The sequence below is a fragment of the Pseudobacillus sp. FSL P4-0506 genome, from assembly GCF_038003025.1.
GTDB lineage: Bacteria > Bacillota > Bacilli > Bacillales > Domibacillaceae > Pseudobacillus.
This window is the reverse complement of sequence record NZ_JBBOOI010000001.1, coordinates 3992231-4045255: the sequence shown is the minus strand read 5'-3', so window position 1 is coordinate 4045255 and position 53025 is coordinate 3992231. Positions and strand designations below refer to the sequence as shown.

General features: G+C 39.7%; 84 protein-coding genes (2 of these 84 only partly in view). 81 read left to right on the top strand and 3 right to left on the bottom strand.

The annotated features are described in order from the left end of the window. From MKZ02_RS20170 to MKZ02_RS20050, 25 genes are all read left to right on the top strand, one after another. On the top strand, positions 1-77 hold the end of the coding sequence (locus MKZ02_RS20170; RefSeq protein ID WP_340855820.1) for a hypothetical protein. 349 nt of this gene lie to the left of the window's left edge; the window shows 77 of its 426 coding nt (coding positions 350-426); its start codon lies off the left edge, out of view; it ends in the stop codon at positions 75-77. 270 nt (positions 78-347) lie between these two features. Then, positions 348-491, top strand: a complete 144-nt coding sequence (locus tag MKZ02_RS20165) for a hypothetical protein (RefSeq protein ID WP_340855818.1) — start codon at positions 348-350, stop codon at positions 489-491. Between the two features lie 39 nt (positions 492-530). Next, positions 531-779 (top strand): hypothetical protein, encoded by a 249-nt coding sequence (locus MKZ02_RS20160; protein ID WP_340855816.1) that lies wholly within the window; start codon positions 531-533, stop codon positions 777-779. Positions 780-833: 54 nt separating this feature from the next. Then, a complete protein-coding gene (locus MKZ02_RS20155; RefSeq protein WP_340855814.1) occupies positions 834-1505 on the top strand; it encodes a sigma-70 family RNA polymerase sigma factor in 672 nt (223 codons plus the stop codon). A 16-nt stretch (positions 1506-1521) separates the two neighbouring features. After that, a complete protein-coding gene (locus tag MKZ02_RS20150; protein WP_340855813.1) occupies positions 1522-1878 on the top strand; it encodes a hypothetical protein in 357 nt (118 codons plus the stop codon). Between the two features lie 322 nt (positions 1879-2200). Further along, complete coding sequence (locus tag MKZ02_RS20145; RefSeq protein WP_340855810.1) at positions 2201-2530, top strand: hypothetical protein; 330 nt, start codon at positions 2201-2203, stop codon at positions 2528-2530. Positions 2531-2549: 19 nt separating this feature from the next. After that, positions 2550-2834: a hypothetical protein gene (locus tag MKZ02_RS20140; RefSeq protein ID WP_340855808.1), complete on the top strand. Its 285-nt coding sequence runs from the start codon at positions 2550-2552 to the stop codon at positions 2832-2834. Continuing rightward, positions 2831-3073, top strand: coding sequence for a hypothetical protein (locus MKZ02_RS20135; protein WP_340855807.1), 243 nt, complete (start codon positions 2831-2833; stop codon positions 3071-3073). Before MKZ02_RS20140 ends, MKZ02_RS20135 begins: the two co-directional genes overlap by 4 nt. 4 nt (positions 3074-3077) lie before the next feature. Further along, positions 3078-4364, top strand: a complete 1287-nt coding sequence (locus tag MKZ02_RS20130) for a sigma-70 family RNA polymerase sigma factor (RefSeq protein WP_340855804.1) — start codon at positions 3078-3080, stop codon at positions 4362-4364. Next, positions 4361-4858 (top strand): HNH endonuclease signature motif containing protein, encoded by a 498-nt coding sequence (locus MKZ02_RS20125; RefSeq protein ID WP_340855803.1) that lies wholly within the window; start codon positions 4361-4363, stop codon positions 4856-4858. Before MKZ02_RS20130 ends, MKZ02_RS20125 begins: the two co-directional genes overlap by 4 nt. Next, complete coding sequence (locus MKZ02_RS20120; RefSeq protein WP_340855801.1) at positions 4851-5027, top strand: hypothetical protein; 177 nt, start codon at positions 4851-4853, stop codon at positions 5025-5027. Before MKZ02_RS20125 ends, MKZ02_RS20120 begins: the two co-directional genes overlap by 8 nt. Before the next feature lie 366 nt (positions 5028-5393). Then, a complete protein-coding gene (ssb, locus tag MKZ02_RS20115) occupies positions 5394-5816 on the top strand; it encodes a single-stranded DNA-binding protein (protein ID WP_340855799.1) in 423 nt (140 codons plus the stop codon). Positions 5817-5827: 11 nt separating this feature from the next. After that, positions 5828-6334 (top strand): hypothetical protein, encoded by a 507-nt coding sequence (locus tag MKZ02_RS20110; RefSeq protein ID WP_340855796.1) that lies wholly within the window; start codon positions 5828-5830, stop codon positions 6332-6334. After that, entirely contained in the window at positions 6331-6498 is a 168-nt protein-coding gene (locus MKZ02_RS20105; protein ID WP_340855795.1) for a DUF6011 domain-containing protein, read from the top strand. Before MKZ02_RS20110 ends, MKZ02_RS20105 begins: the two co-directional genes overlap by 4 nt. After that, on the top strand, positions 6476-7087 hold the full coding sequence (locus MKZ02_RS20100; RefSeq protein WP_340855793.1) for a dUTP diphosphatase: 612 nt from the start codon (positions 6476-6478) through the stop codon (positions 7085-7087). The genes MKZ02_RS20105 and MKZ02_RS20100 overlap by 23 nt, the downstream gene beginning before the upstream one ends. 13 nt (positions 7088-7100) lie before the next feature. Continuing rightward, complete coding sequence (locus MKZ02_RS20095; RefSeq protein ID WP_340855790.1) at positions 7101-7694, top strand: HNH endonuclease signature motif containing protein; 594 nt, start codon at positions 7101-7103, stop codon at positions 7692-7694. Position 7695: 1 nt separating this feature from the next. After that, positions 7696-8181, top strand: a complete 486-nt coding sequence (locus tag MKZ02_RS20090) for a crossover junction endodeoxyribonuclease RuvC (RefSeq protein ID WP_340855788.1) — start codon at positions 7696-7698, stop codon at positions 8179-8181. 15 nt (positions 8182-8196) lie between these two features. Next, positions 8197-8637 carry a hypothetical protein gene (locus MKZ02_RS20085; RefSeq protein WP_340855787.1) on the top strand — a complete coding sequence of 147 codons (441 nt, stop codon included), beginning with the start codon at positions 8197-8199 and terminating at the stop codon, positions 8635-8637. Between the two features lie 127 nt (positions 8638-8764). Then, positions 8765-8974 carry a hypothetical protein gene (locus MKZ02_RS20080; RefSeq protein ID WP_340855784.1) on the top strand — a complete coding sequence of 70 codons (210 nt, stop codon included), beginning with the start codon at positions 8765-8767 and terminating at the stop codon, positions 8972-8974. Next, on the top strand, positions 8975-9307 hold the full coding sequence (locus MKZ02_RS20075) for a hypothetical protein (protein WP_340855781.1): 333 nt from the start codon (positions 8975-8977) through the stop codon (positions 9305-9307). A 20-nt stretch (positions 9308-9327) separates the two neighbouring features. Further along, a complete protein-coding gene (locus MKZ02_RS20070; RefSeq protein ID WP_340855779.1) occupies positions 9328-9510 on the top strand; it encodes a hypothetical protein in 183 nt (60 codons plus the stop codon). 17 nt (positions 9511-9527) lie between these two features. Beyond that, on the top strand, positions 9528-9938 hold the full coding sequence (locus MKZ02_RS20065) for a DNA-binding response regulator (RefSeq protein ID WP_340855777.1): 411 nt from the start codon (positions 9528-9530) through the stop codon (positions 9936-9938). A 21-nt stretch (positions 9939-9959) separates the two neighbouring features. Next, on the top strand, positions 9960-10337 hold the full coding sequence (locus MKZ02_RS20060; RefSeq protein ID WP_340855775.1) for a hypothetical protein: 378 nt from the start codon (positions 9960-9962) through the stop codon (positions 10335-10337). A 748-nt stretch (positions 10338-11085) separates the two neighbouring features. Next, positions 11086-11226, top strand: a complete 141-nt coding sequence (locus tag MKZ02_RS20055) for a hypothetical protein (protein ID WP_340855772.1) — start codon at positions 11086-11088, stop codon at positions 11224-11226. A gap of 1 nt (position 11227) precedes the next feature. Further along, complete coding sequence (locus tag MKZ02_RS20050; RefSeq protein ID WP_340855770.1) at positions 11228-11446, top strand: hypothetical protein; 219 nt, start codon at positions 11228-11230, stop codon at positions 11444-11446. 75 nt (positions 11447-11521) lie between these two features. Here the strand turns inward: MKZ02_RS20050 and MKZ02_RS20045 are convergent, their stop codons facing one another. Then, positions 11522-11692, bottom strand: coding sequence for a hypothetical protein (locus MKZ02_RS20045; protein WP_340855767.1), 171 nt, complete (start codon positions 11690-11692; stop codon positions 11522-11524). A gap of 108 nt (positions 11693-11800) precedes the next feature. On the opposite strand from MKZ02_RS20045, the gene MKZ02_RS20040 reads away from it, so the two are divergent. The 22 genes from MKZ02_RS20040 (at position 11801) to MKZ02_RS19935 (ending at position 27307) form a co-directional block, all read left to right on the top strand. Beyond that, complete coding sequence (locus MKZ02_RS20040; RefSeq protein WP_340855765.1) at positions 11801-12388, top strand: hypothetical protein; 588 nt, start codon at positions 11801-11803, stop codon at positions 12386-12388. A gap of 73 nt (positions 12389-12461) precedes the next feature. Then, complete coding sequence (locus MKZ02_RS20035; protein WP_340855763.1) at positions 12462-12743, top strand: hypothetical protein; 282 nt, start codon at positions 12462-12464, stop codon at positions 12741-12743. Between the two features lie 58 nt (positions 12744-12801). Further along, positions 12802-13242, top strand: a complete 441-nt coding sequence (locus MKZ02_RS20030; protein WP_340855761.1) for a terminase small subunit — start codon at positions 12802-12804, stop codon at positions 13240-13242. After that, positions 13226-14503, top strand: a complete 1278-nt coding sequence (locus MKZ02_RS20025) for a PBSX family phage terminase large subunit (protein WP_340855759.1) — start codon at positions 13226-13228, stop codon at positions 14501-14503. Before MKZ02_RS20030 ends, MKZ02_RS20025 begins: the two co-directional genes overlap by 17 nt. A 157-nt stretch (positions 14504-14660) precedes the next feature. Then, positions 14661-16229, top strand: a complete 1569-nt coding sequence (locus MKZ02_RS20020) for a hypothetical protein (RefSeq protein ID WP_340855758.1) — start codon at positions 14661-14663, stop codon at positions 16227-16229. After that, positions 16213-16488 carry a hypothetical protein gene (locus tag MKZ02_RS20015; protein ID WP_340855756.1) on the top strand — a complete coding sequence of 92 codons (276 nt, stop codon included), beginning with the start codon at positions 16213-16215 and terminating at the stop codon, positions 16486-16488. Before MKZ02_RS20020 ends, MKZ02_RS20015 begins: the two co-directional genes overlap by 17 nt. Positions 16489-16490: 2 nt before the next feature. Then, complete coding sequence (locus MKZ02_RS20010) at positions 16491-17330, top strand: phage minor head protein (RefSeq protein ID WP_340855755.1); 840 nt, start codon at positions 16491-16493, stop codon at positions 17328-17330. Next, positions 17327-17512, top strand: a complete 186-nt coding sequence (locus tag MKZ02_RS20005) for a hypothetical protein (protein ID WP_340855753.1) — start codon at positions 17327-17329, stop codon at positions 17510-17512. Before MKZ02_RS20010 ends, MKZ02_RS20005 begins: the two co-directional genes overlap by 4 nt. Continuing rightward, positions 17509-17955, top strand: a complete 447-nt coding sequence (locus MKZ02_RS20000) for a hypothetical protein (protein WP_340855751.1) — start codon at positions 17509-17511, stop codon at positions 17953-17955. Before MKZ02_RS20005 ends, MKZ02_RS20000 begins: the two co-directional genes overlap by 4 nt. A 236-nt stretch (positions 17956-18191) precedes the next feature. After that, positions 18192-18773, top strand: coding sequence for a phage scaffolding protein (locus MKZ02_RS19995; RefSeq protein ID WP_223661710.1), 582 nt, complete (start codon positions 18192-18194; stop codon positions 18771-18773). Then, the gene (locus MKZ02_RS19990; protein WP_340855747.1) at positions 18774-19139 is read left to right on the top strand and encodes a hypothetical protein; all 366 of its coding nucleotides are present in this window, start codon (positions 18774-18776) and stop codon (positions 19137-19139) included. A gap of 30 nt (positions 19140-19169) precedes the next feature. After that, a complete protein-coding gene (locus tag MKZ02_RS19985; RefSeq protein WP_340855745.1) occupies positions 19170-20159 on the top strand; it encodes a major capsid protein in 990 nt (329 codons plus the stop codon). A gap of 46 nt (positions 20160-20205) precedes the next feature. After that, positions 20206-20367 carry a DUF7210 family protein gene (locus MKZ02_RS19980; protein WP_340855744.1) on the top strand — a complete coding sequence of 54 codons (162 nt, stop codon included), beginning with the start codon at positions 20206-20208 and terminating at the stop codon, positions 20365-20367. Beyond that, entirely contained in the window at positions 20367-20762 is a 396-nt protein-coding gene (locus MKZ02_RS19975; protein WP_340855743.1) for a hypothetical protein, read from the top strand. The genes MKZ02_RS19980 and MKZ02_RS19975 overlap by 1 nt, the downstream gene beginning before the upstream one ends. Then, positions 20759-21070 (top strand): hypothetical protein, encoded by a 312-nt coding sequence (locus MKZ02_RS19970; protein ID WP_340855742.1) that lies wholly within the window; start codon positions 20759-20761, stop codon positions 21068-21070. The genes MKZ02_RS19975 and MKZ02_RS19970 overlap by 4 nt, the downstream gene beginning before the upstream one ends. Next, positions 21070-21465 (top strand): HK97 gp10 family phage protein, encoded by a 396-nt coding sequence (locus MKZ02_RS19965; RefSeq protein ID WP_340855741.1) that lies wholly within the window; start codon positions 21070-21072, stop codon positions 21463-21465. Before MKZ02_RS19970 ends, MKZ02_RS19965 begins: the two co-directional genes overlap by 1 nt. A gap of 4 nt (positions 21466-21469) precedes the next feature. After that, complete coding sequence (locus MKZ02_RS19960) at positions 21470-21922, top strand: hypothetical protein (RefSeq protein WP_340855740.1); 453 nt, start codon at positions 21470-21472, stop codon at positions 21920-21922. Beyond that, on the top strand, positions 21922-22974 hold the full coding sequence (locus MKZ02_RS19955; protein WP_340855738.1) for a phage tail sheath subtilisin-like domain-containing protein: 1053 nt from the start codon (positions 21922-21924) through the stop codon (positions 22972-22974). The genes MKZ02_RS19960 and MKZ02_RS19955 overlap by 1 nt, the downstream gene beginning before the upstream one ends. Continuing rightward, the gene (locus MKZ02_RS19950) at positions 22971-23414 is read left to right on the top strand and encodes a phage tail tube protein (RefSeq protein WP_340855737.1); all 444 of its coding nucleotides are present in this window, start codon (positions 22971-22973) and stop codon (positions 23412-23414) included. The genes MKZ02_RS19955 and MKZ02_RS19950 overlap by 4 nt, the downstream gene beginning before the upstream one ends. Positions 23415-23491: 77 nt before the next feature. Then, positions 23492-23899, top strand: coding sequence for a phage tail assembly chaperone (locus tag MKZ02_RS19945; protein ID WP_340855735.1), 408 nt, complete (start codon positions 23492-23494; stop codon positions 23897-23899). A gap of 187 nt (positions 23900-24086) precedes the next feature. Continuing rightward, positions 24087-26525 (top strand): phage tail tape measure protein, encoded by a 2439-nt coding sequence (locus tag MKZ02_RS19940; RefSeq protein ID WP_340855734.1) that lies wholly within the window; start codon positions 24087-24089, stop codon positions 26523-26525. Continuing rightward, positions 26525-27307, top strand: coding sequence for a LysM peptidoglycan-binding domain-containing protein (locus MKZ02_RS19935; RefSeq protein WP_340855731.1), 783 nt, complete (start codon positions 26525-26527; stop codon positions 27305-27307). The genes MKZ02_RS19940 and MKZ02_RS19935 overlap by 1 nt, the downstream gene beginning before the upstream one ends. 10 nt (positions 27308-27317) lie before the next feature. Here MKZ02_RS19935 and MKZ02_RS19930 read toward each other — a convergent pair whose 3' ends face one another. After that, positions 27318-27485: a ribbon-helix-helix domain-containing protein gene (locus tag MKZ02_RS19930; protein WP_340855728.1), complete on the bottom strand. Its 168-nt coding sequence runs from the start codon at positions 27483-27485 to the stop codon at positions 27318-27320. Between the two features lie 91 nt (positions 27486-27576). Between MKZ02_RS19930 and MKZ02_RS19925 the strand changes: the two genes are divergently transcribed. The 12 genes from MKZ02_RS19925 to MKZ02_RS19870 all read left to right on the top strand — a co-directional run bounded on the left by MKZ02_RS19925 (position 27577) and on the right by MKZ02_RS19870 (position 37141). After that, complete coding sequence (locus MKZ02_RS19925; RefSeq protein ID WP_340855726.1) at positions 27577-28698, top strand: RNA-guided endonuclease InsQ/TnpB family protein; 1122 nt, start codon at positions 27577-27579, stop codon at positions 28696-28698. Positions 28699-28857: 159 nt separating this feature from the next. After that, entirely contained in the window at positions 28858-30825 is a 1968-nt protein-coding gene (locus MKZ02_RS19920; protein WP_340855724.1) for an XkdQ/YqbQ family protein, read from the top strand. An 11-nt stretch (positions 30826-30836) separates the two neighbouring features. After that, positions 30837-31184, top strand: a complete 348-nt coding sequence (locus MKZ02_RS19915; RefSeq protein ID WP_340855721.1) for a DUF2577 family protein — start codon at positions 30837-30839, stop codon at positions 31182-31184. Positions 31185-31186: 2 nt separating this feature from the next. Next, positions 31187-31606: a DUF2634 domain-containing protein gene (locus tag MKZ02_RS19910; protein ID WP_340855719.1), complete on the top strand. Its 420-nt coding sequence runs from the start codon at positions 31187-31189 to the stop codon at positions 31604-31606. After that, the gene (locus MKZ02_RS19905) at positions 31603-32718 is read left to right on the top strand and encodes a baseplate J/gp47 family protein (RefSeq protein WP_340855718.1); all 1116 of its coding nucleotides are present in this window, start codon (positions 31603-31605) and stop codon (positions 32716-32718) included. Before MKZ02_RS19910 ends, MKZ02_RS19905 begins: the two co-directional genes overlap by 4 nt. Further along, positions 32708-33262 (top strand): putative phage tail protein, encoded by a 555-nt coding sequence (locus tag MKZ02_RS19900; protein ID WP_340855716.1) that lies wholly within the window; start codon positions 32708-32710, stop codon positions 33260-33262. Before MKZ02_RS19905 ends, MKZ02_RS19900 begins: the two co-directional genes overlap by 11 nt. Before the next feature lies 1 nt (position 33263). Next, positions 33264-34691: a Kelch repeat-containing protein gene (locus tag MKZ02_RS19895; RefSeq protein WP_340855713.1), complete on the top strand. Its 1428-nt coding sequence runs from the start codon at positions 33264-33266 to the stop codon at positions 34689-34691. A 20-nt stretch (positions 34692-34711) separates the two neighbouring features. Then, positions 34712-35023 (top strand): hypothetical protein, encoded by a 312-nt coding sequence (locus MKZ02_RS19890; protein ID WP_340855711.1) that lies wholly within the window; start codon positions 34712-34714, stop codon positions 35021-35023. Position 35024: 1 nt separating this feature from the next. Further along, positions 35025-35156: a CD1375 family protein gene (locus tag MKZ02_RS19885; protein ID WP_340855710.1), complete on the top strand. Its 132-nt coding sequence runs from the start codon at positions 35025-35027 to the stop codon at positions 35154-35156. A gap of 85 nt (positions 35157-35241) precedes the next feature. After that, positions 35242-35730 carry a phage holin family protein gene (locus MKZ02_RS19880; RefSeq protein WP_340855707.1) on the top strand — a complete coding sequence of 163 codons (489 nt, stop codon included), beginning with the start codon at positions 35242-35244 and terminating at the stop codon, positions 35728-35730. Beyond that, positions 35730-36587, top strand: a complete 858-nt coding sequence (locus tag MKZ02_RS19875) for a peptidoglycan-binding protein (RefSeq protein WP_340855705.1) — start codon at positions 35730-35732, stop codon at positions 36585-36587. Before MKZ02_RS19880 ends, MKZ02_RS19875 begins: the two co-directional genes overlap by 1 nt. A gap of 119 nt (positions 36588-36706) precedes the next feature. Further along, positions 36707-37141: a hypothetical protein gene (locus MKZ02_RS19870; RefSeq protein ID WP_340855702.1), complete on the top strand. Its 435-nt coding sequence runs from the start codon at positions 36707-36709 to the stop codon at positions 37139-37141. 11 nt (positions 37142-37152) lie between these two features. Here the strand turns inward: MKZ02_RS19870 and MKZ02_RS19865 are convergent, their stop codons facing one another. Beyond that, entirely contained in the window at positions 37153-37356 is a 204-nt protein-coding gene (locus MKZ02_RS19865) for a helix-turn-helix transcriptional regulator (protein ID WP_340855698.1), read from the bottom strand. A 127-nt stretch (positions 37357-37483) separates the two neighbouring features. Between MKZ02_RS19865 and MKZ02_RS19860 the strand changes: the two genes are divergently transcribed. The 22 genes from MKZ02_RS19860 to MKZ02_RS19755 all read left to right on the top strand — a co-directional run. Next, positions 37484-37663: a hypothetical protein gene (locus MKZ02_RS19860; protein WP_340855697.1), complete on the top strand. Its 180-nt coding sequence runs from the start codon at positions 37484-37486 to the stop codon at positions 37661-37663. A 210-nt stretch (positions 37664-37873) separates the two neighbouring features. Next, positions 37874-39139 carry an FtsK/SpoIIIE domain-containing protein gene (locus MKZ02_RS19855; RefSeq protein ID WP_340855695.1) on the top strand — a complete coding sequence of 422 codons (1266 nt, stop codon included), beginning with the start codon at positions 37874-37876 and terminating at the stop codon, positions 39137-39139. After that, complete coding sequence (locus MKZ02_RS19850) at positions 39123-39692, top strand: replication-relaxation family protein (protein ID WP_340855694.1); 570 nt, start codon at positions 39123-39125, stop codon at positions 39690-39692. The genes MKZ02_RS19855 and MKZ02_RS19850 overlap by 17 nt, the downstream gene beginning before the upstream one ends. Before the next feature lie 102 nt (positions 39693-39794). Beyond that, positions 39795-40061, top strand: a complete 267-nt coding sequence (locus MKZ02_RS19845; protein ID WP_340855692.1) for a YolD-like family protein — start codon at positions 39795-39797, stop codon at positions 40059-40061. A gap of 370 nt (positions 40062-40431) precedes the next feature. Continuing rightward, the gene (locus MKZ02_RS19840) at positions 40432-41349 is read left to right on the top strand and encodes a tyrosine-type recombinase/integrase (protein WP_340855690.1); all 918 of its coding nucleotides are present in this window, start codon (positions 40432-40434) and stop codon (positions 41347-41349) included. A 796-nt stretch (positions 41350-42145) separates the two neighbouring features. Continuing rightward, entirely contained in the window at positions 42146-42400 is a 255-nt protein-coding gene (locus MKZ02_RS19835; RefSeq protein ID WP_340855688.1) for a hypothetical protein, read from the top strand. Next, positions 42352-42660 (top strand): hypothetical protein, encoded by a 309-nt coding sequence (locus tag MKZ02_RS19830; protein WP_340855685.1) that lies wholly within the window; start codon positions 42352-42354, stop codon positions 42658-42660. Before MKZ02_RS19835 ends, MKZ02_RS19830 begins: the two co-directional genes overlap by 49 nt. A gap of 1269 nt (positions 42661-43929) precedes the next feature. Next, entirely contained in the window at positions 43930-44145 is a 216-nt protein-coding gene (locus tag MKZ02_RS19825; protein WP_340855682.1) for a BhlA/UviB family holin-like peptide, read from the top strand. Between the two features lie 3 nt (positions 44146-44148). Further along, positions 44149-44496: a hypothetical protein gene (locus tag MKZ02_RS19820; protein WP_340855679.1), complete on the top strand. Its 348-nt coding sequence runs from the start codon at positions 44149-44151 to the stop codon at positions 44494-44496. A 1-nt stretch (position 44497) separates the two neighbouring features. Next, positions 44498-45757, top strand: a complete 1260-nt coding sequence (locus MKZ02_RS19815) for a hypothetical protein (protein ID WP_340855677.1) — start codon at positions 44498-44500, stop codon at positions 45755-45757. Continuing rightward, positions 45757-46032, top strand: coding sequence for a hypothetical protein (locus MKZ02_RS19810; protein ID WP_340855675.1), 276 nt, complete (start codon positions 45757-45759; stop codon positions 46030-46032). The genes MKZ02_RS19815 and MKZ02_RS19810 overlap by 1 nt, the downstream gene beginning before the upstream one ends. Positions 46033-46043: 11 nt before the next feature. After that, entirely contained in the window at positions 46044-46466 is a 423-nt protein-coding gene (locus tag MKZ02_RS19805) for a hypothetical protein (protein WP_340855673.1), read from the top strand. Positions 46467-46499: 33 nt separating this feature from the next. Then, positions 46500-47372, top strand: coding sequence for an SU10 major capsid protein (locus MKZ02_RS19800; RefSeq protein ID WP_340855670.1), 873 nt, complete (start codon positions 46500-46502; stop codon positions 47370-47372). A gap of 76 nt (positions 47373-47448) precedes the next feature. Next, entirely contained in the window at positions 47449-47637 is a 189-nt protein-coding gene (locus MKZ02_RS19795) for a helix-turn-helix domain-containing protein (RefSeq protein WP_340855668.1), read from the top strand. Between the two features lie 254 nt (positions 47638-47891). Further along, positions 47892-48710, top strand: coding sequence for a hypothetical protein (locus MKZ02_RS19790; protein ID WP_340855665.1), 819 nt, complete (start codon positions 47892-47894; stop codon positions 48708-48710). Between the two features lie 14 nt (positions 48711-48724). Further along, positions 48725-48910: a hypothetical protein gene (locus MKZ02_RS19785; protein ID WP_340855663.1), complete on the top strand. Its 186-nt coding sequence runs from the start codon at positions 48725-48727 to the stop codon at positions 48908-48910. A 55-nt stretch (positions 48911-48965) separates the two neighbouring features. Further along, positions 48966-49937, top strand: a complete 972-nt coding sequence (locus MKZ02_RS19780; RefSeq protein WP_340855661.1) for a hypothetical protein — start codon at positions 48966-48968, stop codon at positions 49935-49937. A gap of 230 nt (positions 49938-50167) precedes the next feature. Next, on the top strand, positions 50168-50437 hold the full coding sequence (locus MKZ02_RS19775) for a hypothetical protein (RefSeq protein WP_340855658.1): 270 nt from the start codon (positions 50168-50170) through the stop codon (positions 50435-50437). Beyond that, positions 50434-50832 carry a hypothetical protein gene (locus tag MKZ02_RS19770; RefSeq protein ID WP_340855656.1) on the top strand — a complete coding sequence of 133 codons (399 nt, stop codon included), beginning with the start codon at positions 50434-50436 and terminating at the stop codon, positions 50830-50832. Before MKZ02_RS19775 ends, MKZ02_RS19770 begins: the two co-directional genes overlap by 4 nt. A 14-nt stretch (positions 50833-50846) precedes the next feature. Next, positions 50847-51050, top strand: coding sequence for a hypothetical protein (locus MKZ02_RS19765; protein WP_340855654.1), 204 nt, complete (start codon positions 50847-50849; stop codon positions 51048-51050). Between the two features lie 213 nt (positions 51051-51263). Further along, positions 51264-52679 (top strand): DNA packaging protein, encoded by a 1416-nt coding sequence (locus tag MKZ02_RS19760; protein WP_340855653.1) that lies wholly within the window; start codon positions 51264-51266, stop codon positions 52677-52679. Between the two features lie 15 nt (positions 52680-52694). After that, positions 52695-53025, top strand: partial view of a phage portal protein gene (locus MKZ02_RS19755; protein WP_340855650.1) — the start only. 1010 nt of this gene lie beyond the right edge of the window; 331 of the gene's 1341 nt are visible here — the first part of the coding sequence; its start codon is at positions 52695-52697; its stop codon lies off the right edge, out of view.

Below are 53025 nucleotides of genomic sequence, written 5' to 3'. Positions count from 1 at the left end.
GTGAAGAATACGACAAATTGAAAGAAGAAAATCAAAAATACAAGAAAGCATTAGAGGACTTGTTGAACAAAAAATAGTTCGTGTTCTGTTAACAAAACACCGAAAGGAGAACCAACATGGTCGAAGAGGTTGGTACCTTAAATGAAACTAAAGCTCGTTAAAAAAATCATCTGCTTATACGAAAACGAGAAAGAGCAAGAACTGATACATGTGTGGGGCGAGGACACAGAAGGTTATATCATTTTTGAACGTTGCGACGATCCTACACGACAACTGCAAAAGATGACCAGAAGAGAGCTAATGCAATATAAACCAATATGGGATTCTCAACTTAAGGAGTGAACATTTTGAAAGTTGAATACTTAGTTCTAAATAGAGAGACAGCTCAAAAGGTGTTAAACGCGGATGAAATAAGAGTTTTAAATGGCATCATTGACAAAATCAGCGAGTATGAAGGTCCGAAAACTTATGTGGTTGACGAAATAAAGTAAGGCGAAGTTCGTGAGGAAAACACCGAAAGGAGAACCAACATGAAGTTTTTAATCCAAACACGAAAAGAAAATAGTTTACGAGGGTTTGATGCGATTATAAATAGTGCGGGCAACGCGAAGGACTGGAACAATTACACTCATTCTTTTGATGATTTAAAGAAAGCGCAAAGCGAATGCGAATCGTTAATTAAAGGTGGCATACACAAAGCGGAAAATATCAGGATAGTTGAAGTGGTTTGTACGTTTGAAGCAAATGTAACGGTTAAATCAAAAAGCGATAAGTATTAAAAAATTAATAAAAAGGAGAACCAACATGATCAAAAAGATCATATAGGGTGAATCATGAAAACAATTGACGGCGAGCAAATAAGCGTAGAACAGCTATATCACAAGCACATCAACTTTATCAGAATGATGGCTTATAAATACAGAATCATCGGAAAACAAGCAGGATTGGACCTTGACGACTTAATAAGCATCGGGACAGAAGCGCTGGTTGTCTGTTACGGCAAGTTTGATGAAAGCAAAGGGTGCAAGTTCCTGACCTACTTAGGAACAGCCATACGGACAAGAATCATGAGAGAGTGTCATAAAAACCAGCGGCTCTATATTCCAAATCATATTTATGAAATGATCCGGTTAATCAAACATAACGGAGATACGGACTTAACAGCGGCGGAAATCGCTGAAAAGTATGAGTGCAGCCAACAAGTAGCAGAAGGCATCGAGCGATTCTTGCAGACGAAATATATCAAGTTGGAAAGTCCGGCAAATAAACGAGGTAACTTGCTGATACATGAAGTAATTGGCGAAAGAGAAGATAACACAGCGGTAGAGGTGAATAACTTCATTGCTAGGCTTCCAGCAGATTATCAAGCGGTTATAACTGGGCGAATGGAAGAAAAGACATACAGAGAAATTAGCGAGCAAATCGGCTCCTCTATCCAGCATGTAGCAAACATCCTAAAAAGAGCGGGTCAACAGTGGACGGAATATGAAGCGGTAACTATTTAAGTGGAGGGATTAAACAATGAGCGAATGGCTAACGATCGGACAGCTTATTGATCAATTAAAACCAAACGAAATAGCGACGGATGAAAAAGAAGAATACACAGTCTCATGGAAGTATGGCCTTACATTCGTAGACGAGGACAAGGATACATTCAAGGATATAATTCCACTGTACAAAGAACGAAAATGGCGAATCATTCCTCAATACGTCAGCTTGGAAGAAGCAATGAAGGCTTTAAAAGAAGGAAAGGTTGTTACCTTATACACGACATATACGACACATAGTTTTAGCACTGAAAATTATTTTAGAGACTTTGTTGAAAAAAGCATAACGATTGCTGAATTCGTTTCAGGAAAGTGGACGATTGAAAAATAAAAAGGAGTGACAAACCATGATAGAAGACGAGAATATCGGAAAAAAATATAGTCGTCTAACAATCACCGAATTTCACTCTAAAATTAATCGGATAAAAAAGTATAAATGCGTTTGTGACTGCAAAAAAGAAAAAGTTGTGTCCATATACGATTTAAAAAACGGAAGCGTTAAAAGTTGCGGGTGTTTAAGTAGAGAGAATCTTATTAAAAGAAATAGCATCCACCTTCAAAGTAGAACGCGCCTTTATAGGATATGGGCAGGAATGAAATCAAGGTGCAATAATCCTAATTCAAAAGATTATAAGAATTATGGAGGCAGAGGGGTGTCAGTCTGTAAAGAGTGGAGCGAAGACTTTGAAATCTTTAGAGAGTGGGCACTATCGAACGGATATGAAGACAATTTGACTTTAGAGAGAAAAGATTGCAACGGAGATTATGAACCGAGTAATTGTTCATGGATAACTAAGCAGGAACAGGCGAGCAACACACGCCAGAGTCGACATATCACAATTGATGGTGTCACAAAAACTCTAGCAAGCTGGTGCAGAGAATACAAAATGAACTATGCGACGGTATTCCGTCGGATGAAAGACGGCATGACACCCAAAGAGGCTTTAACAACACCGCCAAGAAAACGCAAATCGAAAAAATAAATGCGTGGAGGGATACTAAATGTATCAATCTGTTTTCCTTGTAGGTAATTGGGTTTCAATCAGAAACAGAAACGCCACAGGATTCATCTTAGAAGCAACCTACCACGATGCCATGGTGTTTGTCATTCAGGACGGAAAAATCAAAGGAGAACAGCGGTTTCAACATCATCAGTTATCCAGGAGTGATGACAAGTTATTGCCAGGGGAATTGGACGACTTAAAACGGCTGCACATTAACATGGCCTTAGATACAAATGATCGGGAATGGCTCAAGCAGCTGACAGAAGCGGAGGAAAGCAAGTGAACATAGATAACAATATGCAAAATACACAAAACAAATTATTTGAAAACGAGCTAACAAGGGATCAGTACCAACGTCAATGGGAGAGTTTAAATGCTTCAGTTAATCCGAAACCGAGCGAAGAGGAGCGACAACGGCGACTAACTGAGTATAGACGGTCACAAAAAGCGAGAGTAAGAACTTTGAAAATGATGAAAGAGTTGAATACAGACCTGATAAAAGAAATCATAGCAGGGAAGTGAGGCTGTGCAAAGGGAGATTGATGGAGAGCTTATGTCTTTGGAGGATGTGTGGGAAAAGTACTACAAGTTTTTGTATAAAATTTCACGCAAATTCCTAAAGAGGGCACACCGATACGGGCTAGAATTGGATGATTTAATGACTGTTGCTAAAGAGGGAATGATCAAGGCTTTTGAGAGGTTTGACAGTAAAGCGGGTGTTAAATTTATCACTTTTCTGGGTGTTTGGGTAGAAGGAGTGATCAGGCGGCTTTTTAGGGACGAGAACAGATTTTTTAAGGTAAGTCGGCCAGTTAAAGATGCGGTTATGAAGATTGGTGTTCATCAGCTGGGGGATTGTTCGCCGGAAGAAATAGCCGAAAAGATTGGTTGCTCCATTAAAGATGCACAAACGGCGCTTGAATTTATGTCTGTAGAGTTGACTCATTTAGACGCAACGATTCCAGGAAAAGATCAGAATACTTCCTTGGTAGCCGAAACAATCGGAAATTGTGAAGATGATACAAGTGTAATTGTTGATGACTTTTTAAGAACGCTACCTGAAAAATTGAGAAAGATCACTGAGTTGCGGATGCAAGGTAAAACCCAAAAGGAAATCGGAAAGATTCTGGGGATTAGCCAGGTTCAAGTATCAAGGTTATCAGCGAAATTAGGTAACTACTGGACTAGTTACGAGAGGGGAGAAGAGAAAGTGGGAAAATTACAAATGACGGTTGATGAATTTGTTCAATTAAAACACGTTGAAAAGAAATCTTTTGTAGCAATCGGAAAACTAAAGGGTGTATCGGATGTGACCGTACACAACTGGGTGAAAAGGAACGACAAAGCTATTAAACAGGCGTTGGAACGTCGAGAAAAACAAACAAATAGTGAAGCTACAAAAGTAATTAAAGAAACATTGGAAACAGCAGGAGAACAGAAATACGATGTGTTAGAAGCGGCAATCAAAAAGTTAAAAGAAGAAAAAGCCGAATGGCAATATAGAGCAGCACAAGCAGAGAAGCAACTAAAGAATATTGATAATGAGCATGAATCTATAAAACAATCAAACATGGAATTAATGACAGAGAATCAAAAGTTGAAAGAAGTGAACGAAAAAGCTTCAGAAATCGCAGAGGAATTAAGAACAGTAAAAGAGGAGAATTCGGAACTTAAAAATGAATTGTATAAAAAATCGGCTGAGTTGGAGAGTTTAAAAGAATCTCATAACTATTTATCTCGCCGACTTGAAAAAACAACAAAACAAAGCAAACTCATGCGAGAGTTATTAGTCGGAGAATGGGGGATCGCATGAAGTTCGAGTTACAACCTTATTCAAAAGAGCAGCAGCTGGCGGGTCATCAGCGAGAGAAGGATACGCCTAAATACAAGCCAAAAAGATTTAATCGACGAAAGCGACAAACAAAGAAAGTAGATTACAAGGGTATCAAGATCCCGTCCAGAGCAAAGCGGTCCGAGTTCACCTTGAAAGATAAACAAAAAATCATCGAACTATACGGCGACGGTTGTTTATTCTGCTACAGTCCTTATGTTGAGTACCATCACCGAAAATTCAGAAGTGGGCTAGGCAGAAACAATCCACGCAACGGAGCGCCGTTATGCAACCTTCATCATCGCCAAGTACATGAACAGCCAGAACTAGCAGAAAAGCTAAGAGAAGAAGCGAGAGAACGGTTTTCAGAGGACTATTTCAAAGATAAATACGATCTCTGGAAAGAAGGGAAGATCGAGCGGCCGACAGATGAATTGTTTGAACGATTCTTTGAAGGGGTGGAGAAAGTTGACTAGGCGGGTCGTGGAAACTAAAGCAGCCACACTGGATAACGAGCAGTTGAGAATTATCACTATTTTTGAACAGGGAATCAACAAGGAAGCTATCAAGAAAATGAGCGGATATAGCAAGACGCATGATGTATTAATCCAGCGAGGTAACGTGTGGGAGTTTAAAGAGGAGTAGAAACGAAAAGCAAAGGAGTGATTGTGTGCTCTATCTAAAGTTATGGTTTTCGGCAGACGGAACACCCGTATATGGTCAAGCGATAAGATGGTGTTATCTGTTAGGTCTTTTTGGTAAAGACCCAAAAGCAACGAGAAAAATGGAGAGATTGGACAAAAAGAATTTCAAGAAATGGCAAAAGAATACCGGAAAAAGCTTTGAAGACTATCTAAATGTAGCCAGAGTTTAATGGCGTAGTGCGGTAGGCTAACAACACAACCTTTTCACGCATCAATCCGAAAAAGACAATAATTCACCAATATAAATATATCGTCAAGGATAGGCGAACAACAAGGGGAACTTAATGGAAACCGAGGAGGAAACAGAATGAATAACATTATCGTAAGCGGCAGGAGTGTCAAGGAAATTGAAATTAAGTTTACACCAGCGGGGAAGTCGGTAGCCAGCGGCACAATCGCTGTACAACGAAATTACAAAGTTGAGGGAGAGTACCCGACTGACTTTCTAGATTTTGTTTGCTGGGGGAATGGCGCGAAAGTATTAGCAGATTATGTGAAGAAAGGTGATCACTTCACGATCAGCGGACCATTACAGACAAGAACATACGAGAATAACGAAGGTAGGAAAGTTAAAGTCCATGAAATTAATGTGAGGGACTTTGATTTGCCGGTGAAACCAAGAAATAGCGACAGTCAACAGCAAGCCCCAAGATACAACGCTGATCCAGGTGACCCTTTCCAGGGAAATAGCGAGCCATTTGATGTGAGTTCGGACGACTTGCCATTCTAAGAGGTGAAACCATGAAGCGTCACTATTACATTACTCCTGATGATTACGCCCGAGCAGAAGCCAACGGAATAAACAAGAGAACGCTTGAAAGAAGAGTACGGGAGTTTGGATGGGATATAGAACGTGCTGTTAACACACCGATATTGAGTAGAAACAAACTGAATGAGAGCATGGTAAAACTTGCTGAAAAGAATGGTGTATCTAGAAGGCTGTATGCTCGGCGTATTAAGGAATTAGGGTGGACGGAAGAACAAGCAGCTTCCGTTCCTCCTATGAGCCGTAAGGAAGTAGGAAAAGAGAACGCCAAGAGAGCAACACGATTTACTGATAAACAACTGCAGATCATGAAAAAGAATGGGTTAAAAAAAGTCACGGTACTAAACCGAGTGAATAGAAACGGCTGGACCATGGAGGAAGCAATCAACACTCCTACTGTGCAACCGCATGAGTTAGGAGAATGGCGAAAGCGTAAGAAACGAAACAGAGGTTTTTTAAACGATGGGAGGAAGGCGCAATGAAACTATGTGAACGCTGCAACCGTCCTTTGAGATCACAAAAGAGCATGGATGCAGGTATGGGACCTGTCTGTAAGAAAAAGCAGGAGAAAGAAGATGCGGAATTTGAGAAGATCCAAATCAAAATAGACGAGGTGTTGGAGAATGAATCTAACGAAGCTGTTTGAAATGCAAAAGGTGCTTGATGAGCGGATTATGGACGAACATCCAGAATTAAGAGGGCAAGACAACCTTGACTGGAAAACCCTTGCCCTGCAAGTAGAGCTTGGAGAATGTGCGAATGAATGGCGCGGGTTTAAGAAGTGGAGTCATGATCAAGAGCCGAGAACAGCAGTTATTTGTGAATCTTGTCGAGGTAGCGGTGGTTACTACAATACATTTAAAAACATGAAAGAAAAGAAAAATAAGGTGATCTGCAAACAATGCAATGGTTGGGGCGTTGTAAAAGGTGCGAACCCACTCTTAGAAGAATACGTGGACTGCCTGCATTTCATCTTATCGATTGGTGTGGAGTGTAAATGGAATGGCGTGGAATTTGAAAAAACATTAGTTTCAGGCAGTATAACTACACAATTCCATCACCTCTTTAAAGCGATAAGTGATTTTCAACAGCTCAATAATTATTTGAATTACAAATGGATTTGGGGAATATTCAATGGTCTTGGTCAAATGCTCGGCTTCACATGGGAACAGATTGAAGAAAGTTATATGGCAAAGAATAAGATCAATCACTTGAGACAGGAAAATGGATATTGAGGGGGAGTTTTCTTTGGAGAAATTCTTTTGTCAATGTGGATGTAATAAAGAAATACCTTTCAAAAAACACCATAAGAAATATCCGCCTAAATTTTTGAAAGGACATAGCAATCGCACAAGAGTTAGAAAAGATTATGATACCGAATCAGCCTTTTGGAAACGCGTTGAAAAAGGTGATGATAATGAATGCTGGGAATGGAAAGGTTATATCACGCCCAATGGATATGGGCAATTAAAAGAAAAACAAAAAAATGTATATGCTCACAGATTTTCTTACCAATTACACTACGGGAATCTCCCTAAAGATAAATTGGTTTGTCATAAATGTGATAATCGCAAGTGCGTAAATCCTAATCATTTATTTATAGGTACTCAATTAGATAATATGCACGACATGATTGCTAAAGGAAGACGATATACAGGTAAACCTTGGACAACCAAAATAGACGAAGAGCAAGTTCGTATGATCAGAGTGTTATGTGATGAAGGTTTCGATAAAGGGAAAGTTGCAGAAGTATTCGGATTGAAAAGATGTACAGTGGTAAACATTGAAGCAAGGCGTATTTGGAAAGAAGTCAACCACGCCAGACAGGAGAACGGATACTGATATGAGATATGTGGGATTGGATTTATCAACTAAAACAGGAGTGTGCATCCTTTCGCCAAGCGGCGAGGTGCTTTACGAAGAGGAATTTGTTTATAAAAACATCACAACTCCAGACGATATGCTATTGCTCATCTTCGATGTAATGGATTGTATAAGTGAAAAAGATGTTGTGGTCATCGAGGGGTTCGGTTATGCAAGCAAGACCGGATTCCTTCTCGGTGGCATCGGTTGGGCAATACGAATGGAATTATCCAAGAGAAACATCCCATTTTATGTGGTTGCACCAACAGCTCTGAAGAAATATGCAACAGGCAGCGGGAAGGCAGATAAACGAAAAGTAGCAGTGGAAGTAAATAAGCGCTGGGGCTTCTACAGTGATTCGGACAATATAACTGATGCTTATGTGTTAGCGCAGATCGGAAGGGGTTTAAAAGGCGAATACGAGCCAATTAAGGTGCAGCAGGAAGTGTTGAAGAAAATTAAATAAAGGGGTGCGGCGGAGATGAGGTTTTTTGACAGATTAAGTGAAAAAGAGAAAGCAGAAGCAACTGCTTATTTGCGAGACATAGCTAATCGTTTAGAAAACGGCGTTCCAGTTCATGAAGCGGGATTTTCTTCCGAATATCACTATCAAGATGCAAATGGTGGATATAAAAACGCAAAGCAATATACAGGCTGGCAGACGATTGAAATTAAATTAACCTTTCAACCGGAAGAGAAAGAGAAGGTAAAGTTAAGACTTGAGTTAGAAAAAGAAGATTTAGTTTCTTTGGTGAAAGGATCAGAACCTAACTACGGTGTGATGGATCACCCACTTATAGACAAGTGCGGAGAATATTCGGGATCGTATGGCAGATGGGATTGGAACCAATATAGGTTAGAAAAACTAACAGAAAAAGAACTAATGGAAATATATCGAATTTGCAAACGTAGCTGGAAGTAAAGAAGAGAGCGGGTGCGGAAAAGATGAAAACAAAACATTGCATTGATTGCGGCAAAGAGAAAACCAATCCACGTTCACATTACTGTGAGAAGTGTTTTAGGTCTCTACTGAAAGCGAGGATAAATCAATGAAATGTACTATAGAGGTCCTTTACGACAACGGAGTTAAAGAAGAGTATGGTCCGTTTACTGAAATAACACAGGAAGCAATAAAAGGGTTAGAGGAGCTTGTTGAGGTTGCGTTTGCAGATGATAAACCCGGGCATCTTACTTTGCCTGATAAAAGCATTTTAAATTTAGGAAAAATGAGTAGAGTGACCATAAAAGAAGGTGAGTAAGTGGAGTTAACATCTGTAGTGCAACTAATCTATCAAGCTACGAAACGGCTGGATAAGATTCAACGTCAAATATTCAAACTAGCAGAGCAAAAAGCTGTGACAGAAAATGCATATCGCCAAAAACTCGCTGAAGAAATGATGAAACTGCGGGCTGAAAACATACCGACTACTTTAATACCGGATATGGCCCGTGGAAATACCTCTTATTTTAAGCTAGAACGTGATTTAGCAGAGGGGACATACAAATCAGCACTGAGTGCAATGGAAGCGTTAAAGGTAGAAATAAACGCCTTACAGAGCGTGGCTAAATATCAGAATGAGGTCGGATCATAAACAGGAAGGATGAAAATTTCATGATCGGAATATGGGCAACTATCACAGTATTACTCTTAGGATTCTTTTCTCTGGTGATTCAGTTAAAGAAAATACAGCGGCAACAGCGGTATCTAGAAACGCAGCAATATGATATGTGGAATCAGATCGGGCGGTATGAAAAAGAGTTAAAACTACAAAAGGCAGCAAATAAACCGGAATAAGAAAAGGGGAAATGAGCATGAGTCGGACAATTAAAATCAACAAATACCAAGTATATGACATTGTACGCAACTATCACTGGAAGATTAAAGAAGTCCAACGGCTCAAGAATGAATTAGAAAGCGTGGAAAGCAGCAGCACAGCGCAATACGGAATAGAAGCCAGCATGCCAAAGGGAAGCGGTGTCGGGCGTCCAGTGGAAGCGGAATGTGCAAGGAGGGAACGCAAACGCCAGAGAGTGATGAAATACGAAGAGGAGATCGGCTATATCATTGATCGACTGGATAATGTAGTGGATGAAAAAGAACAGGCGATGCTTGATTGTTTGCTAGATGGATATAACGTGACAGCTGCAGGCAGGCATTTGGGATTGTCTCAAAGCTCGGCGCAAAGGCTATATGATGACATTGTATCGAAGTTGGCGGAATAAAAAGCAGAAAGGAAGAAGGAAATGAGAGTTTTAGAATATGAAAACATTCCTGAGTTAGAAGGCAAGACAATCGCTTTTACTCATATTGCACAATTTGCGGATAACGTTACCATTGCTACTGAGGATGGGTGTGTAATAGTCATTACACAGGATTTGGATGAGGATTATGGAGAGACAAAGAGAACAAAGGTACTGCCAAAACCTTATGCAGTCCAATATATCGAAGGCAGCAAGTATCTTAGAGAAGAACTATCCAAACGAGGAATCTTTGATATTGAAGCGTATAAAAAGAAGCAGAGAGAACTTGCAGAAAAGAGAAAGGAAGAGTTTCGTATGGCTCAGGAAAAGAAAGAACGAGAGGAATACGAAAGACTAAAAGCAAAATTCAGTGACAAGTGATAGTGTTCATTTATAACTCAAGCGCAATGGGTTAAATGGGTAAATTGGGTAATCTTCGCATTTTTGTTTGGCAGGTGCGAAAATAAGAGTATGAGGGAAATCCTCACACGGTCGATAATCAAACTAGCGTACTCGCCTGGAAAACGAGACGCATCCATGCAACTAAAAGCAATCTTAATACAGGCCGTCTATATGGCGGCTTTTCTTCTTGTAAACTGTCCATTCGTGAGTAACATCCCCCACTTGCGAGTGTCCAGTTTAGATGGAGAAACCTCTAGTGAAGTGCTGGAATAGGTAGACAGTTGAATGCTATATGTTTTCCGAGTATTGAACGTTAGCGGCCACTGATGCTCGGAGCAGAGACGGAACTCCATATCAGACCACATATAGCAAAGGCCAAGTTGTGAGGTGCAAATCCTCACCTTCACTTATGCGCGAAATGTTGACCGATGCGGCATTTTAGCCGGGATAAACATCTTACCTGACAAGATGGCTCGGTCGATCAGGAACAGAATAGCGCACATCAGCCGAAGGATCGGGGTTATCCTGGTCGCCGCTATACTAAAGCGGAAAGTAGGCACTATAAGCGATTGTCACTACCGAGCTCACGCTCCTAATAAAGTGGCAGTCGCTTGCGTTGGCCCGTGATGGGTAGAGAGCACTCGCTTAGGCGGGTGTTTTTCTTTTGTGCTGAGATTATTCCCTGAGTAATACCAGCAGAGAAGAAAATACAGGGGGAGTGAGAACGATGACTATAGGGGAGCAACTAAGGGAGAAACAGAAGAAGCGCCAGGCTAAGGGGAAGAAAGAAGAAAAGATCAACTGGGCAGAACTCATGAGCAAGAAAGACACCTATAAGCGGGTGAATGGCAGGATTAGGAGGAAGTAGGATGGACGATCTAAAGAAACATCGCATACGTAAAAACGGGGATTATACTCCAGATGATGTATTAAAGCAGGCGGCAGATATCATCAAAAAAGTGGGTGCGAAATCTCTTATTGTGTTGGTAGAAGGTGAAGACGAGATGTTATACCGGTACAACACAGGATTAAGCATTACGGAGCTTTTAGGATTATTGGAATTTGCTAAAATGCAAGAATTTGAGTGAGGCGAGGATATGCGCAGAAGGGTTCAGTCTTTTGGTAAATAAAAAAGCTGGCAGCAATCACACTACCAGCAGAGATTAAATAATCTTTTTCATCCCACACTCGCGGCACTCTCTGAGAAAGATGCCGTCTTTCATTGAACTCTTAAACTGAGCATTACCGCAATTGTCGCAGCGGCCAGATATGATGTCGGGGTGGTCTTTGTAATCATAAACAATCGTTAAATCATATTCTTTCTTCTCTTCCATGCTGAATCACCTTTCCTTGGAGTCCAAAGCTTATTTTAGCATGAGGACCAGAAAGGGGAAATCACTTCTTTTGTCGAAAGTAGTAAGCTGACGAAAGGAGAGGAAGAAATGAAATATATCAAATTACTTATTATGACTTGTATGATTTTCTCGATAACATTTACTAGCTTCAATTCAGTTTATGCTAAAGAAAAAAAGTTATCGGGGCTATCTGTAGTAACAAATAAAAAGCATCCGAGGTATTGTGACGGTGTTAAGAAATTTGAGAAGTATAGAAAAAAGACAAAAAAAGGCTTAATAACTATCGGTGACTATGACAATAGCGATAAACGTATATTGCATATTGATGATACCGACGATAAATGTGTCAATAATATAGAAATTTATATTGAAAATACAAAAAAGAAAAGAATAACGGATAAAAAAGCACTAAAGATAATCAAGAGCTATTTACCCAAGAAAAAGAAATTAGAAGAATATTATGAATCGCCGGAAATTCAGAAGTTAAAAAACTCAGATGACAATTTAACTTATTATGCGATCAGCTATCATCACAAAGATTACTATAACAATAACCCCGAGGATTACCCTGGTAATATTCATGCGTATGCTGAATCAGATGAAAGAGGAGTAAAGTTTATTAGAATCAATTGGAAAGCTCCTAGACATTTTATGAACTACGAGAAAATTGAGTGATTTATAGCATCCTACATGGGTGCTCTTTTTTATGTCCAAATACACAAAGCAATTAGCATAAGGAGTGATTAGAATGGACAAATGCCAACATGAGTGGGTTGATATAGAGGACAGCACGAATGATCAAATATGTTCTAAATGTGGTATAAAGCAAATGCAAGCTGTCATAAAGGTGCCTCACCCAATAACAGAATCAATTGTCGATCCTATTCTACAACCCATGGTCACACCAATCATGAGAGAAAAGATTGAGATCGTTAGAGGTGATGGCAAGCGAGTTTCTGTCTATAAGGATGAATGGGAAGAGGAGTTCTGGAAAGCCCAAGGGTTGTATATAAGTCCATTCAACGATTAAAAGCAGCCTAACCGCTGCTTTATTTTATTTAGTGATTAACACAAGGGGTTGATACGATGTGAAACTGACAGAGAAACAGAAGCGGTTTGCTGATTACTATATCGAGACAGGTAATGCTACTGAATCGTATAAGCGCGCTGGATATGGGGAGAAAGGAGCAAGGGCGAATTCTGCTCGTTTGATAGCAAATGATAACATTCGTGCATATATAGACAAACGAATTGCAGAGAAGGACGAAAAGCGGATCGCTAAACAAGATGAGATATTAGCTTATCTAACCAGCGTTATGAGGGGAGAGCACCAGGAAGAGGTTCTCCGCGGCGTAGGTGAAGGAGCTCAAACGATTGATGATATAGATGTGTCAGCCAAAGAAAGAATTAAAGCTGCTGAACTGTTAGGTAAGCGCTATGCAATGTGGACAGACAAGCAAGAGGTCAGCGGTGAAGCAACAGTGAAGTTTGAATACAATTTTGGTGATGAAGATGGAGAAAGTGATTAATCCAGTAAAGCTGTTTCCTCCTAAGTTCCGCTCGTTCTTGAAAGCGAGTAAACAACAGAAATATCTTTACTACGTGAATAAAGGCGGTCGGGGGAGCGGCAAATCATCTGATGTGGCGATGGATATTATTCTCGATATGATGGAGAAGCCGATTAACGCACTGGCTATTCGTAAGGTAGACAATACGTTGGAAGGATCGGTGTACTCGCAGCTTCTATGGGCAATCGATCAATTGCAAGTTAGTCATCTATGGAAAGCGAATAAGTCGCCGCTCAAATTGACGTTCTTACCTAGAGGGAATGAAATATTATTCAGGGGTGCTCAAGATCCTGCTCGTATCAAGTCAATCAAGTCTCCTAAGTTTCCGCTGACTCTGCTATGGATAGAGGAACTAGCGGAATTTAAGACAGAGGATGAAGTGACAACGATTATTAACTCTATCTTGCGTGGAAAGTTGGATGGCGGCTTAAAATACAAAGTTCATTTCACCTATAACCCACCGAAAAGAAAGCAGTCTTGGGTAAACAAGCGGTTTGAAACCTCTATGCTGCCAGATAACACTTTCGTGCTTCATTCAGATTACCGAGATAACCCGTTTATCGCAGATGAGTTTATCGAAGAAGCAGAGGAAGCCAAGCGACGTAACGAATTTAAGTACCGCTGGGAATACCTTGGCGAACCAATCGGAAGCGGTGTTGTTCCGTTCAGCAACCTTGAATTCAGGAAAATTACCGATGAAGAATATAACCACTTTGATAACATCAAACAAGGAATGGACTTTGGGTATGCTACTGATCCGCTCGCTTTTGTTCGCTGTCATTACGACAGAAAGCGGCGTACTTTGTACCTGATGGATGAACTCTATCAAGTGAAACTATCCAACAGAGAAGCGGCTGAGTGGATTAAAAAGAAGGGATACACAGACTTTGAAGTGGTTTGTGACTCAGCGGAACCAAAGTCCATTAACGAGCTGAAGAGTGAACATGGCATTCGACGGGCAACCGGAGCAAAGAAAGGTCCAGGCTCAGTAGAACATGGTGAAAAGTGGCTAGATGATTTAGAAGCCATTGTGATTGATCCAAACCGCACACCAAATGCCGCTCGTGAGTTTGAAAACATTGACTATCAAACGGATCGTGACGGCAATCCTAAGCCGAAGCTAGAGGATAAAGACAATCACATTATAGATGCTCTGCGTTATGCATTGGAAGGTGAAATGAGCAATAAGCGGGCATTTATCAGCGGAGTCAACGCTTGGTAAAAAAAAGTACCGGCCCCACCTTCGCCGAATACCATGATAGCCACGCGTGCTATCCTACCTGATTATTAGTATAAGGATTCAATATTAATTCAATACGACACTTGTCTAAAAGAAATGTAAAGATAGGATAAAGAATTTTAAGGTAGGTGATAAAATCATGATCAATTGGGAGAAGAAAGAATGGAATAAGAACACGATTACGGACGTTCATGGGAACGTCTTTTTTTATCGGGATTTATACGAGGGGAACCATGCACAAATATTCTCCAGAGCAAAGGAATTGATTAGTAAAGGAGAAATCGTGGACAACATTATGGAAGGACCACAGAAAGCACAGAATGTGCAGACTCCTTACATCATGGCGAATATCTCACGGTTAATCCCTGAAATTCCTGCTATGCTGGTTAGCCGCTCTATTGGACAGATTAACTCTTCTTTGAATACAAAAGAGGAACAATTAGCAGCAATGAACAAGGAAACGGCCGGATTGATAGACGGGCCAGAAGGTGATGAAGCGAACAACACGGTGTATGATCTGCAGCAGGAATTAATCGAGCAGATTGTTAAAAATTCAAACCTCACCTTTGAGCATTGGACAAACATCGTGCAGCAACAATTAGACGGCGGTTTAGTTGGTGTTCCATGGATGGATGACGACGGAATCCGGATTGATTTCAAACAGCGTGATGTCTACTTTCCTCATGATGACGGAAAAGGCGTAGACCTAGTGTATGAGCGGGAATTCGACGGTGACCGGTACTTACATGTGTACAGAGAACGGGTGGAAGAAGGGAACTTACTCACGTCCAACCGTCTGTATAGCCTGCCGAAGAGTGGCGACCAATTAACTCCAGTAGATGAAATGACAGCAAAGAGACTGCTCGGCATCGAATTGCTGGACAGAACATTTGAAGGCAGATCCCGCCCTTTTGTAGAGTATTGGGCCAATGAGAAAACATTCATGAATCCGCTCGGTCGTTCGTGTTTGAAAAATCAAGAGGGAAAACAGGATGAAATTAACTGGACATTAACTCGTAATGCTATCACATTTGAGCGGAATGGAAAGCCGCGTATTGCTGTATCAAAAGAAATCTTCACAGCTTTACAGGATGCCGCTCTACAAAGATACGGTCCAGGCGGCGAAAGCAGGATCGATCACAGAGATTTAGAAGTTGTCACCTTTGATGACGAAGGGAAGGCCATGGAGATCATTCAAATTGATGTAACCAAGATTGGTGATCTTACATGGGTGAAAGACTTAATGAAACTCATGCTCATGGAAACCAGCACATCTGAAAAAGCAGTGGACTTCTATTTAGGTGAAGGAAGCAAACAAGCCGCTCAGTCGGGGATAGCGAAGTTTTACGACTTGTTTGTCTCTCTGACGAAAGCGGAGCAGGTTCAAAAGGAATATGTCTACTTCCTGCAAAACCTGATTGAAAACTGCTTATGGTTAGCCAATCAAGATAATCCAGCGGTGCTCATTGAGCGTCCAGAGATTCACACAAAGGCTATGGTGCCAATCAGCAGACAGGAACTATTAGAAGAGAATTCCAAAGCTTACACAGATGGCATACAATCGCTTGAAACAACAATCAAAGCCATTCACCCTCATGCCGCTGATGACTGGATACAGGAAGAAATAGAGCGGATCAAAGCAGAGGATGAAATTGACGATAATCCTTACCCGGATGATGGAGGGGATGAAGGTGACCCGGTACTATAACTATGAAGAAGCAGTAAAGATCATGGAAACTGGTCAAATAATGGGCGGTGGTGCTGATTTCGATTACTATTTCATGTTGAATGACAAGGTCAGAGGTGGATGGAGCTGTAATGGCGATATTCATGAGGTTGACGAAGAAAGAGAAAAAGAGAAGTTCTTTTATGTAATCGACGGCATGACAAATGAACGCTATGCTATCTGGTGGACTGAGGGGATAGCTGAATTTGTGCCACTGTCCGAGTGGCAAGATGGTGAATAGCTATGATCGACAACGAACGCTTACAAGATGAACTGGAAGAAGATCAAAACTCACCCGAAGCAAAAGCACTTGCAGCCGCTCTCCTTGCTGCTCTCTCTATCCAGGTATATAAAACCTATCGCTCCTATGCAAAAGACGGCATCTTATCTAATCGTGAAATGAACCAGCGGAATCGCAAGAAAAAGTTCTTCCAGTCCATTTCAACCACTCTTGCGAGTCATTACAGCCAAGTAAAAGAATTGGTGTTAAACAAAGCACTAGGCGGCTTTAAACATGCCTATGGGCGGTACATGGAGGAATACTCAAAGGTAGTCGGCTGGGAACTTGGTCGGGAACTGGCAGAGAAAACAATCCAGGAGCAAATGAAGAAGGGGTATCCGCTCAACAAAACGATGACCTACAACCGAAGAAAAACACTCAAACAGCTGCGCCGCTCTTTTCAGGAAGGTTGGAAGAAAGGTGAAACACAGGACCAGCTCATGAAACGAGTGGAAGAAGTTATCGGCTCGGATAAGAAGCGGATCAAGAATATTGTGAAGCATGAAACGGGACGGATGCAGTCGTTGGCTCAAATAAAAACCATTGAAAAGGCTAAGAAAAAGGGTGTACGAATACAAACCCAATGGTGTGCTTTGAGGGATGCAAGAACACGCCCGTCACACCGATATTTACATGGCCAGAAATCAGATGAAGAGGGCTATTTTTATGTAGCAGGCGCGAGAGCAAGAGCCCCGCGCCTATTTGGTATGCCGTCCGAAGATTGCAACTGCCGCTGTTACTTAAAGATCATCAGCATATCGGATAGCGTTGACTTTGATGATTGGGTGGAGGGAGATGAATGAAGGCTCTAACAAGAGAAGAGTTGATAACAGCCATTAATGCCAACTTCAACGAGGGTGAGATCGTATTCCAGAATGACGGTATGCTAGACAAGATATTCGAACAGTTAGGTCATGATTACTTTATAGAAAACAACCGCTGGGAACGATTCAAAACTAATCCGGTGTGGGAGGAAAAGAAATGACTAAAACAATCACTATGCCGCTCGAAGAATATGAGCAGATGCAAAAGGAAATTGAGGATATAAAGTCAGATCTGAAAAAGAGAGATGTTCGCAACTTTATTAGGTGGGATTGGGAGAGCATAGGGCATCAAAGAGCGGAAGTTTGGGTTGACTATGAAGCTATTCGTGACTATGTTGGTAAAGATATTCGATATGCTGGTGCTCGCTTTGTAGAAAAGAATCCAGAACGCTTTACGGAGAAACTTCACACAGGAGAAGTCGTCCTAACTAGTGAGCAAATGGAACAGTTCGATAAAATTAAGAATCAGCCGCTCCAAGCATTTCCGGATAAACCGATGAACATTACAATCAACTGCACCTGCAACCACAAATCCCCCGAAGAAATTGCGCGGGAACTAGTGAAGAACATTCAGAAATATACTGACGTAGGCTCACACACATGAAACCAATTATTCAATTGCTTCAACAACAACAATCCGCTTTCTTGAGAATGTGGTCAAGGGAAATGAATCATGGTGAACGAGTGCATAGAAGCTTTGTGAAGTCGCTAAGATAGCGGCTATTTTTTATGTCCAATCCATGATGACTCTAAAAGCTGTGGATCGACCGCACAGGCGTTACGTGTGTAATCCAATCGGTGACAATACATCGTTAAAAAATGTAGGAGGTAATGAAACAAATGAATAGAGAATTTTTAAAAGGTTTGGGACTAGAAGAGGAAGCTATCAATTCCATTATGGCTGAACACGGGAAGACAGTGAACACAACTAAAGAGGAGCTACAAACCGCTCAAACAGAAGTGAAATCGTTGAAAGATCAACTGAAAGACCGTGATACGCAGCTGGAGGAGTTAAGCGGAAAAGCAACTGGAAACGATGAGTTGAAAGCGCAAATTGAGGCGTTGAAACAAGCAAACCAAGCGAAAGCCGCTGAGTACGAGCAGAAGCTGCAGAAACAAACCTATGACTATGCGTTAGACCGCGCACTCATGAGCGCAAAGGCACGCAATCCGCTCGCTGTGAAAGCTTTGTTGGATACGGATGCCATTAAGCTGGATGGCGATAAGCTTCTTGGTTTAGATGACCAGCTGAACAAGTTGAGGGAGTCTGACGGTTATCTGTTTGAAGGAGAAGCAGAACCGCCAAAGCCAAGTGGATACACACCAGGCAGCGGGCAACGTGGAAACAATCCAAAACCAAAGGATGCTTATGAAGCAGGAAAACAAAGAGCCTTAGAGCGACACCAAAAGGAGGAAAAATAAATGAATTTACAGCCACAACGTGACACGATTATCGGTCAAAAGGAATTTTTACGAAACACTGTCGGCATGGAATTTAAGACTGCTGGCTTAACGCTGGATGCTTCTAAATTTACAGCCGGTCAATATGTAAAAGCAGGGACAGCGGTATTTAAAAACGAAACGAGCGGCTTATTTGAGCCTGTTCAAGCAGATACACCAGAAACAATGCTTGCTGCTTGCTTAACATCCCATGATGTAAAAGTCATTGCTGGTGTAAATCCTGTTGTCGGCGGTGTGATGGGTGGGCATCCTATCGAGTCCAAGTGTACAGGTGTAACGGATAACTTCAAAGCGGCTACAAAAGGCCGTTTAACATTCGATATTTAATTAAACTAACAAAGGGAAGAGGTAGAGAATATGCCATTACATTTAGATGAATTCGGAAAAGAACAATTGACAGGATATGTGCAGAATATCCCTCCGGCTCGTGAGTATTTACTGAAAAACATTTTGCCGATCGAGCGGACATACGACATGCAATTTGCTTACAACGTGATTGATGGTGCATATGCAGAAGCTGCCAGCATCACAGGCTGGAATGCTTCCGCTCCTTTGCGTGACAAGCCAACACTTGCTCGTGTGTACGGGGAGATTGCGAAAATCCAACACGAAGAAAAACTTGACGAGTATGAACTGTTGAAATTCAACCGCCCTCGTTCAGATGCAGAGCGCGCCCAAGTCATTGAATACGTATATAACATGACGGACCGATTATCAGAAGGTGTAGATGACCGGGAAGAATCTCTTCGAGCGGCCGCTATTTACGAAGGAGAGCTGCATTACGAAGACAAAGAAAATGACGTTAAAATTGATGTTGTTTTCGATATCCCTGCTGGCAACAAAATCACAGTTACAACCAAGTGGGACCAAGCGACAGCAAAACCTTTATCTGATCTGCAAGCGGCGGTTAAGCAATTCCAATCCAAAAACAACCGTAAAAAACCTATTGTCATGCACATGACATCCGCTACAGAGGCACTCTTGCTTCAAAACGAGCAAATCTCTATACAGATTAACGGAGAAGCGAACAAAGGGCGTCTTGTTACTAGTCAACAAATGCAGAATGTGATTACTTCTCTGGGGTTGCCACCATACGCCATTAATGATGACGTGATTGTTGAAAATGGCGTTGAGAAACCTTTGTTACCAGATGGAAGAATTGTTTTGATCGGTACTGACATCGGAAAAACTTTCTTGGGTCCAACAGTTGAAAATAATTATGAGCCTGGCAAGTTTGTTCAACCAGAAATCTTCACAAACCCTCCGGGGCAAGGAATCATCATTGGTGAAGCGGCGTTCCCTGCATTGACTCGACCGCAAGCAATCGTACATTTAAACGTACTGTAAGAGCCTTTAAACGGGCTCTTTTTCTTTTTGTAAAGGAGGTTAGAACATGTATATCGCAAAAACAACTCTTCTTCATAACGGCAAAATCATTCCTATTGGCGAAGAAGTGGATTTAACCGCTCAACAAGCAGAGTCTTTAGGTGAACTAGTCGAGAAAAAGGAGCAGCCGAAACAGCGGAAGCAACGGAATAAAGAAGGTGACGAGTAATGTACAGCTTTCAAGAGGTCGATGATTACTTGCACAAACTCGCTTATACAGAAGCTTATACAGCGCTAGACCAAGCAGAGCGGGAGAAGGTAGTATTTACCGCTCATGAATTGCTTGTCACTTACATTGCAGAACCGCTTATTACAACCAAGATTATCGCCATGCAGGTGATGTGTGCGTTGAAAAGCAATGACGGTGATCTGTCGGCTATCGACCAGCTGCAGAAGAAAGGTGTCAAATCTTATTCGCTTGAAGATGTATCTGTCACTTTTGCTGGTTCTGACTCTGCTACCTATCAATCATGGTGGGCGAATTATCCCGGCGTCTGTCCGGATATACTTGCGCTCCTTGCTAAACAGTTGAATCCCGGTGCTTATGTAGGTCGGTTAATATGATTATCACGAATCAAACAATCCGAATCGAACACAAAGCGGGAGAGGACAAGTATGGAGAGACCATTTATGATCCGCCTGTTGAGTATCAAGCAAGAGTGACGGATAAGATCGAGGAAGTAAAGAACCAGCTGGGCAAAGAAGTCATCAGCAACATGCACTTTCTATTGAAAGGGCTGGTAAAGGTGGGCTATGACGATAAGATCACCTATATCAATGAAAATGGTGATGTATTCACCCGCCTGCCGCTTAGTTATGAACCGAAGCGTGGATTAGACGGAAAAACAGTGTATACGAAGGTGTATTGCTGATGATTGAGCTTAAGAATTACGGAGAATCCATGCGGGAGTTAAACAGGCTGCCTTATGAGTTGAAAAACGCCGCTGTAGATGGAATGCATGCCGCTCTCCAGGAATGGATGATGGAAGCAAAGAAAGTAGCTCCTATAGATACTGGTAACCTAAAAAACAAAATAGAAACTGAAATAAACCGGGCTCAAATGGAAGGTGCGTTAATCTCAAACTCCTATTCGAGCACCAATTTTAATTATGCCTATTATCAGCATGAAGTCGGTAGCAAGAAAGGTTATCGTCCAAAGAAGCCAGGTAAATCTCTTGAATGGCTGAAAGTAACGAACGATCCTGACCGCTCTCTCGAAACCGTGGAGCGGACAATCATACAAAAAATGAGAGGGAAAGGATGGTGATTGCATGAAAACACTGACGTTATTAGACGCGCTAGAGCTGTTTTGTAAGCAGGTGTTACCTACAACAGAGATAGCGCTCTTAAACCTTCCAAAAACTCCTCGGAGTGACCTATTAGTGATGATGAATCCTGTGCCAGAGGAAAGAACGATCAATGGCATTCAGACACGCATCGTCACTACGTGGGATGTGATTTATTTTCACAGTCACGCAGCAAGAGTGGTAGAAGGTGCAGATAAACTCCGTCGAGCGTTTGTGCATGGCATCACTATTCCCTTCATGGATGAACAAACGATGCGATATATCCGCATTCAGGCGTTCAATCCAAGCCCGATGAACGAAAACGAAAGCGACTTAAATTATATTCTCTGCAAATTAGAAACCGTGACAAGTGATGTCTTGTCGGTTGAGCGGTTTGAAGCGATGCAGGAAATTGCATTTAACAAGGAGGTTAGATGATGTCATTTACAAACATGGATAAAGGCCGGCCGGGCGCTTGGTTCAACTTCAATCAAGTAGTTGAAGAAGCCATTGAAGGATCGGACGGAGCGGTGGCGATTGTGAAGAAAGATTACAATGCTACTGCTACGCCGGGTAAGGCTTATGAGTTTACTAATTTAACAGAAGCCAAGAATGTCATTGGAATATCGAAAATAGATGATATTCGACGGGCGTTTACGGGTGGGGCTAGTAAAGTAATTGTATACACATTGAAAGCTCCAGAAGAACCAGCAACAGAATACGACTATACAGGCGCCCAAACGGCGCTTTCTTTGCGTTTCTTTGAAGGCGTGTCATTTGATCATCCGCTCGATACTACAGCCGTAACAAGTTGGAAGGATTGGGCGACAAAACAAGCAACAGAGGAACGGTATTTGCCTGTTTTTTATGGCGTAGATGATGACACAGACACAACAGCAGGGATTGCTCGGGCTGCTGCTGATAAAAGTGAACTGGTGGCTACTGCAATCAATGCGCCAGTATTTGGTGATGTAACTTGGAAGTCTTGGGAAGCGGCTAACTGGCTCGCTGGCAAGTTTGCATCCACGCCACTCTCTCAATCTCTCACATATGCAGAGGTAGAAGGAGCAACGGATGTGTCTGTTCGTCTGACAAACGCCCAGATCGTTGAGGCGTTATCCAAAGGAGCAATGGTATTCGAATACAACGGGCGTAAGGTGCGCCTTGTTAGAGGGGTTACAACTGCTGGTACCTCACTTAAAAATCTAGCATTTAAACAGGCGTTTACCCGTGACATTAAATTCTATTTGGAAGAAGTGTTCATTGGTAAGGTTCCGAATGGTCCAAATCAACGATTGTCAGCGGAAGGGAACCTGAAATCAAAATATATGCAGCTATACCAAGATAGAGAAGTCATTGATTCAGATTGGTCGCTGAAAGTCCTCCCAGGACCTCAAAAACAACAAGTCATTGTAGATGTGGTTGCTACTGACCTTGAAACAATGGAGGAATTCTATATCACGGTGTCGCAAGGAGGTAATAAGCAATGACCAATCCAAACCAAGCTCATGAAGCCTTTTCCGGCACATATGCAAAAATATATGAAAACGGACGGTGGCTGGCTCAATTCCACGGAATCGAAGTAAAAGTGGAAGCGAAGTATGATGACGTTCCGCAATCCGGCAAATTAAATGCAGGTAAAAAGTTTGTGGGATTCGAAATTACAGGGTCTATGAAAGGGTCACAATATGGCTCTGAATTCATCGAGCGGTTATCTGCAGCGAAAGACCCGTCTGTTCCTCCGCTTGTTACTAATATGACGATGGTCAATGAAGACCCAGCCGCTCGTGGTCCATACAAAGTGGAAGTCACAGGCATTAAATTTACATCTTGGCCGGTGTTTATTGCTGAACACGGAGCAGTTATTGAACATGATTTTGAATTTACAGCAGAAGATTACGAAATTTTGGAGAGTGTGAAGGATCTATAATCACACTCTTCTTTTATGAAGTGAAGGGCTGGTAAAGTGCTAGCTCTTTTATTGTTTAAAACAAGGAGGAAAACAATATGAGTCAAGCGATTTTAGGTGAATGGTTACAAAAGGATGTACGCAGACGCAAGAAAGAGTACTTCCCGCGTGTAGGGAAAGAGATTGAATTAGCTTCCCTTACTTGGGACGAACAAAAACTACTGACTAAAGAACACACGATTGTTTTAGGTGGTGGCAAGACTAAGTTCCTTCAAGAAGAATATACGACCGCTTGGATGGCCTCTCACATTGTCGCGATTGACGGGCAACCTATTAACCTACGAGATAAAGAAACCCTCAAAGCAAACGGTCTCAAGGATACAAATGAAGCTATAAGTCGTATGTTCACAATTGCCGAGATTAACAAAATTCTTGAGACCATTAATGAAATCTCCGGTTCATCAGAGGAAGAAGAAATTGAAAAGGTGGAAGAGCTAAAAAACTAATGAAAAGCGACTATATGATGCGAATGGCACACAACGTTAGGATAAACACCAAGAATAAATACGACATTATAGACTTCTTAACAATGGATCCATTACGCCGTCGCACATTGGTCGCTTCTCTTATATTAGAGGCTGAAGAAATAGAAGAAGTAAGAAAAAATAGTGGTGATAAAAGGTAGGTGACGGCATGGCTTTCGATTTAAGAGCGGTATTTAAGCTACAGGATAGTTTTTCTCCTGTAGTGAAAAAAAGCTCAAACGAAATGAAAAAGATGTTTAAGCAGGTTGAGAGAATCAACCGGCAGTTTCGTGAAATGAATCAAATGGCGGCGAAAGCAGGACAGACTATCAACAAAGTGACGCAAAACGTCAACCGCTCTACTCAGTCAACCCGTCGCCTATCATCCTCATTCAGAGACGCACAACGTAATGCGCAGCGTCTTTCGGATTCAACATCAAGAGTTAGACCGCCAAGGCCAGACAGGCGCTTAAGCGACAACCTGCGTGATTCTAGACGTCAGTCTGATAACTTACGAGACAGCTTAAGGCAATCTAGCCAACAGTTAAGAATAGTAAACAGGCAAGCTGAACAATTAAAGAGCCGTTTCGATGCCATTGGAGCTTTAGGAAAGATAGGGCTTGCTATTGGTGCTCCTGCAGGTGCTCTTGCTGCCGGTGGAGGCATCATTGGTACGGGCATGGCGTTTGAAAAACAAATGAGTCGTGTAGGCGCTCTTAGTGGTGCCACTGATAAGCAACTACAAAAACTGACCGAAACAGCCCGAGAGCTTGGCAAAGAGACAAAATATACAGCTACTCAAGCAGGAGAAGGTATGGAGTACTTGGCGATGGCTGGTTGGAAAACCAACCAAGTTATTTCAGCTATGCCAGGTATGTTGAACTTAGCGGCTGCTGGTGCAATGGAACTTGATAGGGCTGCAGACATTACATCTGATGTGATGACAGCCTTCGGTTTGAGTGCAGACAAAGCCACTCATTCCGCTGATGTATTCGCCTATGCACAAGCCAACGCAAACACCAACGTTGAGCAAATGGGAGAGGCTATGAAGTATATCGCTCCTATGGCTGATACGATTGGATGGAGTTTAGAACAAACAGCTGCTTCTCAAATGGTGCTAGCAAACGCAGGTTTGAAAGGTACGATCGCTGGACAAGCCTTCGCTTCTTCATTAGCTCGTTTAGCAGAACCGGCCAAATCAGCACGTGAAAAGATGGAGGACCTTGGAATCTCATTTTTTGACGCGAAAGGCGAAATGATGTCGCTACCAGAAATGATTGCTGAATTAGAAGAAAAGCTCGATGGCTTGACGACGAAAGAAAGACTCGGAGCGCTGAAAAAGATATTCGGTGTAGAATCATTCAAGCATTGGGCTATCTTATTAAAAGCCGGTTCCAAGGAACTGCAAGGATTAACAACAGAGCTCGAAAATGCTGATGGTGCAGCAGCTAAAATGGCGGAAAAACAACTTGATAATGTTGCTGGTAAGTGGGAAATCTTCAAATCGGTTATGTCCGAAGCTGCTATATCTATTTATGATAAGTTGCAGCCAGCTTTAGGCAGCATTATTGAAAAAGCCACTGAATTAGCTGAAAAAATCCCTGCTGCTTTTGATAAGTTTATGAAAGTGTGGGGGCCATTAAAAGAAGGAATTATCGGCGTAACTACTGCCATTCTTACTTTTAAGGCGGTTATGATCGGAATGACTATTATCGGAACTGTTACCCGGTTAATTGAAGCGTGGAGAGCAGGAACACTTCTTATGACGCTTGCTCAAATGGGGCTAAATACTGCTATGTTAGCCAATCCGGTCACATGGGTTGTTGCAGGGATTGCTGCGCTTGTTGCTGCAGGTATTCTTTTGTATCGTAATTGGGATACAGTTAAAGAGAAAACAATCCAACTATGGAACAAACTTAAAGAAGCTGAGGGCGTTGTAGGTATTGCCTTAACCCCTATTAAACTATTGGTCGGAACAGCAGCAGAGTTAGCTAGTGGATGGGATAAAACCCGTTCAGTATGGGAGAATGTGTGGTCTGCTATGCAACGTGCAGCAGCAGCGGCTATCAATCCGATTATAGAAAAGATCAACAGTTTGATTAATTGGATGAATAAGATACCAGGTGTAAACATCGGTGAAGTAGGTAAGGTTAGTTGGGGAGAACAAAGGCCGAAGGGGAATAAGAACCATAAACCTAAGAAAGTTAAACCGATGCCACTGACTCGTCAACCTCGCTTTGTTCCTAGAACAATTGCGGATCCTGGTAGACCAGGGTTTGCAACAGGACTAGAACGAGTGCCGTTTGACAATTTCCCTGCAAACCTTCACCGTGATGAAGCGGTATTAACAGCTCAACAATCAGAAACACTACGCAAACTCGGGGTATTAAGGTCTAATGGCAAACGGCCGGTACTTGATACTTCTGCCTTTGACGGCAAAAAGGCTAGCGCATCCACTACAAAGAATACAGGAACAGCCGCTCCAACAAAACAGCATATCACCATTAACGGCGGTATCACAATCAACGGAGCGCAGAAAACAACAAAACAAATGGCGCGAGAACTGGTTCAACAAATCCAGCATGTCATTAGTGCAGGTGGTGCGTAATGAGAAAACCAATCTATGTATCGGCGTGGGAGATCGGCAATTCATCATCCAACGTCGTTTTTCCTGTGCCTCCAGAAAGCTTTCCAACAGAAGTTGGAGGCAAGGCAGAAGTGATTGAAATACTCGGCGCAGGAGAGCGGACGGTGTTTGGCGGTTCGAAATTAGACCGCTTTACACTGGAATCTTTCTTCCCTGATCATTATGATCCGTCTTATGTGGTCAATGCACCTGGCACCTATAAAATACCGTCGCTATCCATCGGCAAGCTCCGTGAATGGTGTGATAAAGAAGTCCCTCTGCAGCTCTATTCCAAAGCAGGAGGGCTTAATCGTTCTGTGGTGATTACTCAATTAAACTATGACAACGAGCGGGCCGGTCACATTGGGGATGTATGGTTTACGGTAGAGTTTGTGAATTACAAGCCGCCAACATTCCGAAAAGTGGCGATTAAAAAGAGCAATGGAAAGACTCCGGCTAAGCCAGCACCGTCAACAAGCAAGAAGCCACAGCCTAAGTTACCAGCAGTGCATACGGTGAAAAAAGGTGAAACATTAAGTGGCATTGCAAAGGTTTACTATGGCACGGCGGATTACGTGACTGTCTACAACGCTAATAAAAAACTGATTGATGCAGCTAACAAAAAAGCGAAGATTAAGGCAAAGTACAATATCTTTCCTGGTCAGAAGCTAACTATTCCAGCAAAGAAAACAGTAGGTACAGGCGTGACAGCTACGCCGAAGGAGGTGGGGACAGGGATGATAAAAGTTTCTTCGAAAAATTAAAAGCCTGCTATTATTTAGCAGGCTTTCTTTTAACCAGTAAATCTTCTATAGCTTCATCTAACAATTTAGACATAGGTATCTTAGTTTCGTCCGAAAGTTGTTTAAGTTGCTCATAAAGCTCGATCTTTACAGCGTTCGACAAAGCTTTTCTTGTTTTTAATCCACGATTTTCGCTCATATTGCATCACCTCAGAGAGATTATATTATACAATTCAATAAGTTGCAATTGAATGTAGTTGAATGTATAATATAAATAAGGAGGTGACGACATGATATTAGCGAAAAAAGTGAGGATTATTCCTACAAAAGAGCAAGAAAAACAACTTTGGAAATCCGTAGGGACAGCGCGATGGGTTTATAACTGGGTTATCAATACGCAAGAGGCGAACCGTAAAGCGGGAGGAAAATTTATTTCTAATGGAGTCTTGAGAAAGCAAATCACAGAACTAAAGAAAACAAAAGAGTACTCCTGGATTGCGGATGTATCGAATAATGTAGCGAAACAAGCCGTTAAGGATGCATGTAATGCCTATGAAAAGTTTTTTAAAGGTTTAGCTAAGAAACCAAAATTCAAAAGCAAAAAGGAAAACAAAAATTCTTTTTATAATGACACAGCGAAAATTAAAGTAAAAGAGCAATTGGTTTTGATAGAAAAGGTAGGATGGATGAAAGTAAAAGAAAAAATTCCGATGGATGTTAAGTATACTAACCCTCGAATTACATTTGACGGGAAGTATTGGTATCTATCTGTTGGAATTGAACAAGAAACAGTTAAAGAAAATCTCACAAAACAAGTCATCGGCATCGACTTAGGAATCAAAGATTTAGCTGTTTGTTCAAACGGAATAGTAATTGAAAATATAAATAAAAGACAGAAAGTAAAGAAAATCGAAAAACGTCTTCTGAGGTTGCAAAGAAGAGTTTCTCGCAAATACGAAATGGGGAAGGAGGGAAACCGTTACGTCAAAACTCGCAATATTATAAAAATCGAAAAGCAAATACGGTTCCTCCACAGGCGATTAAAAAATATTCGAGAAAATCACATCCACCAAGCAACGAATGCAATTGTGAAAACCAAACCTTGCAGAGTTGTAATGGAAGATTTAAATGTGATTGGAATAATGAAAAATCGCTACCTATCTAAAGCAATCCAAAAGCAGAAGTTGTATGAATTTATCCGACAAATGAAATACAAATGCGAAAAGTACGGAATTGAGTTCATACAAGTTGACCGCTTTTATCCCTCTTCAAAAACATGTTCATCGTGCGGAACGATCAAGAAAGATTTAAAACTTTCCGATCGTAAATACTCATGTGAATGTGGGTTGGAAATAGACAGGGATTTAAATGCCGCTTTGAATTTAGCTAAGATGGGACAATTAACAGTTTAATCACTAACATGATACTGTTAATGTGTACGGTTCGTTGTACCGGAATTTACGCTTGTGGAGTGCTACACCAAATGCAAGTAGCTTCGGCAAAAGCAGGCACAAAGAAGCAAGAACCAAACATAGCTTATTGATTTTTATAAGTTTTGGCAACGGTGGGCCATGGCTTTACAGCGGGTATATCAAGAGCTTGATGAACGCATGAAGCCCACGCTTCATTTTTATTTATATACACCGGATTATCGTTATGATTTTACAGAGTTTGTAACAGGACATGAATGGAGCGGTGACATTAACATTGCTTGTGAAACGTTTGAAATCACAACCTACAACAAGCAATTAAAGAATGACCGCCGCTGGCTCCCGTATGAAGAGGGCTACATGGTAAAAGTGATGCTGGAGTATCCAGAGGGTAAAGGCTTCCCGAAGCCGACAGAGTTATTCAGGGGTGTCATTGCTGCTCGTACCATTAACGGCGATGGAACAGAGCAATTACGGGTCCATGATTACAATTGGTACCTACAGCAGAATGAAATCACTCGTTCCTTTAAAAACATGCGAGCCGATCAAATTATCGCAGAGGTTTGCAGGCTGGCTGATGTGGGTGTCAATTACATGGATAAGACCGGCTACGTGTTTGCGGAGCTGGAATTCATCGAGAAAACACTTTGGGAGATTATCCAAACGGTGCTCACGGAAACCTACCTACGCACGAAGAAGCGGTACAACATCCGTTCTGAGTATGGAAAGCTGTCTTTACGAGAAGTCACCATGTCACCAAACCGCATGATTATTGAGCGCGGGAGAAACCTGATTGGCTCTTCCCGGGAAGTATCTATTGAAGAAGTGAAAACACAAGTCATCATGACAAGCGGCGAATCACAAAGAAACACCCGAGTAGTGAAAGTGGATGCCGCTGCTAAAAAGAAATACGGGACCTTGACCGCTGTGGAACATACACAAGATGTGTACGGTTCCGGCGGTCTTTCTGCGATTGCGCAAGGATTTCTGGATGAGATGAAAAAGCCGTCTGATCATGTATCTGTTGAAGCGTTAGCCGATTACAACATTTCAGCCGGTACGCTTATTGAAGCTTACGATGAAATGACGGGTATGAATGATTATTACTTTGTCACTGCTCATTCTCATAGCGGACAAAACGGCTACGGTACGATGCAGCTAGAACTATCCAAGTCATATAATCCGGAGTTTGTGCCGTATGAAAAACCAGATGAAGATAAGACAGAAAGCGGCGGTTCTGCTGATTTAGACAGCAAAATAGACAACATTTCTTATATGTCCGGCTTTATTGGCACCGCTTATGATCCGCGCTTAGGAGGCATTAACGGCAGTGGTGATTACTCCAAGACAGCTACAGGAACAAAATGGGCCTATAAACGTACCATTGCTGTAGCGCCGAAGGTTATCCCTTATGGTTCCATTGTTCACATTAACGTGCCAACTATGCCGGAGTTTACGGGTCTGTATTTAGCAGAAGACACCGGAGGAGCGATCCGAAACGAAAACGGCGGGAAACGAGTGGATGTTCTTATTGAAGGGCGAACAAACACATCCAGATTTGGGCGTCGTAATGTAGAAGTAGCCATACTTGAGAAGGGTAAAGGTGCAGCAGATGCCCGAGCGAAAGCGGCAAAGTGGAGCAGTATTAAAGCGGCGTGGCAAAAGAAACTGGATCAGCGTTCAAAAGGCGGAAAAGGCGGAAAGACCGGCGATCCAAAGAGGGACAAGGTTGTGGAACTTGCAAGAAGTTATAAAGGGAAATTGAAATATGATTGGGGTGGAAAGAACATCCCTTCTGGGAAAGGTGATTGCTCCGGTTTCGTTTATTATATTTTTAAACAAATCGGTGTGGACTTAGGTCATGGAACAATGACTCAGATAACGAAAGGCAAAAAAATTGCTACATCTGCAGCACAGCCTGGGGATTTAGTCTTTTTCAAAGGTACTATCAAATCCCGCGGGGCAAATGCTGTTAGTCACGTCGGTATTGTGACTAAACCAGGTTACTGTGTGAGCTTGGCATCGTCTGGCTGTAAAGAACATGGATTTTTACCAAGCACGAATAAAACTTGGGGCAAACACTTCATGCAAATCAATCGGGTGCTATAAGGAGGGAGAGTATGAGACACGTACCAAGAGAAAAAAGCGATCCGTTCACAGACTTTGCGAAGCTGATGAAAGATCAAGGTTACAACAAGGATGTAAAACTAGCAACCGGCACAGTCACAGGTATATCACCAGTAAAGGTGAAATTGGACGGAAACGGGCTCGAAACTACCTCCCTTATAGTACCGGATCATTTGCAGTCAGCTTATTATCCAGCTCACATTATTTTTCAAGACACAATGGAGCATAGAGAAGTAAGTATTATGATTGATAACTCATTGGAAATAGATGATCGAGTTCAAGTGATTTATGATGACTCAGGCAATAAACTAACTGGCTTTATTCTGAGCAAGGAGGGATAAGCATGGCACTCGTTCCAGAGAATATACAACTCATCGAAATAGACATTCAATCCCTCGAAAATGAAGAGGCTGATCCAACTTATGGTGAATCTGACTTCTTTGTAGATTTTGAAACAGGGCGTTGGACCTCTCAAAGAATCACCGGACAAGATAAGGCGGTGCAATGGCTGAAAATCGGCTGTATGACAGAAAAGTATGAGCATCCGATTTTTGAAGAGTTTGGTGCTTATTTCGAAAGATTGATTGAACAGCAGCTCCCTAGAGAAGTGATAGAGGGAGAAATTGTACGAGGGATTCAGGAATTAGCGGAACAGCATGAGGACTTGGAAAACGTTCAGATTGCTGTTGATTTCAAAGGAAAGAAAGCGTTCATTGATATTGTCATCAATGGGCAGGAAGAAAGCGTGGTGATTGGTCAATGATCTATACAATGGATGATAGTTTAGCTTCTCAAATACTGACAAACATGCTTGATAACACTCCTTCAGACATTGATACACGAGAAGGGACACCTACTTATATAGCCGCATCTGCTATTGCAGACGAGTTAGCATTGCTCTATGCAGAGAAAACAGCCCAAGAAGATGAAGATTTCATTGTAAATGAAGCAGGCGAGATCACTATGTCAGGAGTAAAGCTAGATAACTGGATTGTCTCGTGGGGAGAAACAAGAAAGCCAGGAGGAAAAGCAACCGGCGGAGTATTTTTATATGCCGCAGAATCGACTCCTGTACCAGCTGGAACACAAGTATTTGCGCCTGCCACATTGAATGTTCTGTTTGCGACAGATGTAGATGTGATTGCTACTTCAGAAGGCGTTAGCGTGCCGATTACAGCCGTTTACGAAGGGGCAGACGGGAATGTATCAGCCAATGCAATTACCGGCGTTGTAGGCGATTTAGCGGATGTTCTGACTGTTACAAACCCAACAGCTACCGAAGGAGGATTTGATGAAGAATCCGATGATGAACTAGCGACAAGGTTTCTGAACAATCGGCGCAGACCAGCCACAAGCGGCAATCCGAATCACTATCATCAATGGGCAACGGAAGTACCTGGCATCTTAGATGCTTATGTGATTCCGGTGTGGAATGGTCCAAACACCGTTAAAGTGATTGTGCTGTCCTCAAACTACGATGCGCCTACTCCTGAAAAAGTAGCCGAGGTCAAAACATACATCGACAGCGTGCGGCCAGTGATCGGAAGTGAAACAGATCCTATTACAGTAGAAGCAGCAACAGAAATCCCAATCAGCATCACAGCGGATGTTCAAACCAATGGAATGGACGTTCAAACCGAGTACACAGCGGCCGTAACAGCTTATTTACAAGAGCTTGCTACAGGGGAAACAGAAGGAGCACCAGGATTTGATGAAGAGAGAATTGTCCGGATTGTGCGCCTGCAAAACCTCTTATTGGATGTATACGGAGTCGAAGATATATCAAACTTCACCTTAAATAGCGGCACGGGAAACATCGTTATCCCAGCTGGTTCGGTTCCAGTGCTAGGGAGCGTGAATTTGAATGTTCTCTAGAGAGGAAATCCGTGAGCGGCTAAGGTTCGCTATTCAACCATTCTGGCAAGATATTAAAGAAATGAAGAATCTTCACGACCGAGCGGCAGATGAACTGGCGCTATTTGCTGTGGAGTTTTTTCGTTATGTAGACAGCCGCTCTATTTTGACTGCTGACAGTGAAAAGTTAATTAAGTGGGAAGTCATGTATGGAATCCCTATTAATATGAACAAGCCACTGGAAGAACGACGCTCTGTTGTATTAGCTAAACATCGTGGAGTTGGAACAGTCACGATAGAGTTAATTAAGAGAACAGCAGAGTCCTGGTATAACGGTCAAGTGGATGTGAAACCAGTAGACGGAGGAATATCCGTTAAATTCAACTCTAATTTAGGGGTGCCAGAGAATGTAGCAGACGTTCAGAAAGCATTGCGTGAGATTATCCCGGCACATTTAGAAGTCTATCTGTTGTACTCTTACCTGCTGATAAAAGACATACATGAAAAGAAAACACTTGCACAAATAGAAGATATTCCATTGAGTCAATTTGCAGGAGGTGCATGATATGGCTAGCAACACACCAAGGCTCGGCTTGCTAAAGAAAGATCCATTAGTAGACGGGTCCGATACATTTAATATAAAAACAATGATGAACGATAACTGGGACAAGATCGATTCGAAAGTGGCAACGTTAGGACCAGACGGAAAAGTGCCAGCAGAGCAGTTGAATGTCGATACGAGCACGCTTGCTACTAAGAAAGAGCTTGCTGCACATTCGACGAAAAAAGCGACAGAGACAGAATTAGGGCATGTTAAACCGGATGGGACAACTATCACAGTCGATGAAAACGGCGTTATTTCGGCAGCGGAAATGATAGCAAGTAATGTAAAGGTTGAAGATACAGCGGGACATTTTAAAGCAACGAATGTAGAAGAAGCATTAAGTGAGCTTTTTATTGGTGCCAGTGATGTAAAAACCAAAGTCGCTACAGCTATCACTGGCAAAGGAATTCCAGCAAGCAGTAGCGACACAGGGCAAGAATTAGCGGATAAAATCAATCAAATTAAACATGTGCCCGTTGGTAATGTTCATTGGTTTAAGCCAAATGATATATGGTTTTCGCCTTTTGTACTCCCCAAAATTTTATTCAACCATGTTTGTGCATCAGTAGAGGGTAAAATGTATGTTATGACTGGTAGCAGTCGAGAGGGTAGTACGGTTTATTCTAATGTAACGGATAATCTTTGTTATGATCCTGTAACAGGCGAATGGTCAATTAAAGCACCTGTACCTATTGGGAGAACTTCGGCAGATGCCGTTGCCTTTGAAGGTAAAATCTATGTGTTGGGCGGAACCAACTCATCAGGTACTAGAGTTGATTGCTACGATCCTTCTACTGATACTTGGACACAGAAAGCGCCTATTCCTGCAAGTGTTTATAACCATGCATCAGTTGTTTTGGACGGTAAAATATATGTACTTGGTGGGTATACATCTAGTAGTTCTACTATAAGGAACTCAAACTACTGTTATGACATCTCAACAGATACTTGGACAACATTGGCAAATATGCCGATTGATAGACATAACTTATGCGCCGCAACCGCGGGAGGTAAAATATATGTAATGGGAGGGCATTCAAGAGGTTCATCCTCTCCTTTACAAATTGTTCATGCGTATAACATCGCAACAAACACGTGGTCAGAAGTAGCGCCCCTTCCAATCAGCGGCTCCTCTGATTCAGCCGTGTCTGTTGATGACAAGGTGTATTACATTGGTAAGTATTCAAGTCAACCGGAAGGATATCCGCATAGATCCTTATATTTATACGACTATAAAACAAATACGTGGACACCTAAAGCTGATATTCCTGCTGCAAGAGATAATAATGGTGCTACTGTTATTGATGGACTTATATATGTCACCGGAGGGAACAAAGTATATAACGGTATAAGTCATTATTTGGATAGAGTAGATGTTTACTTGCCATAAAATAAAAAAGGATGATAAAAGTGAACCTAACTTATCAAGTAGAAAACAATAAGTATACTATTTTAAAAGATAATCGACCATGGATCGTGCAAGATGACTATTTTCCATACCCAGGCGCTACTGTAGAAGAGTCGGCGCAAAACCACATTAATCAAATTATTGCTGATAATACTAGACAGGAGGAGGACATAGTAACGAGAGAAGAGCTGGAAGCACAGAGTACTGAATTAAAGCTCGCAATTGCAGAAACAGCTGAAACGGAAGCAATGGAAAGGGCAAACATGCAACTAGCAATTGCTGAATTAGCTGAATTTATTGCAGGGGGTGCATAACATGGCAAAGCTCTACTATGATCTAATCAAATTGAATTTACGTACAATTGACGCTGTACCTTTAACATGGCGTGCAGCTACACAAGCTTTATTAGATGCAGATCAGGAAGATAACACAACACAAAACACCTAAAAGAATAGGTGTATTTTTTATGCAAAGAAAAGGGATATGTGAGGGGAGCTTGCGAAAGGAGTTGCCCTGAATGGGAGGAAAAAGAATGCAGCATAACACAGATACATTATGGAACACATTCACAGGCGGCGCTTTTATGAGTGCTGCCTATTTGCTTGGAGGAATCGATCATTTCGTCATTGCCTTAATCATTCTAATGGCAGCCGATTATATAAGTGGTTTAATCGTCGCGTTTTTCTTTAAAAAGAATGTAGAGTCGAAAAAGGCATTTAAAGGATTGATGAAGAAAGCGGCTATGTTGCTGGCGGTTATTGTTGCTAACCAGCTTGATATTGTCGCTGGCAGCGGCGGCCACTTTATGCGCAATGCGATGATTCTCTTTTTAATCGGTATGGAGGGAATTTCTTTTATAGAAAATCTCGGTCACATGGGGGTACAGGTTCCAGCGCAGCTCAGCAATGCTTTTGCTCAACTGAAGGAGCATAACGAGGATGCAGCCTCAGCGGTGGTAGAGGTTACAACAAAAACGGAGATTAAGCAGGTAGGAGAAGAAAAGAAAGAGGGGATTGAATAATGAGCGTAAGCACACAATGCCGAGATATTAATGAGCTGCTACCAGCTGCAAAGAAAGCTTGTAACCTGTTTTTAGAAGAGTGTAAAAAAGCAGGATTAGACATTTTTATTACAGAAACTTACCGCTCACAAGCGCGTCAAAGTTTCCTCTACGAGCAAGGACGCTCCCGACCTGGTCAGAAGGTGACATGGACAAAGAAAAGCCGCCATACAAGTCGCTTGGCATGGGATATTGCAGTTAATCCACCTAAAGATTTATATGATAATGCTACTTTAAAAAAAGCAGGAGAAATAGCAAAGCGCTTGGGTATTACTTGGGGAGGAAGTTGGAAAGGCACGCCTGATATGCCCCATTTTGAAGTGCAAAGCAACTGGACGCCGCCTGCTAACGGTAACTATACAGCAGCGGAGAAATCTTATCTGGAGCAAGGTGATCAAGGTGACAAAGTGAAGCAGTTGCAAATCGATCTCGTCAAACTTGGTTATGATACTGGCGGTGTGGATGGCATTTATGGTAAAGCTACTGCCAATGCCGTCATGGTCTTACAACGCCGTACAGGACTTGCTGCAGATGGGATTGCAGGAGAGAATACATTGGCAAAGATCAAGGTATTGCTTGAACAAGAAGCGAAGTCTAGCACACCTGGGAAGTATCGCGTCTACACCGGTGCCTTTAAAACTAAAGAAGAAGCAGAGAAGCAAGCCAAACTAATTGGCGAGAAACTAGGGTACAAGCCGTTTCCGAAAGACAAACGAGTCTGGACAGGACAATTCACTAGCCTTGAATCCGCTATGATTGCTCAACAGAACATCCGTCGTGAGTTTGGTTTCAATCCGCAAATAAGACAAGAACAATGAGAAAAGCCCCGCTCGTTTGAGTGGGGCTTATTTTTATTGATTTAAGGCAACTGTGGATTGAATAAATTTCCTCTATATCCGATAATATGGATAATAACAAGAGAAAAGGGGTTATCGGCATGGGGTTTTTAAAGAACGCTTTTAAAGATGCAATGAAACCACGAGTGGATATTAAGATCATTGCCGGAGGACATGTACTGACGGATAAAGAGTTAAATGTTCCGATTAAAAATGCGACACTTTTTAAAGGTGAGGAAAAAGGAACGGTTGTTTCTCAAATACCTTTTGGTGACAAAAAGCCGTTTACATTCAAAGGGATCTCGTGGGAACCAGCTTCTAGTCGATCAGCAGGCAAAGCCGCAGCTGGAGCTATTGCAGGAACTTTGGCAGCGGGCCCACTTGGAACGATTGCTGGTGCAGCAGTCGGAGGGAAAAAGAAAGATGAGTCTACTGCCTTTCTAACTCTTGTAGATCGAGAAGGCATTGAGCATGAAATTCATATTGAATGCACGAAACAGCAATACTCACAGATTGCTAATCTTCCATACGTTTAAGACCGCTATTGTCAGCGGTCTTTTTTTGTTTCCTCATATAATTCCTCAATACCCACTTCTAACAAGTCTGCCAGTTGTTTTGCTTGATCCATGCGGGGATAGGATCTTCCATGAGACCAGCTAGTTAAAGTGTTTGGTGCTATTCCTAACTCTTTTAAAATGTATTCTCGCTTGTACTTGCTTGTTTTTATCAATTCTCCTATCCGTGATTTCACGTTATCACTCCCCTTATACATACTATTCAGCGAAAAAAGGACAATCCCTTTAAAAGAAAAATCGCAACTAATTGCGAATATTTCTGATTGTTAGGAAATAGAATTTATCGCAAAGGGAGATGATCTTATGGATATTTACACATTCGGTTTAGTCTTTGTTGGCTCAGTCGGAATAACGTTGACGGGGGTCTGGGCCTTGGAACGGGCGGGAGTCACCATCAACCATCGGCTTTTATCGTTCACGGGGGAACTAGTCAAATACGGGGCAATCGGTTACCTGGTTGTCCAGTTAATGAAGTTTCTTTAGTTCCCGCGCCACAGCGCATGCTTGGGCACCGGTTCAGTGGTGGGGCAGTCTTTACCCGGGTCCGTTCGTTTGCTTGCTGTTATGCGTTTTTACACCCAATTAATCATTTGTTTTTATCGCAACTGAAATGTTCTTATTCATCACATTTCTGACTCCTATTCTCTCCTTGATCGAATAGAAGTCATGGAAATTTCGAAAGGGGGAAATCCAGTGCTTGAATTATTAGCTGTTCCAGTAGCAATGGCAACCGCTGCACTCTGGCCGAGTAAAAAAGATGAATTGAAGAAGATAAATGCCATTTTTTTAGCGGCTGAGTTTGGCATGAAAAAGAAGGGAGAATTAACTGTACCTGACTTTCGGAGTAAGCGGCCAATCTTGAATGGCAAAAAGGTGGTTGGTATGGAATATTGGTTTGCGCTTCCTCTCGGCATGTCTGAAACCAAAATAAATAAATTTGCAGAAGAAAACATTTTAGGAGTGGGGCTGCAGAAAACTGTTCGTGTGTTCGTTGAAGATCTGCTGAAAGTGAAAGTGTACGATACGAAAATTCCTCAGTTGGTCAACTATGCTGATATACCGAAAACAAGCAAGTGGAAAATCCCTGTCGGTGTTGGTTTTGATAAAACAGTTCTTCATGACTTTGACCACATTCCTCATATGATTGTATCCGGCACAACTAGATTCGGTAAAACTGTTTTTCTGAAAAACACTATGACCCGGCTGATCGAAAACAATCCAGATGATGTACAATTTTACATCATCGATTTAAAAGGCGGGCTAGAATTTGGGCCATTGGAAAACTTGAAGCAGATCAAGGAAGTGGCGGACGATCCATACAGTGCTGGTTTATTAATAGAGAAGTTGTTTAAAGAGGTGGAAGCAGAGCAAAAGAGATTCCGGGCAAATAAGTGGAGAAATGTTATACACGCACCTATAAAGAAACGCACGTTTATTATTGTGGATGAAGCGGCACAGCTGGTCGCGGAAAAATATATGGATAAGGAAACGAAAGCGCTCATGAATTTCTGCCAAGCGAAGTTATGTGAGATTGCCCGTATATCTGGGGCGCTAGGCTATCGGATGCTTTATTGCACTCAATACCCAACAGCTATAACGGTTCCGCGTCAAATAAAGGTCAATGCTGATGCAAAAATATCTTTTCGATTGGGCGACGCTACCGCAAGTAAAGTAGCACTGGACGTAACTGGTGCAGAAGATTTACCAGATGACTTCAAAGGGAGGGCGTTGTACAAAACCCAACGTCTACAAGAGGTGCAAGCACCATTTATTTCGGACGAAGAAATGGAGGAACGCCTGCAACATCATTTCATGCCGACTGTCTCTGTTGAGCCGCCACGTGAAGTAATTGAACAATCAAGCAAAGGGGAGAGCGTACATGTCCACACTTCTAGCGAGGAAAAGGGAGCGTCAAGAAAGGATCTTATCCAGTTTAGGAAAGTTGGGGTTCGCAACTAGAGAGCAGCTGCAGGAGATTCATCCGCTAGGCCAAAAGAGAAACGCTTTAAAAGTCTTACAAAGCATGTCACAGTGGTTGCATACTCGCCGCCATCCAGAAAGAGATTGTGCCAATGTGTACTATTTAAATAAAGAAGGAAGACAGATGATCGGATGCGAGCTAGAGAGGAAATACACAAGTGAAGTGGAGCACTACCTGATGAGGAATGATGTGTATATTCATTTCAACTGCCCGGACGATTTCGAAACGGAGGTAGAATTGGCATTCCAATTACACGGAGTGGAAAAGGTTATTCGTCCAGATGCTCACTTTTCACATAAAGATAAATTTTGTTTATTGGAGGTGGATCGTACACAATCAATGGCGGAGAACAAAAAGAAGTTAGCTAGATATGCAGAGCTTATCCCTGTTTTTAAAGAACAATTTGCCTATCCACCTACTATTATTTTTTATACACTAACAGAGAGCCGTAGGATACTTTTGCAACGCGCTGCGGATGAACATAAAGTGAATATAACTGTGCTGTGTAAAAATGATTTAAAGACGGTTTAAGCCGTCTTTTTTTATTTTTTCAGAATATATGTTCTTGTTTTTATTGAAAAAGAAACGTATGTTCTATATAATGAGAAAAAATGAAAATTAAGGAGGATTAAAATGACTAAAACTAAAAAACAAAGTAAGCCCCAGCGTCCAAGTCGTGATGAATTTGAACTAGAGGAAATTGCATATCAATTAACAGAAGCAATGGAAGAGAAAACAGAGGTAGCTTTATCAGTTTGGAAAGAAGAAGAGCCGGTTCAAGGGAAAATAATAAAGATGGATGGTCAAACGAAATTGATTCATGTAGAAGAGAAATATGGAAGTGTTAAGAAAGTTCCTTTCCTAAATATATTGGCTGTCAGCACTGCAGTTACTGTGTAATCCCTCTCATTTCGAGAGGGTTTTTTATTTCTTCTCAAGGCTCTATTATATGGAGTTGAATAGACAGGGGATGGTTGTTGACGAATTGTTGACTAAAACCGTCAACAACAAGTGGAAACACTCCTAATTAATCATAAAGAGCATTTAGAATAGTTGATATTATAAGGTTTAAGAAGAAACATTCGGATACCTTCCGATAGTGTTATCCCCATTGACAGGGTAGAGGTCGCTGGTTCGAACCCAGTCGGAATCATAAAGGTTATTGTACCAACGGTTTAAGCAATTTTATAGACTACATTTATGTAGTGGTCGAGAATGAAATTTACTCGACAAATGGAATCCACTTCACGAAAATGTGAGGTGGATTTTTTTGTTGTTGAAATTTGCTATTCAGGATTTTTTAGATGATAGGGAATTTAAAAATGTTTCTCCGACGACAATGGAAACATACAGGATTCTCTTAAAGCAATTTGAAGAATTTTGCATAGAAAACGAGTTAGTTAATGTTCAAGACATTACACAAAACACTATCAAAAAATACATTCTGCACTATCAGAAGAAGGGTAATAATGCCGGTACTACTAACACGAAATTACAACGTATTAAGGCGTTCTTTAATTACATGGTGGAATGTGAAGTTATCAAGGAAAGCCCTGCTAAGAAGATTCAAAGAGCTAAAGAAGATGTAAGAATTGATGTATTCACTGACTATCACATTAAGCAAATGCTGAATTATTACCGCAGAATTAAACAACGTGAAAAGAGTTTCTTTGCATATAGAGACTACACAATAATTGTTACCTTACTTTCCACGGGACTAAGACTATCAGAATTGTGCAACCTCAAATGGTCGGATATTGATTTTCAGCAACAAACTTTAAATGTATTCGGTAAAAACAGAAGAAGAGAAACAATTCCTATTACGGAGAGGTTAGTGAAGGAGCTATCTGCTTATAAGGTTTATGTTGAAGGTCATTTTAAAAATAGAACAATAAGCGAATACGTCTTTACTAATTCTTTGAATAAATTTTTAACTCCTAATGCTGTCCAGAATATTTTTAAACGATTAGCAAAGATCATGAATTTTAGAGAAGTTCGCCTTTCAAGTCATACATTCAGACATACATTTTGCCAGAGATGTATTCAGTCGGGAATGAGTGTCTTTGCAGTTCAACGTATGATGAGACATTCATCTGTTGCAGTTACAGAACGATATGCAGCAATGTGGGGCAATGATTTAAAAGAGCAAAATGATAAGTATAATCCTTTGAATAATTTAGATATTTAAACAAAAAAGTGGGGCTATGTGTTGGTAGCACATAACCCCGTCTGTTTCAAATATAAACCCGTACAATTGAATACGGATACCCTACCCTTATAATATCGAAAAAAAATTGATATTGCAAGGTGTATTAAGTGCTGTCTTTTTTAGGGTATTCAGTGTGAGTAGCCGTTAAGCACACTATAATAAATTACGTCAAGGTTGACCGACCTACTGCAAATTTCGGGATAGGATACAAATAACGAGTTCCTTGTTTCTCGTTGTATCTGAATGGTGTTGACGACCATTAACGGTCAGGAGTGGAAGGATAGAGGTAGATATACCTGCAAGACATTCACAAGTAGCTAATTTGATGATGACCGATTCAAGTTAGTGAACCTGCTAGGGCTATCTGTTGCAGTAGGATGTTAGGATGAATAATCCTCAACAAACAAGGGCTAAACGGAATACGGATACCATAAGATGACGGAAAAGTTCAGCGTTGTTGTCTATTGTCATTGATTATTTTTTTAGTCTTTGACATATGGCAACAACCTTGCTTCCAAAAGCCGTCTGTCCATAGAATCAAGAAAAAGTATCAAAGACAAACAAGCCAAGTCAAGTTATTTCCTCAAATTTATAATAAAACTCATTAGAAAAATTAACGTATCATCACAACCATACAAATACACTAGGATGACATTAGAATTTCTGTTTTATATATGATTACATAGAAATAACGGATTAAAATTGATACTGGATAATCGTTAGGAGTTAGGGGGCAAAAGACAATTGTGATTTCGATTCTTCTATGGCAACTAGAATGATTAAAGCAAGTGAACAATTTGGAAATGTTGCGATATCGCAAGGTTTGTCATCTGGAAAGATTTTTGAAATGCTTTCTCTACCAAAATTTGTGGATCGAGAAGAATTTGTTGAGAAATCTCATACCATTCCATCGACTGGCGAAGAAAAAACAGTAGACGAAATGACAGTGATATTAAGGATAGAAATGAAGGTACTCTTTATGTGTTTAAATATATCAGAGATGAATTACTTAAAATTGAGCCAAGAGTAAATGTATTAGTTGATGTATTAGTTGAAGAACTATATGGTAGACGGAATTCAGTTAATAAAGAGACATTATGGGGATGTTTTGGAGATGAGATATTAAAAAATATTAGAGTTAATCTAGGAAAAACACAACAGTGCCTTGATTGTGGAGAAAGAATTCAAAAGGAATCAAGAAACAAGAAATTTTGTAATGATTGTAGTGTAAAAAGAGAAAAGCAAAGACAGCGTGAAAAATGGCACAAAAATAAACATAAATATAGATGATACGCTACCGGTTTTACATCTGTTTTAACCCTGATTTAATAAGGTTTTAGCAATTACAAATTCACCAAGCGTCTAATAAACCTTGATATATCAACGTTCGTGACACTTTTGATGAATACATCTACAAAGGAAGAAAATGATATATACCTATATAGGGTATTGGTAGTGTGTTACCATTTTAAAATCGTTTCAACCCGCACTGCATCAACGCCATGCCGATATTTTGAAGGGGAATTTAAGAAGTCAGACACTCAAAAACATTGTCATGTCAACATTTAGGGGTATACGAATTTTGAGAAAAGATAATCTTCGTTAAAGGAAGAAAAAGAAAATTTAAGACAGTTTAGAAACGATTTCAACCCTTGCTACATCAACAACTCACTGATATTTCGAAAGAGAAAACACACAAAAAACGCTGTCGTATCAACGTTTTCAAGGCTTTTTGTAGGATACCCCCTAAAGGAAGAAAAATGTCCAAGTTTGGATAAGAGTTAAACCATTGATATATTAACATCTTAATATTTTTATTTTTTATAAATGCTGTTATATCAACGTTTACGGTACTTTTCTTAATATCCCCTAAAGGAAGAAAAAGCTAAAGTAGTTATTTGGTATTTATCAGAATGGAATAAGTGTGAAAAACAGAAAAAAAAACGTAAAAATTCGGCATGAGTGTATAAATTGAAAAATGAAAGCATTGAAATATCAGGATTTATAACATGGAGATAATGGTCTATTAGGGAAGAGAAAAACGTGTATAATTAGAGCTTATATATCAGTATGGATAAGCGTATAAAATAAGGGTTTTAAATTAAGCATGAAAAAAGCAAGAAATACTTAAATGTAAACAAATAGAAAAACGCTGAAACCCTTGATATGACTGGCTTTGTGGGCATTCGATAAAATCTTGTTGTTAATGGTAGAGAAGATGTTTGAAATAGAACTTATATCTCAGAGTGGATATAGAGTGTTCGAAATAGAAGTCTATCTAAAACATTGGTATTTCAACTTTTCAGACACCTCTTAAAATTCCCTAGTTATGATAAAGGATAAATTTTCAATGAGTGCCTATCCAGTATAGACATTGATTGAAGGGTTATCCCTTCACAGACGTACAACTACAGTTTTTGCTATCTTTTATTCATTTTTTTATTACTCCTATGTCAACTTTCACAGGTTGACCTCCAAATTTTTAGAGAGTGGGTTCACCGCCTACTCTCTATATTTTTTTATTCATAATTTTAACTTTATAAAAAGGGGGTTAGTAACATGGATTTTACAAACCTTCCTCCTGAATTATGGGTACAGGGAATATTCTGTGCCTTATTTGTGTGGCTTTTAAGATTTACCATGACAGAAAGTAAAGAACGTGAAGGTAAACTCATGGCTCAAATTGAAAAACAAAATGCCACCAATGAAAAGATCGTTACGTCATTACAACGATTAGAGAAAGATGTATTAGATATTAAAAATAAGGGGGAATAATCAATGGCTGAAATTACAACGGCTGCTTATACGGCATTAAGAAATTATGTTCAATCAAATTGGAAATACATTGAGTTACAAGATGAGACAGGGGCTAAAATTGTAAGGCTAACAACTACTGATAATCGAGTAGCTTCTGCGATTGAAGGAAATAATGTAAAACTTACTGTAATTATCAAAGGTTCAGATAGCGATATTATTACACCTAAGACATTTGCAAAGAGTGTGATTTATGATGTAGCAACAGGTGGAACTCCTTACTCAATTGAAACATTTGCACCTTTTACAATAGAGTCAGATCAAGATGAATTAACGGTTATACATACTACCCAAGTGCCAAAGGTGATTTAAGATGTTAGGGGCAGGTACATTAGCCAATCCCTATATTATTCAAACACCAACTGACTTAAACAGTATTAGAAATAACCTTACGGCTTATTATGAACTAGGAAATGATATAGACTTATCAGTTTATCCTAACTTTGTTCCCATTGGTACTTCATCTTCTTCCCAACGTTTTAAGGGAACATTTGACGGTAAAGGATTTAAGATTAAGAATTTAAAAATCAATTCCTCTACTGCTAACATTGGTTTATTTGCTTTTGTAGAAAATGCAATAATTAAAAACGTAGCATTGATTGATGCTCAAGTAGTAGGCAATGCGGTTAATTATGTTGGTGCTCTTTCGGGTTACGCATTTGGAACCACTCTTATTCAAAATTGTTACTCAACAGGTACAGCATCGGGACAATATGGAGTAGGTGGTTTAATTGGTTGGCATAGTTCAGGAACAATTGAAAATTGTTGGTCTAATGTGGATGTTTCAGGTATGGGGCGTGCAGGTGGTTTAGTTGGAAACTTAGTTTCTGCAACTTCCTACATAAAGAATTCTTATGCTTATGGTAATGTTTCTTCTACAAATACAAGTTATCCGCCAGGTGGACTGATAGGAGATTTAGGAACAACTGTTTCTAATGTAACTAATTCATATTTCAACAAAGATATTTGTCCAACAAGTCCGGCAGGTACAGGATTAACCACAGTACAAATGAAACAGCAATCTTCTTATGTTGGTTGGGATTTCACTAATACGTGGGGAATCAATGGCGACTATCCTTATTTACAAATATTTGGAGTGCCTGAAAAACCTGCTAAGATACAGACCGTCAATTTATCGTCTAATCTATCTAATCTAATAGGTTCAGTAAATTTGAAGAAAAAGAAGGTCATTACACCTGAATCAACTATCAATCCTATTTTCTCTATTGTTTCATTAGGAAAATCAACTAAAAGAAGCGTTGAAGGTTATTCCCTTCCAATTCATTCACAAGTTGATATTTCTCATAGGACAATCAATAGCAGGGTAATAGACTTAATTTCCACTATGAAGCCAATTTCATCTGATATTTATAGGAGTGTCGTAAAGGTTACTAACTTGACAAGTCATATGAAGCCTCTATCAGTTGATTTAAGCGTATTGATACCAATTAGGAATGAAGTTATTAATGCTTATGTAGAAGTGGTTAAAAACGGCTCACAGGCGGTCGAAATTTTTAACAACAGTGATTTATCCATCATTGAGAATCCTTCAAGTGTGGAGGTGATTGAATAATGTATAAAGGGGATACATGTAGGCTCAAAGTTCATTTTAAATCATTGTCAGGTCGTTTAGTTGATCCTGATAATGTGAAATTGACGATTTATAAACCAGATCAAACAAAAATTGAAGAGTTTTTATTAGATGACACTCACAAGGAAAATGTAGGTGTCTTTTTTTATGACTATACACCTGCCGTTGAATTGGACGAATTTATTTTCGAGTTTGGCGGCAGTGTAAATAATAAGCCGATTCTTGTCAGGGATTCGGTAAAAATCAAATTCTTATAGGAGGTCATACGATGGAAGAGAATCAGGAAGTAATTGAGCAACAACAAGAAGTAACAGAAGTGCAAGAAACAGTATCTAAACAGGAGTATGATTCATTGGTTACTCAAATGGAAGAATTGAAAAATAAGCTTCCACAAGAGAAATCAGAAAGTGAACTAGCAATTGAAGCAAAGGAAAAGGAACTTTTTCAGAAAGAGGTCAATTTAACTCTTAAAGAATCAGGTCTTGAACAATTTGCCGAGATTATCAAAGTTTCTAATTCTGATGAACTTAATACAACAGTTGATGTATTAAAAAAGATTGTGAATGAGATTAAAGTATCTACTGGTTATGTGCCATCGGAACATGCTAAGCAAGATGCCTATTCAGAAGCAGAAAAGAAAAAAGATGTTGGCGGTATGCTTTCAGCAAAACTTGCTAAATTATTTCAGTAATTAAAAATTATGAAACTAAGGAGAATGATAAATATGTTTAAATCTACTAACTTTACTAATATGGAACAAATTTCACTTGCTAAGGAGATCGCAGTAATTGGCGTTGAAGAGACTCCTTTCACATCTATGCTTATGGCTAAAGGTAACATCGAGAAGGCATTATCAACTATCTATACATGGAGAGAAAAGACACTTAACACACTTGGTGATCTTTCAGCCGTTGAGGGTTCAGATGATATTACTTTCTTTGAGAGCGCCAGAGCAGAACTATCTAACGTGTTGGAAATTTTTAAAGTTGGAGTACAAATTTCAGGAACGGCGGAAGCTATGAAATCAACTCAACTTAATGAAGAGGTACAAGATCGCCTTCTTGAACTGAAAGTGAATATGGAGAAAAAGTTCATCTTGGGAATTAAGAATGATGGCAGCAAAGCACCTTTTAAACGTCAAATGGCAGGTTTACTTGAACAAGCAGACACTTCCAATGCAGTAGCAGTAACAGGAGCAATTGCAGAAGCAGACATTAAGAAAGCAATGCGTAATCTTTGGGATAAGAATACAGGTGCAGGAACAGTTTATGCTTTTGTAAATGCTGATCTAAAGGAACAAATTGATTCTATTTATGTTGATAAATATGGATATAACCATGTTACAACTGATTTTGGATTGATTGTTGATTCTATCAATACTAACTATGGTCGTGTCCATTTTGTATTGTCTCCACATATTCCGGCTGATAAGGTTGTATTCTTTAAAGATACATATGTTGACCTTGCTTATTTACGTGAGCCAAAGGTAGAAGCACTTGCTAAGAGTGGAGATAATAGCAAACTTCAAATTGTTGCAGAAGCCACTTTAAAGGTTGCTTCACCTAAAGCAGTAGGCATTATGACAGTAACAGCATAAACAAATACATAATTAAGAAGGGATAGTCTTTCGGGGCTATCTCTTTTTTATTCATAATTTTTAAGAGGTGAGTAAAGTGAATCCTAAAATTGAAGAATACTTTCTCAAAAGAAGGAGAAAAGGTATTCGACTTGTAGTATTAGCACCAATTGTTGGTTGCTCACAGTCGCTATTATCCAAATATGAGACAGGTGTAGCAGGTATGAGCAAAGACAAAATAGAGAGATATAGAGAATACATAGATACATATAAAGATAATCAATAAAAACTTATTCTAAAAATTTGGAGGTGAATGTGTGAAAGTATCAAGAAATTCGTCATAACCACTTCCTTTTATTTTATATGACCGATTGGAGAAATTTAAGGAATCAACTTCAATCAAATATGGTCTAGGAATAAAAGGAGGAAGTCAAATGTACAGATGTCTGTATGTTTGACGGTTATAGGCGACAGATAATTGTTGTCAGAGGATGTTTTACCCTAAAAGGATAGTGGGAGAGTTTTTCTTTCACTAAGAATATGAAGAAAGTATTAAAAGATAAATTCCCAGAATGGACAGTAAAAGATTTAAAGCTAGAAATGGATTTAATTGTAGGAGATGACAGTGATAGTTTATTTTCGTGCAATCTGTTAGAAGAAATGACAGATGGTAAATGGAAAATAAACTATTTTTATGACTTTGAAAATTTTCATCGTCATGAAGAAACTGAACTAATGACAATAGGTGTAGATATGGCTTTTGCAAAGAATACAAGATGTTTTGACAATCATATCACTCAACAATACATAAACAGTCCTAAGAATCATTATATGGCTAATCCTAACCTTGTCTATAATATTACAACTGGCAAGCCATATCATAAAAAATACCCTTTTAGTACATTAATGCTAATCATGGCACTCTATGATATACCAATGCCTAAGAGTGATATAGGTAAGGATATTATTCTTGCCGTTGATTCAGCCCATAAGGGACATTATGCGACAAGTAAATATTTTAAAGATATACATACAACTTGGCTAGAGAGATTGGGCTTTACGGAGCTTATTGACCGATTAAATAAAAATAATGATAGTTATTATAAACGGATTCAGAAAGGGTTAAATCTCAACGGAAAAATATCAATCAACAAAGAAGGATTCCTCGAATCAGATATTAAATTTGATAAGTTGCAGCCATACTTTGATTGGGAGATTACCTTGCCAAATAAGCAATTCCAGTTATTTAAAAAGTATAATCGTTGTGGGCAAAACATCAATAAGAAAATGCCGGAAAGAAGCCAATTAATCTCATTAGCTTATACAAATAACGACTATGTAAGTTTTACAACAAAATAAAGGAGCGATAAACAATGAAAAATTTAACTGAAAAGGATTTTTTCTTCTGTTACAATTATAAGTTATCAGCATTTTTAAAATATAAAGGTTTCCACTATATCACAAAGGCAGTTAATCATAAGACGGACAAAATGTTTAGTTTGTACATTAAATCAGATGAGTTACAAGCAGCGTTAGACGAATATAGATCACAAAAGTAAGAGGGCTGATATAGTCCTCTTTTTCTAAATTTTATTTCAAAAGGAGACATTCAAAATGAAAGATTTAAGAAAGTATTTACAATTTGACGAAAAACAAAACGATATTTTTATCCCTAATGAGATTTTCGAGGATTTCAAGACAATTAAGAAGAATCATATTCCATTTGCTTTTTCTTATTACTATCTAACGAACTGGCTTTATCGTTATGCAAAGTATGGCTTTGTTGCTGAATTACTTACTCAAAAAGAATTGAAACAGATTCTAGGCTATAGTCCAATCTATAAGCCAGTTGATTATCTAATCAAAAAGAATGGCGTACTTGAACAAATGAAGTATCTTGAAACAACAAATGAAATTCCCACGACTTGGGAAATGGGACATTCATTCCAATATGATATTTCAGAAGATTTAGCATTTAACTATTATGAATATGATGCAGAAATGAATGAGTACGGAGTGAATTTCCCTAACAGATATGTGATTAAGAAGCCCATTCGTGCTTTTACTAGACATGTGAATGATGAGGAAGCACAAGAGGATTATGAGAATGATTATATTGACGGTACGTTCTATGATGTCTCAAATACGACTCTTATTCCGTTTGAGGTTTTCTTATTTTGTATGGAAAATGAGCAAATTGGCTGCACAGGTTTTTACCTATGGAGCTACTTAAAAATGAACAATCAATTTTATGATAGTGGCTTTGATATACCTTTAGAAAAACTTGCAGAGGAAACAGGAATCTCCAAGAAGTCATTAAGTGAATATTTAAAGTTGTTGAGAAAACATAGAATGATTGAAGTTATACATAATCAAGAAGCATTTGTTGTTGGATTGAGAAAGGAAGATCGTAAAGCCAATACATACATAACAGGTGACCATGATTTCTTCTGTGAAGTTGGGGATGAAAAAGTTGAAACAATGAAGGTTATGACTAGGAAAGAATACTTTGAAAAATTGAAGAAGGAACAAGAAGAAAGAGATAAGAAGAAGGCGGATATTCCAGTAGACGCTTTACCGTACTAAATTATTTTTTCAAAAGGTTACAAATTTACACTATATTTAATATAAGTTCAAATATTGATGATTAAATTAAATGTTAGGATGATTATTATTTAAAATTTTAATGTATATACAATAATTCAAATATCATTAGTCTTATATTATATATGGTGTAAAAATGTAACCTTTTAAATTTTTTATAAATGCAAGTATATGGAAGTCCCAATCAAAAATTATTCTAGGAGGAATCTATAATGTTTAAAATTTTTAAGTATAAAGAAGAAGTCAATAATCTGAAAGAAAATGTTAAAGGATTAGAAGAGTCATCCAATAAGTTTGAAGATACTCTAACTTTAATCAACGATAACATGAAGGAATTAAATGAAAATTTTATTGCTCTTAAAGGTCGCATAGATGCGACAAATAGAAATGTTGAGCGTATGGCAATCTTAAATGAAATGATTATTAAGGAATTAGAAGCATTTAAGGCTAAGTCAGAAAAAGGGGCAGGTGAATTAAATTGAATATCCATGAAGCTTTGAAAAGTGTCTCGTATAAAAAACAGGAATATTTTAAGTGGAAGCATGATATTCGTTTCAATAGAGAAGTACCACCTAAAACAGAAGAAGAATTTTTGAAAACGATAGGAAATAAAACATTAAACTCATTTAAGCAATGGGAAAGAAGTCAAGAATATAAAGGGTTATTATTATTACTGTTAGAATCCAGAGTAGCTAATGATTTTGATGAGATTTATAAAATTGTATCTGATAAGGCTAAAGAGGGGGATGAGAAATCAATCCGTCTCTTTTTATCTATGCAGAAAGATATTCAACAAAATGCAAAATTAGCTAGTAAGACATTTCATTCAGTTGTAGAGGATGAGCCGGAAGATGATGAGGGATTAGATTTAAGTTGATTGGGGGTGAGTGAATGACAGTCAAAAAGAAATCCAATAGTAAAGCATTGCAAAAAGTGATGAGTGATTTTCGATTATTTGCAAAGAATTTCATTAAGATTATCGATAACAACGGTGAATCTGTTCCTTTTATATTGAATCCTGAACAAGAACAATTCACTAAGGAAATGACTAAGTATAATGTAATTTTGAAGGGCAGACAGATCGGTAAACAGTAATGCCGATTTTAAATTTCCTCTAATTGACTTGGAAATCCTAACGTAAAGCCGAGGACGACAGGGCGCAAGTTTAAATACAGCGTGAGAGACTAAGCGAGGAAACACTATTTCAGTGAAGCGATAGTCCGAACTATATGGAAACATATAGAGTAAGGTTGAAGTGCCTTACCGCTACAATTGTAGTCAGTAACCTATACAGGTGAAAGTAACAGAATGTTTACTACGTGGTCATTGGCTTATATGCTCTATTCAGCAACCACTAAGCCAGATACATCATATTTAATCATGACTCATCATAATAAGGTTACACAGTCGTTATTGAAGAAGATTAAGAAAATGTATAAATCATTACCTCATGACAAGTATCCTGAATTGTTTCCTAAACTTGAATTGAATAATCGTGATGGTTTATATATGTCCAATGGCAGTAATATTATGGTGGCAACGGCTGGCGGTGAGGATTCAATTTCAGGAAACACATTTGAATTAATCCACTTTTCCGAAATGGCTAAGTATCCGAACGAAGCCCAAGAGGAAATAATGGCTACTGCTATTCCTGCATTGGCTAAGAATCCTAACAGTAAGATTATCGTGGAAAGTACAGCAATGGGTTATAACTTCTATCAAGAGTTATTTATGAAAGCATATAGAGGGAAAGAATCTGTTTGGAAAGCACACTTTTATTCATGGCTTGCAGAAGCATATAGTAAGCAATTTAAACATTCATTTGATGAAAGCGAGACATGGTTCAAGTTACATAATAAAGGGACTAGAATGAGCAAGAAAGACCTTGAACATGATGAAAAGATTCTTCATGAAAAGTATGGGGCTACTTTTAGACAGTTGATGTTTAGAAGATATTACATAGAAACAAATAGTTTAGAGAAGTTTATGCGAGAGTTTCCTACAACGCCACATGAAGCTTTTGCAGAATCTAATAAGGCAGTATTTGATACGAAGAAGATTATTGAACGTTTACAGAATGTTATTGAACCATTGCCAACAAATGAAATATACGATGAGTTACCGGAAATCTTACAGCCATACATAAATAAAAACCTATTCATTTACCATATGCCTAAACGTGGTATGAGGATGTATGCAGGTGTAGACGTTGCTTCCGGTTCAGGTGGCGATAATGATAATTCAACAATGAGTGTATATAATGCAGAAGGTCAACAAATGGTTTCTTTTTATGCAAATGATATTCCTGGCTATGAGTTCGCTAAAATAGTGGATTCTATAGGCAGGTTTTTTAATTATGCCTTCATTTGTGTAGAAAGGAATAGTTATGGTACTCCTTTATTGGAACGATTAAGAAAAGAGTATCAGTACATGAATTTATTAAAACAGAAGATATTCAATGAAAAAGGTAAGAAGAAATTACAGTTGGGCTTTCAGACAACTAATGTTACTAAGCCAATCTTAATAGAGGACATGAAGGAAAACTTTGAATTAGGCATGATTAATATTGAATGTGTTCAGACGTTAGAGGAAATGAAAATATATCAAGACAATAACGGAAAGTTAGGTAATAAACGTGGGACTAATCTCCATGACGATTTAGTTATTGCAACAGCAATGTCAATACAAGCCATGAAGCAAGGTAAGTATTATGTGGATATTTAGGAAAGGGGAATGAGGATGACAAAGTTAAATCAATACATAAAAGAAAAATATGATAACAGTAATGAGTGGTTTATGGAATTTGTTAATGAATATCATAATCAAGCCAGAGTTTTAGAAGTGGAAAGATTAAAGAATTATCTTAATGGAGATCATGCTATTCTTCAACGTCAGGGCTTTAAGCATAATGGAAAAGAGTATCATGCCAAGAAGATTGTATTAAATTATGCTAAAACTATATTGTCATTTCAGAAGAGTTATTTACTTCAAACGCCTATTACATTGATTGGCAATGAGAAAGTTGTCAGTGAATATAAGAAGGTAAGTAAGCAAGGTAAGTATGATAGAT

Bases quoted from the DNA above. Each gene is read 5' to 3' on its own strand.
- MKZ02_RS20160 (WP_340855816.1), top strand. From the start codon at position 531: ATGAAGTTTTTAATCCAAACACGAAAAGAAAATAGTTTACGAGGGTTT.
- MKZ02_RS20155 (WP_340855814.1), top strand. From the start codon at position 834: ATGAAAACAATTGACGGCGAGCAAATAAGCGTAGAACAGCTATATCAC.
- MKZ02_RS20150 (WP_340855813.1), top strand. From the start codon at position 1,522: ATGAGCGAATGGCTAACGATCGGACAGCTTATTGATCAATTAAAACCA.
- MKZ02_RS20140 (WP_340855808.1), top strand. From the start codon at position 2,550: ATGTATCAATCTGTTTTCCTTGTAGGTAATTGGGTTTCAATCAGAAAC.
- MKZ02_RS20125 (WP_340855803.1), top strand. From the start codon at position 4,361: ATGAAGTTCGAGTTACAACCTTATTCAAAAGAGCAGCAGCTGGCGGGT.
- ssb (WP_340855799.1), top strand. From the start codon at position 5,394: ATGAATAACATTATCGTAAGCGGCAGGAGTGTCAAGGAAATTGAAATT.
- MKZ02_RS20110 (WP_340855796.1), top strand. From the start codon at position 5,828: ATGAAGCGTCACTATTACATTACTCCTGATGATTACGCCCGAGCAGAA.
- MKZ02_RS20105 (WP_340855795.1), top strand. From the start codon at position 6,331: ATGAAACTATGTGAACGCTGCAACCGTCCTTTGAGATCACAAAAGAGC.
- MKZ02_RS20100 (WP_340855793.1), top strand. From the start codon at position 6,476: ATGAATCTAACGAAGCTGTTTGAAATGCAAAAGGTGCTTGATGAGCGG.
- MKZ02_RS20090 (WP_340855788.1), top strand. From the start codon at position 7,696: ATGAGATATGTGGGATTGGATTTATCAACTAAAACAGGAGTGTGCATC.
- MKZ02_RS20085 (WP_340855787.1), top strand. From the start codon at position 8,197: ATGAGGTTTTTTGACAGATTAAGTGAAAAAGAGAAAGCAGAAGCAACT.
- MKZ02_RS20080 (WP_340855784.1), top strand. From the start codon at position 8,765: ATGAAATGTACTATAGAGGTCCTTTACGACAACGGAGTTAAAGAAGAG.
- MKZ02_RS20070 (WP_340855779.1), top strand. From the start codon at position 9,328: ATGATCGGAATATGGGCAACTATCACAGTATTACTCTTAGGATTCTTT.
- MKZ02_RS20065 (WP_340855777.1), top strand. From the start codon at position 9,528: ATGAGTCGGACAATTAAAATCAACAAATACCAAGTATATGACATTGTA.
- MKZ02_RS20060 (WP_340855775.1), top strand. From the start codon at position 9,960: ATGAGAGTTTTAGAATATGAAAACATTCCTGAGTTAGAAGGCAAGACA.
- MKZ02_RS20055 (WP_340855772.1), top strand. From the start codon at position 11,086: ATGACTATAGGGGAGCAACTAAGGGAGAAACAGAAGAAGCGCCAGGCT.
- MKZ02_RS20050 (WP_340855770.1), top strand. From the start codon at position 11,228: ATGGACGATCTAAAGAAACATCGCATACGTAAAAACGGGGATTATACT.
- MKZ02_RS20045 (WP_340855767.1), bottom strand. From the start codon at position 11,692: ATGGAAGAGAAGAAAGAATATGATTTAACGATTGTTTATGATTACAAA.
- MKZ02_RS20040 (WP_340855765.1), top strand. From the start codon at position 11,801: ATGAAATATATCAAATTACTTATTATGACTTGTATGATTTTCTCGATA.
- MKZ02_RS20035 (WP_340855763.1), top strand. From the start codon at position 12,462: ATGGACAAATGCCAACATGAGTGGGTTGATATAGAGGACAGCACGAAT.
- MKZ02_RS20025 (WP_340855759.1), top strand. From the start codon at position 13,226: ATGGAGAAAGTGATTAATCCAGTAAAGCTGTTTCCTCCTAAGTTCCGC.
- MKZ02_RS20020 (WP_340855758.1), top strand. From the start codon at position 14,661: ATGATCAATTGGGAGAAGAAAGAATGGAATAAGAACACGATTACGGAC.
- MKZ02_RS20010 (WP_340855755.1), top strand. From the start codon at position 16,491: ATGATCGACAACGAACGCTTACAAGATGAACTGGAAGAAGATCAAAAC.
- MKZ02_RS20005 (WP_340855753.1), top strand. From the start codon at position 17,327: ATGAAGGCTCTAACAAGAGAAGAGTTGATAACAGCCATTAATGCCAAC.
- MKZ02_RS20000 (WP_340855751.1), top strand. From the start codon at position 17,509: ATGACTAAAACAATCACTATGCCGCTCGAAGAATATGAGCAGATGCAA.
- MKZ02_RS19995 (WP_223661710.1), top strand. From the start codon at position 18,192: ATGAATAGAGAATTTTTAAAAGGTTTGGGACTAGAAGAGGAAGCTATC.
- MKZ02_RS19990 (WP_340855747.1), top strand. From the start codon at position 18,774: ATGAATTTACAGCCACAACGTGACACGATTATCGGTCAAAAGGAATTT.
- MKZ02_RS19985 (WP_340855745.1), top strand. From the start codon at position 19,170: ATGCCATTACATTTAGATGAATTCGGAAAAGAACAATTGACAGGATAT.
- MKZ02_RS19980 (WP_340855744.1), top strand. From the start codon at position 20,206: ATGTATATCGCAAAAACAACTCTTCTTCATAACGGCAAAATCATTCCT.
- MKZ02_RS19975 (WP_340855743.1), top strand. From the start codon at position 20,367: ATGTACAGCTTTCAAGAGGTCGATGATTACTTGCACAAACTCGCTTAT.
- MKZ02_RS19970 (WP_340855742.1), top strand. From the start codon at position 20,759: ATGATTATCACGAATCAAACAATCCGAATCGAACACAAAGCGGGAGAG.
- MKZ02_RS19965 (WP_340855741.1), top strand. From the start codon at position 21,070: ATGATTGAGCTTAAGAATTACGGAGAATCCATGCGGGAGTTAAACAGG.
- MKZ02_RS19960 (WP_340855740.1), top strand. From the start codon at position 21,470: ATGAAAACACTGACGTTATTAGACGCGCTAGAGCTGTTTTGTAAGCAG.
- MKZ02_RS19955 (WP_340855738.1), top strand. From the start codon at position 21,922: ATGTCATTTACAAACATGGATAAAGGCCGGCCGGGCGCTTGGTTCAAC.
- MKZ02_RS19950 (WP_340855737.1), top strand. From the start codon at position 22,971: ATGACCAATCCAAACCAAGCTCATGAAGCCTTTTCCGGCACATATGCA.
- MKZ02_RS19945 (WP_340855735.1), top strand. From the start codon at position 23,492: ATGAGTCAAGCGATTTTAGGTGAATGGTTACAAAAGGATGTACGCAGA.
- MKZ02_RS19940 (WP_340855734.1), top strand. From the start codon at position 24,087: ATGGCTTTCGATTTAAGAGCGGTATTTAAGCTACAGGATAGTTTTTCT.
- MKZ02_RS19935 (WP_340855731.1), top strand. From the start codon at position 26,525: ATGAGAAAACCAATCTATGTATCGGCGTGGGAGATCGGCAATTCATCA.
- MKZ02_RS19930 (WP_340855728.1), bottom strand. From the start codon at position 27,485: ATGAGCGAAAATCGTGGATTAAAAACAAGAAAAGCTTTGTCGAACGCT.
- MKZ02_RS19925 (WP_340855726.1), top strand. From the start codon at position 27,577: ATGATATTAGCGAAAAAAGTGAGGATTATTCCTACAAAAGAGCAAGAA.
- MKZ02_RS19920 (WP_340855724.1), top strand. From the start codon at position 28,858: ATGGCTTTACAGCGGGTATATCAAGAGCTTGATGAACGCATGAAGCCC.
- MKZ02_RS19915 (WP_340855721.1), top strand. From the start codon at position 30,837: ATGAGACACGTACCAAGAGAAAAAAGCGATCCGTTCACAGACTTTGCG.
- MKZ02_RS19910 (WP_340855719.1), top strand. From the start codon at position 31,187: ATGGCACTCGTTCCAGAGAATATACAACTCATCGAAATAGACATTCAA.
- MKZ02_RS19905 (WP_340855718.1), top strand. From the start codon at position 31,603: ATGATCTATACAATGGATGATAGTTTAGCTTCTCAAATACTGACAAAC.
- MKZ02_RS19900 (WP_340855716.1), top strand. From the start codon at position 32,708: ATGTTCTCTAGAGAGGAAATCCGTGAGCGGCTAAGGTTCGCTATTCAA.
- MKZ02_RS19895 (WP_340855713.1), top strand. From the start codon at position 33,264: ATGGCTAGCAACACACCAAGGCTCGGCTTGCTAAAGAAAGATCCATTA.
- MKZ02_RS19885 (WP_340855710.1), top strand. From the start codon at position 35,025: ATGGCAAAGCTCTACTATGATCTAATCAAATTGAATTTACGTACAATT.
- MKZ02_RS19880 (WP_340855707.1), top strand. From the start codon at position 35,242: ATGCAGCATAACACAGATACATTATGGAACACATTCACAGGCGGCGCT.
- MKZ02_RS19875 (WP_340855705.1), top strand. From the start codon at position 35,730: ATGAGCGTAAGCACACAATGCCGAGATATTAATGAGCTGCTACCAGCT.
- MKZ02_RS19870 (WP_340855702.1), top strand. From the start codon at position 36,707: ATGGGGTTTTTAAAGAACGCTTTTAAAGATGCAATGAAACCACGAGTG.
- MKZ02_RS19860 (WP_340855697.1), top strand. From the start codon at position 37,484: ATGGATATTTACACATTCGGTTTAGTCTTTGTTGGCTCAGTCGGAATA.
- MKZ02_RS19845 (WP_340855692.1), top strand. From the start codon at position 39,795: ATGACTAAAACTAAAAAACAAAGTAAGCCCCAGCGTCCAAGTCGTGAT.
- MKZ02_RS19835 (WP_340855688.1), top strand. From the start codon at position 42,146: ATGATTAAAGCAAGTGAACAATTTGGAAATGTTGCGATATCGCAAGGT.
- MKZ02_RS19825 (WP_340855682.1), top strand. From the start codon at position 43,930: ATGGATTTTACAAACCTTCCTCCTGAATTATGGGTACAGGGAATATTC.
- MKZ02_RS19820 (WP_340855679.1), top strand. From the start codon at position 44,149: ATGGCTGAAATTACAACGGCTGCTTATACGGCATTAAGAAATTATGTT.
- MKZ02_RS19815 (WP_340855677.1), top strand. From the start codon at position 44,498: ATGTTAGGGGCAGGTACATTAGCCAATCCCTATATTATTCAAACACCA.
- MKZ02_RS19810 (WP_340855675.1), top strand. From the start codon at position 45,757: ATGTATAAAGGGGATACATGTAGGCTCAAAGTTCATTTTAAATCATTG.
- MKZ02_RS19805 (WP_340855673.1), top strand. From the start codon at position 46,044: ATGGAAGAGAATCAGGAAGTAATTGAGCAACAACAAGAAGTAACAGAA.
- MKZ02_RS19800 (WP_340855670.1), top strand. From the start codon at position 46,500: ATGTTTAAATCTACTAACTTTACTAATATGGAACAAATTTCACTTGCT.
- MKZ02_RS19790 (WP_340855665.1), top strand. From the start codon at position 47,892: ATGAAGAAAGTATTAAAAGATAAATTCCCAGAATGGACAGTAAAAGAT.
- MKZ02_RS19785 (WP_340855663.1), top strand. From the start codon at position 48,725: ATGAAAAATTTAACTGAAAAGGATTTTTTCTTCTGTTACAATTATAAG.
- MKZ02_RS19780 (WP_340855661.1), top strand. From the start codon at position 48,966: ATGAAAGATTTAAGAAAGTATTTACAATTTGACGAAAAACAAAACGAT.
- MKZ02_RS19775 (WP_340855658.1), top strand. From the start codon at position 50,168: ATGTTTAAAATTTTTAAGTATAAAGAAGAAGTCAATAATCTGAAAGAA.
- MKZ02_RS19765 (WP_340855654.1), top strand. From the start codon at position 50,847: ATGACAGTCAAAAAGAAATCCAATAGTAAAGCATTGCAAAAAGTGATG.
- MKZ02_RS19760 (WP_340855653.1), top strand. From the start codon at position 51,264: ATGTTTACTACGTGGTCATTGGCTTATATGCTCTATTCAGCAACCACT.